Source organism: Glycomyces sp. NPDC050141 (assembly GCF_055586545.1).
This window is the reverse complement of the sequence record NZ_JBVJHZ010000004.1, coordinates 1-56,287: the sequence shown is the minus strand read 5'-3', so window position 1 is coordinate 56,287 and position 56,287 is coordinate 1. Positions and strand designations below refer to the sequence as shown.

The following is a 56,287-nucleotide window of genomic DNA, read 5'->3' as shown; positions in this document are numbered from 1 at the left end:
GTCGAGGAGGATGCGGCTGCGGGCGAGCGCGTAGTCCACGTACGCGGGGATGGTCGCGAGTTCGTCGAGGGCGATCACGTTGAGGTCGAGCGCGGGCGAGCGCAGGCCGTGGTGCCGCAGGAGTGCCGTCTCGGCCCCGACAGCGGTGATGACGAAGAGGTCGTAGTCCGAGCGTTCAGTCGCCAGGCCCTCCATCGAGTGCGAGCCGATGAGGAAGAGGCCGACGACGGCCGGGTCGCCCTCGGCAGTGCGGACGGCGTCATCGAAGGTGAAGGTCATGCCCGATGTCTAGCAGCCGGTGCGGCGCAAGGAAAGCGGATTTCGCCCGGCCCGCCGTCGGCCGGATCGCCTTATTCGGGCGTGAGCGCGCCTCGCGGTCTTTAGACTGCGGGGATGGCGATTCGATGGACGACCGCGTTCTGGGACTACCCGGCCGAAGGCTTCGAGAGCGGTATCGCGTTCTGGCTCAAGGTGACCGACTCCACCCTGTCGGCGCGGCGCGGCCCGGACGGCGAGTTCGCGACCCTCGTCCCGGCCGAAGGCGACCCGCACCTGCGGGTGCAGCGCATCCAGGACGGCAAGGGCGGCAACCACCTCGACCTCCACGTCGACGACGTGGACGCCGAAGCGGAGCGGGCGGTCGGGCTCGGGGCGACGGTGGTGCACCGGGAATCGGGGCTCGTCGTGCTGCACTCCCCCGCCGGATTCGCGTTCTGCCTCGTCCGGCACCACGGAGAGGCGGCGGTGCCGCCGCCGCTCGGCTGGCCGGGCGGGCAGAAGAGCCGCACCGACCAGCTGTGCATCGACATCCCGCCGCAGGCCTTCGACCACGAGTTCGCGTTCTGGCAGGTGTTCACGGGCTGGCGGCAGACTGTGACCGATACCCGGGAGTTCCGGCGGCTCCTGCCGCCGCCGGAGCTCCCGCTCCAGTTCCTGCTGCAGCGCTTGGACCTCGCCGAGAAGGGCCGGAGCGCGACCGCGCACATCGACCTGGCCTGCTCCGACATCGACGCCGAGACCGAGCGGCACGTCGGGCTCGGGGCCGAGACGGTGCGCCGCCACCACTGGTGGCAGGTGATGCGCGACCCGGGGGGCCTCGAATACTGCATCACCGGCCGCGACCCGGAGATCGACCTACACCCCATCACCTGAGGGCTCGGGGAGCTTCCTGCCGAGGACGGGGATGAGGATCGCGGCGACCAGGACGTGCAGGATCGCCAGGAAGACCTTCGTCCCCGCCGTCGCCTCGGCGAAGACCACCGGGAACACCTCCAGCGCGAACACGACCCCGGCGCCGATGCGCCACACCAGGACCGCGCGGCGCTTCGCGAACCGGTCGAGGACCGCGCGGGCCAGCCAGCCCGCGCCGCCGAAGACCACGACCGAGGCCGCGACGTTCACCAGACCGATCGGCACGGCGTCCTGGCCGGGCTGGCTCGCGGCGAGCTCGACACCGGCGGCGTTCGCGACGGCCCAGGCCGCGAGCGCGGCGGCCAGGGTGACGGCGAGGGCGAGCAGCCGGGTGCGCCAGGCCGGGGCGGTCGTTCGTTCATCCAGTTTGGACATTTCTTGACTCCACTGCCTTGAGTTACGTTTCGGGGGAACGACTACGAAGGTATGGGCGGGAGCCTCTGGCGCCCATCCGCGAGCGTCCTCGGTTCATACGCGATCGTCCTCGCCGCTACCCGTCGCGCGCCCGACTCGCTACGGTTGCGGCATGGATGTGCTCAGCGATGTACTGGCCGTGCTGCGGACCGGCAGGCCCCTCGCGGCCCGGTTCTCGCTCAACGCGCCCTTCGCCACCCGGCGCCCCAGCCACGCGAACGGGTTCGGGGTCCAGATCATGATGCGCGGCAGTACGTTCGTCACGAACATGGCCGGGGAGGTCGTCGAGGTTGCCGAGGGAGACGTGCTCGTAGTGCCGCGCGGCAGCTCCGACACGATCGTCGCCGATTCGCTCGGCACGCCCGTCGAGACCAGATGCGACGGTCCCGGTCCCTACGGCCACATCCACCGCTCGCCCGAGGACCCCGCCGCCACGCACGTCATGGTGTGCCTCGCCTACGCGATGGCGCCCGGCCGCTCCCACCCGCTGCTCGCCGCGATGCCCGACTTCACGCTCATCCCCGCCGACCCGGTGGCGCGGCCCGGACTCGCCAGCGCCGTCACCATGCTCGAACGCGAACTGCGCGCCGAACGCGGCGGCGGCGACACGCTCGTGCCCGCGCTGCTCGACGCGGTCCTGATGTACCTGCTGCGGGCCGTCCTCGAAGGCAACGCGCGGCACTGCGGCTTCGACGGCTGGGCGGCGGCGCTCGCCGACAAGTCGGTCGGGGCGGCGCTGCAGGCGGTCCACGCCGAGCCCGCGCGGCAGTGGACGGTGAGCTCGCTCGGCGAGGTCGCCGGGCTCTCGCGGTCGGCGTTCTCGCGGCGGTTCACCGAGCTGGTGGGCCAGCCTCCGTTGGGGTACTTGACGTTCTGGCGCCTGACGCTGGCCGCGCGGCTCCTCGCGGAGACGGACGCGCCGCTCGCGGCGGTGGCCCGGCAGGTCGGGTACGCCTCGGAGTTCGCGTTCGCGGCCGCGTTCAAACGCGACTTCGGGCAGGCCCCCGGGCGGTTCCGGAAGCAGGCCCCGTCGTGCGAACCGGCGGTGCCCGCGTTCGAGAGGGAAACAGTGCCGGCCTGATCCGGTTTCGCCCCGTATCGTGCTCTCAAAGAGACGACGAAAGGGGCCCGGCATGGCCGTCGAAGCGGAGGTCCGCGAGAGCGCGCAGCGGGTGCGGGCGCGCCGGGTCTGGTACGCGGCGCTGTTCGCGGTCGTGCTCGCGTCCCTGGTCTGGCAGACGGTGCTGGTCGTGCAGGGCGGCACGGACGTGAACGCGGGCGAATCGGCGGCGCACGAGGACCTCGCGGTGCGGCTGGTGCGGCTCGCCAGCTACTTCACGATCCAGAGCAACGTGCTCGTGTGCGCCGGCGCGCTGCTGCTCGCCCTCCGGCCCGACCGCGACAGCCCCGCTTTCCGCGTGCTGCATCTGGATGCGCTGCTCGGCATCGCGATCACCGGCCTGGTCTTCGCCACGATCCTCGCGCCGCTCCTCGACCTCGAAGGCGCGGCCCTCGTCGTCAACGCGGGCCTGCACTACGTCGCGCCCGCGGCGACCGTCCTCGGCTGGATCTTCGTCGGCCCGCGGGGCCGGGTCGACCGCGCGACCATCGCGCGGGCGTTCATCTGGCCGGTCGCGTGGATCGCCTACACGCTCGTGCACGGCGCCTTCACCGGCTGGTACCCGTACCCGTTCCTCGACGCGGCCGAGATCGGCTACCCGAAGGCGCTCTTGAACATCGCAATGGTGCTCGCGGTGGCGTTCCTGCTGGCGCTCCTGGCCTCCTGGGCGGACCGGAAACTCACGCGCCGCTAGTCCTCGTCGATGTCATCTGCATCGGAGAGACGCAGTGACTTGTCGTTGACCTTCGGGTGCAGCGTGAGCTTGATCCGGTGCAGCTGCGACTCGTTGTTGGTCAAGTCCGCCTTGCCGTCAACGACGCCAAGAACAGAGACGCCCGCACCCTTGTTCCTGTTGTGGCTGATCTCGAGCGTCAGCTCGAGCTCGATGTCCGCAACCTCAAGGGCCACCTGGTCATCGGCGGTCAACATGGCGATCTTCAGTTCACGGCGGATCTCGGCGATTGCGGAGCTGAGGGGAATGGCATCCATCCCAGGAGTCTAAGTCGGTTGACCAAACTGCTGCGCCCCTCAAAAATCAGCCTATGAGCCGGAGCCGCATCGAGATCAGCCCGACCGCACGAACCAGGGCCCAACGCCTCGGCGGCAAGGCGCGGCAGTGGCTCCTCGATCTGGACGACCTCGTGTTCGCGATCGAGGCGCAGTGGGGCATCGAGGTCGGCGAGCCGTTTCCGAACGCCAACGAGGGCTTGGTGACCCGAGTCCGAACCGCAGACGGCGGCACGGCAGTCTTGAAACTGATGGCGCCCACCCCCTGGAAGGACGATCAGATCGGCGTGCTGGAACGGGCCGAAGGGCGCGGATACGCCCGGGCGCTGGCCGTCGACCGCGAAAAGAACGCGATCCTCCTTGAGGAGCTTGGAACCCCGCTGGGCGACATGGGATGGCCGACTGAACGCGTTATGCGAACGCAAGTGACGACCTTGCGACAGGCCTGGACCGTCGGCCTGCCCGCAGACCACGATGTCAAGACCGGCGCACAGAAAGCACAGGAGCGGCACCGGCTGGTCGACCAGCTCTGGGACAAACTCGAGCGGCCCTGCTCAGCTGCGGTACCCGACCGCACCAGGGAGTACTGCGACCGACGTGCCGCTGCCTTCGACCCCGGAAACGCGGTCTATGCCCATGGGGACCCGCACGCGGGCAACGCATTGCAGGTCTCGGTACCTCGGCCAGGGGCCGAATCCGGTTTCGCGTACGTAGACCCCGACGGCCTGTTCATCGAGCCGGCCCACGACCTCGGCGCCATCATGGCCGGCAACGAGAACGAACTCGCCGCCGCAGGCATCCGCAGACTCGCGCGCCAATGGTGCTCCATGCTGGCCGACGCCTCCGGCATCGATGACCAGGCTATCTGGGAATGGGCGTTCATCGAACGCGTCGCCATCGGCCTCTACGCCCTCGACCACGGCTGGGCCTGGGGCCAAGACAAGCTCGATGCCGCCGAACAACTCATCTGAACCTGCTTGTCACATACGCATTTCCGGCTGGTTGAAGAGGCTCAGGCGCTCCCACGGTGTGCCGCCGGTATCGGGGTCGGCTTCGAAGGGCACCCCGGCCGCTGCATATGCGTTCATGGTTTCGGTGAGCTCGCGACCGACCTCCTCGACCTCGGCGGACCGGTTCAGGACTTTGACCATCTCGAGTTTCATGCGCAAGGTGTTCACGAATTTGGGACCGTGCACTGTGAGCGACGTGTCGGTCAGCTTCCTCCGGATGTCGACCGCCTTTGTCAGCGTTCCGAGCGCGGCATCGAACTCACCCGCTCTGGCATGGACCAGGGAGAGGTCTTCAAGAGCACTCGCGAGGGTGGGGTTCGCACGAGGCTGATCCTCGACGATGAGTTCGAGCAGTTCGACCTTCAACTCCTTGGACATCCCGGGCTGGGAGGCGCTGATGCGGCGGGCCCCGACCCTGCCGACCCGCTCATCCGCACTGGTCTCCAGGCCTTCCGAATCGAACTTCTCGCGGGCACGCTCGATCGACTCGGACTCCTTCAGCAAGCTCAGCGCCTCCGGCCGCTGGCCCGAGGCCCAGAGCGCAACCACCGACAGTTCCATGGCTCGCAAGGCTTCAGGCCAGAGTCGGGGCGTCTCCTGCGCCACCGATCGCCAGTAAGCCGCTGCCTCGCTCAAGGCCAGCGACGCTTTGTTCCCGCCCTGATCTCCGATCCAACACGCCAGAGCGTAATCGACGAGCGACCTGGCCAAATCGGCATCAGGCATCGCGGACCCGGTTCCTGCGAAGCGCTTCCGAAGGTCCACTGCCGCGCCCAACACAGTCTGCGCCGGCGAGCGCCAGGTGCTCCACCAAAGTTGTGTGCCGCGGATCTCGAGCTCGTTCGCGATCACACGCCATGTGGGCTGGTCTTGCACGGCAAGCCATTTCAACAGTTCGGCAACCTCGGAAACGATCTCGACGTCGACGAGCTGCCCCGCCGCGAAGACCTTGTCGATCCGTTCGAAGCCGGGCCGATAGCTCTCGAAGTCATGCTGCTTGACGTGTCGCCGGAGTCTGAACGCCTCCACAGTCGAGTGCAGTGCCACGTCCACTGAGTTCGTCTCGGCGCTGGCCGCGATCTGGTCGTACTCCACGATCGCTGTGCGGAGATTCGCGGCGCTTGCAAGGCCGAGAGAAAGTCGTACCCGCGTCACGTAGCCCAGGAGGTCCTTGGCCTGATCGAGCTGCTTCTCCTCCCTTGCCTTTCGAACGGCCAGTTCCAAGGTGTTGAAGCTGTCCGCAAACGGGACAGCGTCTTTCGTGCCGTCGCGGCTCAGGACCTCGACGATGATCCGCGCCGCGCGGACCGCGTCTTCGAAGCTGCCGTCCATCCTCAGACGCAGTTGCGCGTCATGCATCGCGGCGGTCGCCCAGCCGTGGTTGTCGAACATCCCTTCGATCAGGCGCAGTTCCAGAGATTCCGTCAGAAGGTGGAACGCCATGTCGGTGGCGTCCTTCTGCAGGTAAGCGCGGGCGGCCCCTTCCAATGCGGTTGCCAGTCCCATCGAGTCTCCGATGTCTCGGCAATGCCGAACCTTGATGTCGTAGAGCATCTGACCGAGCTCAGCGAGCCGCTGGTCGTCGTGGATCGCCAGGTATTCGGTGTCGGCGACGACCTCAGCGATGCGCCCGAGGTCGGAGACCTGTTTCAGGGCACTGGAAAGCAGGTTGGCGACCTCGGCGTCCTCACCGCGATCGACCTGCCTGACGGCGATCTCGATGAGGCGCGGGAGGCTCTGGTCGAGGACTTCGGCGATGGAGAGCGACTGGTCCTCGCCGCCGACGATCCTGGTGAGGGCGTGTACGAGCATCTGCTTCACGGAGCCGACGGCGTCCGGGTAGTGGTCGTGGGTCAGCGTCAGCAGGTGGAGCATCCGGGCGAAGTGGTCGGTGCCCAGGAGCATCTTGTGGAGCAGGGCGGTGACCCCGGGGAGGTCCTCGATGCTGGCGACCAGGTGCTCGGAGACCAGGTCGGGCTCGATCGGCGCGGTGCGGCCGCCTTCTGCCGGATACAACCGCGCCAACGCCTTGCCGGCTTCGCGCCGAGCGGCGTTGGACTGGTCGAGCCAGAGGTCGGAAGCCTTCAGGAACTCGGCGGCCTCAAGCACGGTCGGCCCGGTCAGGGTCATGATCGCGACCGCGTGGAGGGCCTGGTCGCTCTCCTCAGGGCCGACGTTCGTGGTTGAAAGGGCAGGCTCGGCGGCCCAGCGGCGTACGCGTTCGCGTTGGAGGAGGAAGCCGAGGAGGCGGTCGCGGAGGCCGCTGCGGTCAGGCGACGGCAGCGTTTCGCCCTGGGCGGCAAGGAGAGCCGCGATGTGGACGAGGAGCGGGGAGTCGTACTGCTCGCCTTCGATGAGGTCGATCAGGCGGTCGGCGTCGGCAGGGTTCTCGTGGTCGGCGGTGAAGCGGGCATAGGCGTTGCGGAAGTGGGCGGCTCGTTCCTCGGGGCCGAAGTCGCGGCGGCGCAGTTCGATGCGGGGTGACTCCTCGCCCTTGAGGCGGTGCTGCAACAAGGTGCCGCCCTGGTCGCTGAGCTGGTCGTACCAGCCTCCGGCGGCGCGCGAGATGAGCAGGACCCGCACGGGGAAGCGCAGGCGGTCGGCCAGGTGCTCGAGGTGTTTCAGGAAGTCGACCACTTTCGCGGTGATAGCCGAGCGCTCGACGTAGTCGAAGACGACCAGGAGCGGGGTCTGCGGGTTGTGCGATCCCCAGGGCGCGTTGGGGTCATCGAGTGCGAAACCCGCGCGCCAGACCGGGTCCTCTTCGGCGACGCGGCGGCAGAGTTCGGCGGCGAGGCGGGTCTTGCCCGCTCCCGCTGGGCCGGTGAGGAGGCGGAGGGCGATGTCGCTGTCGGCACCTGGTGAGTCGTCGAAGCACCAGGAGGTCAAGGCGTCGAGGGCGTCGCCGTGGCTCTCTTTGACGAAGGGGACCTGGCCGTAGCGGGCGGTGATGAGCTTGAACTCGGTCGCTTCGCCGAGGGGCTCGAAGGGGCTGCGCACCAGCGGGTGCGGGTCCGAGAGCGCGAGGAGTTCGGGGCTGCCGAGGAGGTCGCGCAGGCCTTCCTGCTCGAGGATTATGGACGCGGGGATCGCGTTGAAGCGGCGCTGTCGGGTGCCGGAGCGTTCGGCGAGGACGCCGAGGAGGGCGTGGTCGTCGAGGATCATCGCACCGGAGAGACCGGCCCAGTCGTGCTGGTCGACCGCGTCGGGCGAGTCGAAGTCGAACTGCATGCGGCCCTTGCCGGAGCCCTGGCCGGGGACGAAGCCGCCGTCGATGCGGGCCGCGTGGTAGGCGCCGTCCTCGCGTTCGGCGCGCGGGAAGCCGATGCAGCGGGCGGCCTTCGCACCCACATAGTCGTGGTACTCGCCCCAGACGACGCGGCCCTTCGGGGCCTTCAGGCCCGGGACGCGGAGCAGGGCGAGGTCGATGCCGGATTCCTCAGGGCCCCAGGCCAGTTCGGCCGCGAACGGTTCCCTGCCGGGGCGGAGGACCTCGCGGGATTCGGCTTCGGCCACGTCGTGGGCGCAGGTGAGGACCAGCTCGTCGGCGACCAGGTATCCAGTGAGGCTATGGCGCTTGCGCCGCTCGCCGGCGCGCTTGACGGTGCTGATCCGGACGAGGCGTTCGTCGCTGCGCCAGAGGCGGTCCATGGGAGGCATGGAGGGTCCTGTCTACGGGGCCTTCCAGTCTCTCCTATTCGGGCGACATGCGGGGATCAGGCCTTCGCGCGCTTGCGGGCCTTGACCGCGATGACGGCGACCGGGATGAGCAGGAGCGCGCCGATCCACAGGACGCCGCTCGGGGCGGTCGCGTCGACGACGTAGCCGCCCGCGAAGGAGCCGACGGCGATGGAGAGGTTGAACATGACCGTGTTCAGGGAGGTCGCGATCTCGACCTCGCCGGGCTCGACCGAGTTCATGTACCAAGTCTGCAGGACCGGGGAGACCAGGCCGTAGCCGATGCCCCAGAGCACGAGCACGGCCGTGGCGGAGAAGAGGTCGCCGACCGCGAACGCCATGAGCGCCATACCGGCCGCCATGGCGATGCCGAGCGCCGCGAGCGTGCCGCGCAGGCGGGTGCCGATGAGCGAGCCGGACGCGACCGTGGCGACGAGCGCCGCCGCACCGAAGGCGAGGAGCAGGCCGCTGACCTGGCCCGCGCCGATGCCGTTGGCCTGGAGGATCGGGCTGATGAACGTGTAGGCGATGAAGTGGCCGGTGACGATGAAGAAGGTGAGGGCCAGGCCGATGCGCACGCCCTTGTTGGCGCGCACCAGCTTCGGGAGCGACGCGAACGAGACGGTGGTGTTCGAAGGGAGCTTCGGCACGAGCAGCGCGATCGCGGTCATGGCCACGAGCGCGAGGGCGGCGAGGGCCCACATGGCGGCGCGCCAGCCGAAGTTGTCGCCGATGAGGGTGCCGAGCGGGACGCCGAGCACGGTGGCGGCGCCGATGCCGCCGTAGACGGCGGCGGTCGCGCGCGGCACGTCCTTGGCGGGGACGAGGCGCAGGGCGATGCCGCCCGCGACGGCCCAGAACGCGCCGATCGACAGGCCCACGAGGACGCGGGCGGCGAGCAGGAGTTCGAAGCCGGAGGCGAGCGCGGCGCCGACGTTCGCGGCGGCGACGAGCACGGCCAGGCCGATGAGGACGAGGCGGCGGTCGAGGCGGCGGGTGAAGACGATGCTCAGGGGCGCGGCGACGGCGGCGACGAGGCCGGGGACGGTGACCATGAGCCCGGCGGTGCCGGCGCTGACGCCGAGGTCGCCGCTGATCGGGGTGAGCAGGCCGACCGGGAGGACTTCGGAGGTCATGACGACGAAGACGCCGAGGGCGACGGCGGCGACGGCGAGCCACTGCTTGAGCGTGGCGCGCTCGGGCGCGGCGGTCTCGGTGATGGTCGGGGTGAGGGTTTGGCGTTCGTCGAGGGTGGTCACGGCTGCGGTCTCCTGAGCGGTTCGGTTCGGGTCGGAGTCTGATGACTCTTTCGCCGGAACCGGTCCACCACTCGGTCCGCGCTCGGTGACACGGGCTCGGCTCGTACAGGGGCTGTGGGCCTCGCGAGAGGCGTTCGGCCGGGAGCGGTGCTCCCCTGGCGGTGTACGAGCGTTAGCCCTGACCAGAAGCTCGATGTACTTCTGGGGCGTCGCCTGTTCTCCAGGGTAGCGCCGATCCGCGCGTTTCGGAATGGTGAATTCCGTCGCACAAGCGCATCTGGCGGGATGCTTCGGCCTCATTGCGTGCGGTGTGGCGGGGCCATGACAGACTCCTTTCTGCGTGTCACGCACACATACGGAAGGAACAGCGAGCAGATGTCAGCAGAAGGCGGCACCAAGGCGATCGTCGCGGCCCTATTGGCCAACACCGGTATCGCGGTCAGCAAGTTCGTCGCGGCGGGGATCACGGGTTCGGCGTCGATGCTGGCCGAGGGCGTCCACTCGGTGGCCGACGCCTCGAACCAGGTCCTCCTGCTGATCGGCGGCAAGGCCTCGCGGAAGGCCGCGAGCCCGGCGCACCCGTTCGGGTACGGGCGCGAGCGGTACATCTACGCGTTCATCGTCTCGATCGTCCTGTTCTCGATCGGCGGCGTCTACGCGCTGTACGAGGGCTTCCACAAGCTGGGCGAACGTGACAGCCACCACGGCCTGGAGAACCCGCTGGTCGCGGTCGTCGTGCTGGTCCTGGCGATCATCCTGGAGTCGTTCTCGCTGCGCACCGCGGTGAAGGAGTCGAACCACGTCCGCGGCAAGCAGTCGTGGGTGCAGTTCGTCAAGGGCGCCCGCGCGCCTGAGCTGCCCGTGATCCTCCTGGAGGACATCGGCGCGCTCGTCGGCCTCGTCCTGGCCCTGATCGGCGTGGGCCTGTCGTGGATCACCGGGGACATCCTGTTCGACGCGCTCGGCACCATGAGCATCGGCGTGCTGCTCGTGGCCATCGCGATCGTGCTCGCCATCGAGATCCGCTCCATGCTCATCGGCGAGTCGGCGACCCTCGAGGACATCGCGGCGATCGAGACGGCCATCAACGACGGCGAGGGCAGCAGCCTCATCCACCTCAAGACCCTGCACGTGGGCCCGGACGAGCTGCTGGTCGCGGCGAAGGTCGGCATCGGCGCCTCGGCGACCGGCGAAGAGGTCGCCACGCAGATCGACGCGGCCGAGGCGCGCATCCGCGCGGCCGTGCCGAAGGCGAAGCTCATCTACATCGAGCCGGACATCCCGCGCACGGACGCTTAGGCTCGGATCATGGCCAAACTGGTGCTGGACCTGCACGACATCTTCAACAAGGGCGACCAGATCGAGAAGGCGCTGCGCGATGTCATCGACGAGGCCGTCGCCAAGAAGATCGACCTCGTGGAGATCATCCCGGGCAAGGGCTCGGGGCAGTTGAAGAAGAAGGTGCTCAGGTTCCTCGACCAGAAAGAGGTCAAGGCCCTGTACCACCGGGTGGACAAGGACTCGAAGAACTTCGGTCGGCTCTTCGTGCATTTTCAGCACAAGGACAAGCGCAAGAAGCGGTAAGACGTGAAAGGCGGCGGCGCTGCTCCCCTCCCCCGGGGCGGCGCCGCCGTTTCGCGTTCGTCAGTCGATCAGGATGCGCTCGCGCTCGTTCCTGGGGTCCGGCGCCCCGAGCAGTTCGAGCAGCCGCAGTACCGGGACCCGGTAGCTGTGGCCGATCCGAAGGACCTGGACGGGGAACTGTCCGTCCTTCGCCAGCCGGTAGGCGACCGTCCTGCCGATCCCGAGGATCTGCGCGGCCGTCTCGACATTCGTCATCACGCCGAGCGACTTGACTCGCTCGACGGTCCAGATCTCGTCGATGACGACACCCGAAGGCCCCACCTTCGCATTCGGTGTCATGTTGGTCCTCTCTGGCGCGCCGAGCCGACACGGGGTGCATCGGCCGGGTGACGCCTAGGACCAGTCGACCCCACCCGGCACGGCCAAGTCCAGAGTGCCGCGCCGGAATTCACTCTTACGCGTGGTATCCGATTCCTCACTTGGATGAGGAACGTTTGGGCGCGAATGGGATTCATTGTGCATAACAGACGCGAAATCGCGTCGCACCTCACCGCGGACCTGCCCGGATGCGGACTAGCGCGGGATAGGTTAGCCTTACCTACATGTCAGACGACGCCGGTCTCAACGGCCGCGCCCTCCGCCTCGCCTACTACGGCGAGACCGTCGTGCACGACGCCGACCTCACCCTGCGCGGCGGCCGGGTCACGGCCCTCCTGGGCCCCAACGGGTCCGGCAAGTCCACGCTTCTGCGGTCCCTCGCCCGCCTCCACAAGGCCGAGTCCGGGGCCGTCGAGTTCACCGACGGCACCGACGCGACCGCCTTGAGCCCCAAGGACTTCGCACGTCGCGTCTCCCTCCTCGCCCAGTCCCGGCCCGTCCCCGGCGGCATCCGCGTCGTCGACGTCGTCGGCTACGGCCGCCACCCCCACCGCGGCCGCTGGCGCCAGGGCGACGAGGAAGGACCCGCGAAGATCCAGCGCGCCATGGAGATCTGCGGCGTCGCCGACATGGCCGAGAAGGGCGTCGAAGCGCTCTCCGGCGGCGAACGCCAGCGCGTCTGGTTCGCCTCCTGCCTCGCGCAGGACACCGCCGTGCTCCTCCTCGACGAGCCCACCAACCACCTCGACCTGCGCTACCAGGTCGAGATCCTCGACCTCGTCAGGGATCTCGCCGACGAGCACGGCACGGCCGTCGGCATCGTCCTGCACGACCTCGACCAGGCCGCCGCGGTCGCCGACGACGTGGTCCTGCTCCACGACGGCCGCGTCATGGCCGCGGGCACCCCGTCCGAGGTGCTCACCGCCGAGAACCTCACCGCCGCATACGGCATCGACATCCGCGTCGACGCCGACCCCGCCACCGGCCTGCTCACGGCCCGGCCCATCGGCCGGCACAGCCGCAGGTTCGCCAGCACCGCCACCGAATAGAAGGAACCCGATGCGACTCCCCCACCTCAAGCGCTCCGCCGTGCCCGCGGCTCTGGCCGCGGCCGCGCTCCTGGCCGCCTCCGCCTGCGGCACCACCGAAGAGGGCGGCGGTGACGACGCGACGACCGCCGAGTCCGGCCCGGTCTCCACCGTGGACTTCCTCGGCCGCACCGTCGAGCTCGACAAGCCCGCCGAGCGGGTCGTCATCCTCGAATGGTCCGAGGTCGAGATCAGCATCAGCCTCGGCGTGATGCCCGTCGGCGTCGCCGACATCGAGGGCTACAACGTGTGGGCCGGAGCGGCCGAGCCGCTCGACGACACGGTCACCGACGTGGGCATGCGCGCCGAGGCGTCGATCGACTCGATCGCCGGGCTCAACCCGGACCTCGTGATCCTCGAGAACGACAACGAGGCCATCATCGAGCCGCTCGAGGAGTTCGTCCCCGTGCTGGTCACCGAGGGCTCCAACGAAGAGGACAACCTCGCGCGGATGCACCGCGACGTCGACATGATCGCCGACCTCACCGGCAAGAACGCCGAGGCCGACGAGCTGTGGGCGGCCTTCGAGACGAAGCTCGCCGACACCGCCGCCGCGATCCAGGCGGGCGGGAAGGCCGACGTCCCGGTGTTCATCGTCGACGGCTGGATCGACGGCTCCTCGATCTCCGTGCGGCCCTTCGGCGAAGGCTCGCTGTTCGGCGCGCTCGCCAAGGAGGTCGGCCTCCAGAACGCATGGAAGGGCGAGACCGACGGCGTGTGGGGCCTGGGCGCCACCGACGTCGAGGGCCTGGCGCAGTACACCGACACCGAGCTGAACCTGGTGTACAACAACTCGTTCGACGACAACATCTTCAACGAGGCGCTCGTCGGCAACCCGATCTACGACGACCTGAAGTTCGTCAAGGACGGCACGATGTACGAGCTTCCCAAGGGCGCCTGGACCTTCGGCGGCCCGCGCTCGTCTGAGATCCTGCTCGACTACCTCGCCGAGGTCTACGGCAGTTGAGCACCGTGACGCCGGCGCGGCTTGCGGCCCCGGCCCCGAACCCGCCGCGTCTGCTGCCGACCGCCGCGGTCTTCACCGCGGCGGTCGGCGCGCTCGTACTGCTCTCGGCGCTGCACCTGACCCAGGGGACGTCCTCTGTAGACACGGTTGACGTGCTGAAGCTCGTGGTCGGCGCGGCCGACCCGGGCGTGTGGAACGTGCTCGAAGGGGCGCGCCTGCCACGGCTGGCCGCCGCGGTCCTCGTCGGCCTCGCGCTCGGCGCTTCGGGCGTGCTGCTGCAGACCGTGGCGCGCAACCCGCTCGCGAGCCCGGACACGCTCGCGGTCAACGCCGGGGCGTACCTGGCCGTGACTGTTGTGGCGGCCTTCGGGATCAGCCTCCCGCTCCTGTCGGGGATCGGCGTCGCGTTCGCCGGGGCCGTGGCGACGGCGGGCCTCGTGCTCGCGCTCGCCGCGGGCGGCGGCGGGTCGGCCACGACCCGGTTGATCCTCGCCGGGTCCGCGACCGCGATGGCCGCGAACTCGCTCGTCTCGGTCCTGCTCATCCTCTTCGAAGAGTCGACCACGGGTCTGTTCGCCTGGGGCTCGGGCAGTCTCAGCCTCGCCGGGTTCGCTCCCGCGGTACAGGCCGCGCCGCTCGTCATCCTCGCCGTCGCCGGGGCGCTGCTGCTCGGGCCGCGCCTGGACCTGCTGCGCCTGGGCGACGACACCGCCGCGAGCCTCGGCGTCCACGTGCGGCGCACCAGAACGCTCGCCGTGGTCTGCTCGCTCATGCTGGCCGCCTGCGCGGTAGCGGTCGCCGGCCCGATCGGCTTCGTCGGCCTCGCCGCGCCGGTCATGGCCCGCCAGATCGCGCAGCGCCTCCCCGGGCTCCTCGCCCACCGCGTCCTCATCCCCTTCAGCGCCCTGTGCGGCGCGCTCGTCATCGTCGGCGCCGACCTCGCCCTCCGGGCCACTGTGGATGATGAGAAGAGCATCTACATTCCGGTTGGCGTCACCACGACCCTGCTCGGCGCGGGCGTCATGGTGTGGCTCGCGCGCAGCGTCCGCAGCGCCGGGTCCCCGGACAAGCCCGCGATCCTCCACGGCGCCGCGAACCGGGGCCGGATCGCCTACGCGCTCATCGTCACCGGCCTCGCGGCCGGAGCCGTCGCGGCACTCGTCGGCGGGATGCTCGCCGGGGACACGATGCTGCTCGGCGGCGACCTCGTCAACTGGCTCGCGGGCAAGACCGGGTCCACGTACACGTGGATCATCGACCAGCGCTACCCGCGCGTCCTCGCCGCGATCCTCGCCGGGGCCGCGCTCGCGTGCGCGGGCACGGTGACGCAGGGCGTCCTGCGCAACCCGCTCGCCGAACCCGGCCTCCTCGGCGTCACCGCCGGGGCGGGCATCGGCGCGGTCACCCTCATCACCTGGGCCCCCAACGCGGGCGCCTGGACCGTGACGGGCGTGGCGGCCGCAGGAGGCTTGGCCGCCTTCGGGATCGTGTACGCGCTCGCGTGGCGCGGCGGCCTCGACACCGGGCGGCTCGTGCTCGTCGGCATCGGCGTCTGGTCGCTCGGCATGGCCGTGATCACCCTGATCATCCTGGCCTCGGACCCGTGGGACACGCCCAAGGCGATGACCTGGCTCTCCGGCTCGACGTACGGGCGGACGGCAGAGCGGCTCATCCCGCTCGTCGCCGCGCTCGCACTCGTGATCCCGGTAGTCGTGATGCACCGCAAGGAGATCGACCTCCTCGCACTCGACGACGACACCCCGCGCACCCTCGGCGTCCGGCTCGAGCGCACCCGGCTGCTCCTCCTCGGCGCGGCCGCCGTGCTCACCGCCGCGGCAGTCGCGGTCGTCGGCGTCATCGGCTTCGTCGGCCTCGTCGCCCCGCACCTCGCCCGGGCCCTGGTCGGCAGCAGGCACACCCGCGTCCTGCCCGTCTCGATCCTCCTCGGCGTCCTCCTCGTCAGCCTCGCCGACACCTTGGGCCGCACGGTGATCGCCCCGGCCCAGATCCCGGCGGGCCTCGTCTGCGCCCTCATCGGCACCCCCTACTTCATCTGGCTCCTATGGAGGACCCGGAGGTAGGCGCGTGCCCGGAATTCGCCCTGGCGGTCGAGCCTTGTTCACCTGGGATTCATTGGGAGGGACCAGCATCGAGTCGACAACTCAACCCCGTATCGAGGAGACTCCGTGCTTTCCCGACTCTTCACCCTCACCGCGTGCGGCACCGCCGCCGTGCTCGTGTGCGCTGCCGCTGCGCACGCCCACCCCCGGTCCTCCGACGACGGGCTGACCGCCGAGCTCGAGACCCCCGCGCTGTGGGACGAGGACAACGCCGACGCCGACGACCCCGCCATCTGGGTCGACGCCGACGACCCCGAGGACAGCCTCGTCATCGCCACCGCGAAGGAGGCCGGGATCTACGTCTACGACCTCGAAGGCGAAGAGGTCCAGCACATCGCGCCCAAGCCCGCCCCCGGCGAGGACGACGCGCCCGGCCGCTACAACAACGTCGACCTCGTCCGCGGCTTCAAGCTCGACGGCGAGACCGTCGACCTCGCGGTCGCCTCCGACAAGGGCATGGACAACCTCGGCGTCTTCATCGTCGACGAAGACGGGCTCACCGAGGTCACCGACCCGGGCGCCGGTTGGATCTTCAGCGGGTCGCAGGAGGACATCAACGGCGAGCACACCGCCTACGGCCTCACCACGTGGCAGGACTCCACGGGCGCTTACGCCCTCGTCAGCCGCAACTCCGAGACCGAAGTGGCCCTGCTGAAGCTCGAAGCCAAGGGCGACACCGTCGGCTGGAAGAAGATCCGCACCCTCACGCTCCCCGCCGAGTTCGCGATGCCCGACGGCTCCACCTGGACCACCTGCGACGACCCCGGCGAGTACGCGCAGGTCGAAGGCATGGTCGTCCACGACGCCACCGGCACCGCCTACCTCGGGCAGGAACTCGTCGGCATCTGGAAGATCGACGCCGACCTCACCGGCGAACCCGAGCTCGTCGACACCGCCGTCGAGTTCGGCCAGCCCGCCCAGTTCGATCCCGAGACCGAGGAGTGCGTCTCCGGCGACAACCCCGGCTACGGCGGCGAGCACCTGCGCACCGACATCGAAGGCCTCACCCTCTACGACACCGGCCGCGGCAAGGGCTACCTCCTCGCCTCCAGCCAGGGCGACGACACGTACGCCGTCTACTCGCTCGCCGAAGGGAACCCCTACCTCGGGTCCTTCGCGATCGGCGACGGCAATGTCGACTCGACCCAGCACAGCGACGGCGCCGACGTCGTCAACGTGAGCCTCCCCGGCTTCGACGGCGGCCTCCTCGTCGTCCAGGACGGCGACAACACGCCCGAAGGCTCCGACGAGTCCAGCACGAACTTCAAGTTCGTCGAGTGGGAGGACGTGGCCGAAGACAGCGGCCTCGACCTCGCCGTAGCACGCGGCCGCCGCTAGCCGGAACCCGAAAGCGCCGCCGGGGCCCCCAGGACCCGGCGGCGCGCCTCACTCCCTGCTCCTACTTAGGCTTGCGGGCCACCACCAGATCGCGGTTAATCGCCTGGTCGACACGGTGCTCGAAATCCTGGAAGGGCCCGTCCTCGACGACCTCCAGACCCGAATCCTCAAGGATCAGAACGAGATCCGCGCGGGCCGTGGTGTGGAGGTTCCAGGAGATCCCCATCCCGCCGCCGGGCTTGAGCAGGTCCGCCCACACCGGGACCGCGGCCTCCAGCAGCTCCGTCGGCCGCCGCGTCAGCGCCCGCGTCTCCCGCACCGCCGCGTGCTGCACCCCGTACGGCGCATCGGTCACTACGAGGTCGAACGACGCCCGCCTGAACACCTCGCCGCTGCGCAGCGTGTCCGCGTTGACGATCTCCAGCGCCTGCACGTCGCCCGCGCGGTGGCGCTCCTTCGACGCCGCGAACTCGACCCTGGTGCGCTGCCCGACCCCGCGGCCCTCGCGCTTCACCCGGCTGGAGACGGCGGTGTGCTTGAGCCGCTTGTCTTTCAGCCAGCGCTGCACGAACGCGCCGTACGCCTCGAAGTCGCGCTTGTCGACCTCCACGCCGAACGCGTCCCAGCCGTACATCGCGGCCTGGTTCAAGGTGGTGCCGCGCCCGCACATCGGGTCGAGGACCTTCACACCGCCGCCGAGGATGCGGTCGGGCGCCAGCGCGACCGCGGCCGTGACGTTCAGCAGCAGCTTCGTGAACTGCTCGTTCGTCTTGCCCACGTATTTGAGGATCGTGATCAGGTCGTCGTCGTACCGGTCGAGCCGCTCGACCCGGACCGGCTCCAGCATCGCCCCGCGCACCGCGAACAGCGCGAACAGGGACGAGAGGTTCGCGAGCAGCCGCAGGTCGCGGGCGCTCAGCGAGTCGGAGCGGAAGGCGAGGTACGGGACGCCGCCGAACACGGCCTCCTCGACGTCCTCGATCTCGCCGTCGAGGACGTGGGCGCTGAAGACCCGGATCTCGTTCGCCGCCATCCGGGCGGCGGTGCGCGCGTAGACGCGGTTGGCGGAGGGCGATATCAACATCGCGTACTGCTGCATGGGACTTGCGAACCTTCATGAACTCGCGGACACGGAGAAGGCCCCGGCCTGCCGGCAGGGGCCTTGACTGCGTGACCTTAGCAAACACCGCGCGCGCGGTCCAAGCCGTTCGCGGTTCTAGGCGTAGAACTCCGGGCGCTCGGGCAGCTCGATCGGGACGATCTCGCCCGAGTGCAGCGAGCGCACTGCCGCGTCCACCACCACGGTGGCCGCGAAACCGTCCCAAGAGGACGGACCGGTCGGGTCCTCGCCCTTGAGCAGGTGGTCGACCCAGTCCTGGAGCTCGACGTCGAACGCGTCCGCGAAGCGGTCGCCGAACTCCTGCAGCACCTCGGTGCTCGCCTTGGCGGCCTTGCGGACCACGGGCGCGGCCGGGTCGGGCAGGCGCACCGCGCCGTCCTCGCCCACGATCTCGCACTGGATGTCGTAGCCGTACTGGCAGTTCACGAACGCCTCGACGTCCACGCGCGCGCCCGAAGCGGTCTCGAACAGGAAGATCTGCGGGTCCTGCAGGTGCGGGAAGCGCTTCGAGGTCTTGCGCGGCAGCACGGTCTGCACCGATACGAACTCCTCGCCGAGGAGCCAGCGCATCGCGTCGACCTCGTGCACGGCGGTGTCCTTGGCGGCCATCTCGGTCGTGTAGGCCTCGCGCACGTTCGGGTTGCGGTGCACGCAGTGCGCCATGAGCGGCTCGCCGATCTCCCCCGCGTCCAGGACCTGCTTCATCTGCCGGTACCCGGCGTCGTAGCGGCGCATGAACCCGACCTGCACGAGGCGGCGCCCGGCCGCCTGCTCGGCCTTGAGAATCCGCAGCCCGTCGGCTATCTCGGTGATGAGCGGCTTCTCGCAGAACACCGGTTTGCCCGCCGCGATGCAGGCCAGCACCTGCTCGGCGTGCGCCGGACCCCACGAGGTCACGACGACCGCCTCGACCTCGGGGTCGGCGATCAGGCGCTCGGCCGTGTCGACTACGCGGGCGCCGACCGAGGCCGCGACCTTCCCGGCAGACCCGGCGTCGATGTCCGAGACCGCGACGACCCGCGCCCCGGCCACGACGTTCGCCAGGCGGTGCACGTGCTGCTCGCCGATCCAGCCGGTGCCGATCAGGCCGATGCCGATGCTCATGGTGCTCCTCATTCTTCGGTTTGGCTAGGACTGCTGGCGGCCGGCGCCGAGACCGCAGCCGCCCAGGTACTTGCGGGTGCGGACCGCGATCGGGAGGGGGACGTCCGGCTCGCACGGGTACAGGTCCTGCTCGACGATCACGAACAGCTCGGCGTCGAGAGTGGACAGTGCGGTGACGATGTCGGCCGGGTTCGGCACGCCCGCAGGGGGCTCGACGCATACGCCGCGCTTGACGGCCTCGCCGAAGCCCAACTTCTCGTCGCGCACCTGCCGCAGGATCTCGGGGTCCATCTGCTTGATGTGCACGTAGCCGATGCGCTCGCCGTAGCGCCGGATCAGGTCCACATTGTCCCCGCCGCCGTACGCGACGTGGCCCGTGTCCAGGCACAGGGACACGAAATCGGAGTCCGTCCCGTCAAGGAAGGTCTCGATCTGCGGCTGGGTCATGATCTGGCAGTCCGCGTGCGGGTGCAGCGCGATCTGCACGCCGTACTCCTCGAACATCTGCCTGCCGATGCGGTTCGCCGTGGCGTGCACGGTCTTCCACTCCTCCGCGTCCCACTCGGTGACGTCGTTGATCGCGTCGGTCTTCTCGTCGCGGAACAGCGGCGGGATGAACACGACGTGCTTCGCGCCCTGCGAGGCCGTCAGCTTCGCGACCTTCGAGACGATGTCGACGGTCTCCGCGAACTTCTCGGGCCGGTGCAGGTTCCCGAACACGGTCCCGCCCGAGACCTTCAGGCCCCGCGAGCCGACCTCGTCGGCCAGCACCTGCGGATCGGTCGGCAGGTACCCGTACGGGCCCAGCTCGAGCCATTCGTACCCGGCGCCCGCGAGCTCGTCCAGGAACCGGTCGTACGGCAGCTGACGCTCGTCCTCGGGGAACCACACCCCCCACGAGTCGGGGGCCGATCCGAGCCGGAGGTTGGGGGCTTGTGTCGTCGTCATTGACGGTCTCCTTTGCGGTGCTTAGCTGGAGGTGGGGAAATGGAATGCGGCGTCGACCGACTGCTTGACCTCGGGCCAGCGGGTGGTGACGGTCTTGACGCGGGTGTAGAAGCGGACGCCTTCGGGGCCGTGGATCGGGGAGTCGCCGATGAGGGAGTCCTTCCAGCCGCCGAAGGAGTAGTACGACATCGGGACGGGGATCGGGACGTTGACGCCGATCATGCCGACTTTGACCTCGCGCTGGAAGCGGCGAGCGGCCGCGCCGGAGGAGGTGAAGATCGCGGTGCCGTTGCCGTACGGGTTGGCGTTGATGAGCGCGATCGCCTCGTCGATGTTCGCGGCGCGGGCGACCGACAGGACCGGCCCGAAGATCTCCTCCCTGTACGCGTCCATGTCGACCGTGACGTGGTCGAGGAGCGAAGGGCCGACGAAGAAGCCGCCCTCGTGGCCGGGAACGCGGAAGTCCCGGCCGTCCACGACCACTTCGGCGCCTTGCGCTTCGCCCGTGGCGACGGCGCTGGTCACGCGGTCCTTCGCAGCGGCCGTGACGACCGGGCCCATCTCGGAGGCAGGGTCGTCGCCCGGACCGACTTTGACCTCCTCGGCCTTGCGCTTCAGCACCTCGACCAGGGCGTCACCGGCATCGCCGACCGCGACGCCGACCGAGATGGCCATGCACCGCTGCCCCGCCGAGCCGAATGCGGCGGCGGTCAAGTGGTTCGCGGCGAACTCCAGGTCCGCATCCGGCAGGACGACCGCGTGGTTCTTGGCCCCGCCGAGGGCCTGGACCCGCTTGCCGGTAGCGGTCGCCTTCTCGTGCACGTACTTCGCGATCGGCGTCGAGCCGACGAACGAGACGGCGGCGATGTCCGGGTGGTCCAGGATCGCGTCGACGGCGGTCTTGTCGCCGTGGACGACGTTGAACACGCCGTCGGGCAGGCCGGCCTCGGCGTACAGCTCGGCGATCAGGTTCGACACCGACGGGTCGCGCTCGGAAGGCTTCAAGACGAACGTATTGCCGGTGGCGATCGCGATGGGGTGCATCCACATCGGCACCATGATCGGGAAGTTGAACGGCGTGATGCCCGCGCAGACGCCCAGCGGCTGGCGGAAGTTGAACACGTCCACACCACGCGAGACCTGATCGGAGAAGCTGCCCTTCAAGACATCGGCGATGCCGCAGGCGTACTCGACTACCTCGCGGCCGCGGATGATCTCACCGCGGGCGTCCTCGACGACCTTCCCGTGCTCCGAGGAGATCAGCTTCGCCATCTCGTCCTCGTGCTTGCACAGCAGTTCCCGCAGTCGGAACATCACCTTGCTGCGCTGCGACAGCGAGGAGTCGCCCCAGGATTCGAAGGCCTTCGCGGCGGCCGAGACCGCCGCGTCCACGTCGGCGGCTTCAGCGAGGAGGACCTGCCGCTGCGCCTCCCCGGTCGCCGGGTTGAACACCGATCCGGTGCGGGTCGACGCGCCGCGCGTGAACGCCCCGCCGATCCAATGCTCAATGGTCGTCATGACTGGTCCCTTAGAGGTAGTGGCGCTGGGCGCGCTTCTGGTCGGTGTACGTCGCGCGGGCGGCGCGCGTGGAGTCGAGTTCGGACACTTCGCTGACGGGCACTTCCCACCAGGCCGAACCGGGCGGGTTCGGGCCGGTCGGGTCGGTCTCGACGTGCACGACCGTGGTGCGGTCGTTGGCCTTCGCCTGGGCGATCGCGTCGCGGAAGGACGCCACGGAGTCGGCCTCGATGACCTCGGCGCCGAAGCTGGCGGCGTTCGCGGCCAGGTCGACGGGGAGCACGTCGCCGTCGAGCAGGCCCGACTTCCCGTCGCGGTAGCGGTACGCGGTGCCGAACCGCTGGGAGCCAAGGGATTCGGAGAGCGAGCCGATCGAGGCGAACCCGTGGTTCTGGACGAGCACGATGATCACTTTCAGTCCCTCGGAGACCATGGTCGCGATCTCGCTCGACAGCATCAGGTACGAGCCGTCGCCGACGAGGACGACGACCTCGCGCTCGGGCGCGGCCATCTTCGTCCCGACCCCGGCCGCGATCTCGTAGCCCATGCACGAGAACGCGTACTCGACGTTGTAGGCCTTCGGGTCCCTTGCGCGCCAGAGCATCTGCAGGTCGCCGGGCATCGACCCGGCCGCGTTGATCACGACGTCGGAGTCGTCCAGAACATCGTTGAGCGCGCCGAGGATCTCGGTCTGGGCGGGCAGCGGGCCGTGCCCCAGGTTGAAGCAGGCGTCGGCCGTGGCCTGCCACTCCTCGGCGAGACGGCGCGTCTCGGCCCGGTACTCGTCGGGGACGCTCCAGCCTTCGAGGGCCTTCGTCAGCGCGGCAAGGCCGGTCTTGGCGTCGGCGAGCAGCATCTCCGCCGAGTGCTTCGCAGCGTCCAGCCGGGCGACGTTCAGGTTCGCGAACGTGACGTCAGGATCGCCGAACACGGTGTGCGAGGCGGTCGTGAAGTCCGAGTAGCGGGTGCCGATACCGAGCACCACGTCCGCTTCGGCCGCAAGGGCGTTCGCGGCAGAAGTGCCGGTCGACCCGAGCCCGCCCACGGCCTGCGGGTGGTCCCACGGGACCGCGCCCTTCCCGGCGTGCGTGTCCGCCACCGGAATCCCCGTGGCCTCGGCGAACGCCCGCAGCTCGGCCTCGGCCTCGGAGTAGACGACGCCGCCGCCGGCGACGATGAGCGGTTTCTCGGCACTGCGCAGCAGTGCCGAGACCCGCTCCACAGCGGCGGGATCGGGCGCGACCCGGCCGACGCGCCACACCCGCCTGCGGAAGAACTCGACCGGCCAGTCGAACGCCTCGGCCTGCACGTCCTGCGGCAGGCACAGCGTCACGGCCCCGGTCTCGACCGGATCGGTCAGCACGCGCATCGCCGCCAGAGCAGCAGGGATCAACTGCTCGGGCCGCGAGACGCGGTCGAAGTACTTGGACACCGGCCGGAACGCGTCGTTCACGCTCACGTCCCCCGCGCGTGTGTCCTCCAACTGCTGCAGCACCGGGTCGGGAACCCGCGAGGCGAACATGTCGGAAGGCAAGAGCAGCACCGGAAGCCGGTTCGTCGTCGCCAGCGCCGCACCGGTGATCATGTTCGTCGAACCCGGCCCGGTCGAAGCGGTGCACGCGAACGTCTGCAGCCGGTTCTTCATCTTCGCGAACGCCGCCGAAGCGTGGACCATGGCCTGCTCGTTGCGCGCCAGGTAGTACGGCAGGTCGGCCTCGCCGGTCTGCGCCGCTTGGAGCAGCGCCTGCCCGAGCCCGGCCACGTTCCCGTGCCCGAAGATCCCCCACACACCCGGGATGAGGCGCTGCTCGGCGCCGTCGCGCTCCGAGTACTGCGCGGCGAGGAAGCGGACCAGCGCCTGCGCGGTGGTGAGTCGAATCGTGTCAGCGGGCACGCCGTTAAAAGGCATCGTCGCCCTCCTTCTCCACAGCCGAGGACAGCGGCAGGCGAGGATCAAGATCCTCAGGGGCCCAGGTGGACCGGACCCACCCGTGGGCGGGGTCGTCGCTGATGAGCCAGGCGCGGTCCGCTCCGGGACCGGCCATCACGTTCAGGTAGTAGAGGTCGTACCCGGGGGCGGCGGCGCTCGGGCCGTGCCAGCCGTGCGGGATCACGACCACGTCGCCGCTGCGGACCTCTTCGCTGACCTCGATTGGCCGCTCCGGGGTGCCGTACACGCGCTGCCAGGCGAAACCGGCGGGATCTGAGACCTCGAAGTAGTAGATCTCCTCGAGCTCGGCTTCGCCGTCCTTCGCCTCGTCGTGCTTGTGGGGCGGGAAGGACGACCAGTTGCCGCCGGGGGTGATGACCTCGCAGGCGATGAGCTTGTCGGCCTCGAAGGTCTCCGGCGTGCAGAAGTTGTTGACCTGCCGGGACGCCTGGCCGGAGCCGCGCAGCTCGACCGGCACGTTCTCGGCGGGGCCGTAGCGGGCGGGCAGGCGGCGCTCGCACTTCGCGGAGGGCAGGGCGAACCGGCCGCCGCTCGCGCTCGTGACGGTGACCGTGGCATCCCTTGGGACGTAGACGAAGTCGGTGACGCGGCTGAAGACGTTCCGGCGGCCCTGGACCTCGAAGGTCTCACTGTTTCCGGTGGCGCTGTCGCAGGTGACGGTGCAGCTCCCGGAGAGCGGCAGCACCAGCATCTCGGCGTCGCCGGTCGCGAACGTGGCCGAGCCGTTGGGCTCCAACTGCAGCACCTTCAGGCCGGAGTAACCCCAGCCAGCGGATTCGGGAGTGACGACGGTGTCGTAAGGCCCGTCGGCGGTAGATCCGGAAGGCAGGTAATAGGTGCTCACAGCAGGCTCACCACCGCATCGACGGCCGAGGCGACATCGCCGTCAGCCGGGTAAAGGAGCGACCGGCCGACAGTCAGACCGACCACATTGGGCAATGACAGCGACCGGCCCCAGCTCTCGCGTTGCGCAGCAAGGTCGGCGACCTCGCCGCCGAGGATGACCATCGGCAGGGTCGAGGCGGCCGCGACGCGTTCCATGTCGGGCGCGGTGGGCACCTTGAGCCAGGTGTAGGCCGAGGTCGAGCCGAGGCCCGAGGCGATCGCGACCGACTTGACGACCCCCTCCGTCGTCAAGTCGTTCACGACCTTCCCGCCTTCGCGGCGGGAGATGAAGGGCTCCACCATCGCGATCAGTCCACGATCCGCCAAAGCATCGACCGCATGAGCCGTAGCCTGCAAAGTAGGAGCGGTGCGGTCATCCTCAAGGTCGATGCGAGTAAGCGTCTTGCCGCCGTCGAACCCCATGCGGGCGATGGCGTCCGCGCTCATCCCGGTAAAGCGATCATCGATCTCGAATGAAGCCCCGGCAAGCCCGCCGCGGTTCATAGACCCGAAGACGACCTTCCCGTCCAGCGCCCCGAGAAGCAGCAGGTCCTCAAGGATGTCAGCCGTAGCAAGCACGCCGTTGCATCCAGGGTTCTCAAGGGCGGTGACGAGCCGTTCGAGCAGCTGGCCGCGATCGGCCATCGCCATCGGGTCCCCGCCGGTGGCGAGGGCGCCGCGGGCGGGGTGGTCGGCGGCGATGATGAAGCATTTGCCCGACGCGCCAACAGGACTCGTGGCGCGCTTGCGGGCTTCGGCGGCCCGGCGGATCGCGGCCGGGTCGGTCAGCCTGGTCCGGGCCAGTTCGGCGAGCTGGTCACGCCGCATCGCGTGCCTCCTGCAATTTGCGCTCCACTTCGGCTTCGGTCGGCATGGCGTCGGAGCAGGCGAGTTCACCGGCGACGATCGCGCCCGCCGCGTTGGCGAAGCGCATGATGCGCTCGGTGTCCCACCCGGCGAGCAGGCCGTGGACGAGCGCGCCGCCGAAGGCGTCGCCCGCGCCGAGGCCGTTGACCACGTTCACTGGTGCGGGCGGCACTTCCACTTGGCCGCTGTCGTCGAGGGCGAGCACGCCCTTCGGGCCCTGCTTGACGACGGCGAGCGAGACGCCGGCCGCGCGGAGGGCCTGGGCGGCTTCGGCGGGAGTGTCCGTCGCGCCGACGGCGACCTCGCACTCCTCGCGGTTGCCGACCGCGACCGTGACGTGCGGCAATGCCAGTCTCACCCAGTCGCGGGCGGACTGGGGCGAGTCCCAGAACATCGGCCGGTAGTCGAGGTCGAGGATCGTGATGCCGCGCTTGCCCCGCGCCTCAAGCGCGGCGAGCGTCGCAGACCGAGAAGGCTCCTGGCACAGACCAGTGACGGTCACCCAGAAGACCGAAGCGTCCCTGATCGCGTCAAAATCCAGCTCAACAGCACGAATATCGAGGTCAGGAGCCTTGGGAAGCCGGTAGAAGTACAAAGGAAAATCATCCGGAGGAAAGATCTCGCAGAAAGTGACAGGCGTCGGCAGCTCCGCAGCAGTCCCGACGAACGAGTCATCGACCCCGTAACCCCGGAGCGCGTTCCGCACGAACTTCCCGAACGGATCGGCGCCGACCTTCGTGATGACCGCAGCCGAGCGCCCGTACCGGGCCGCCGCGACGGCCACGTTCGTCGGGCTCCCGCCCAGGAACTTGCCGAAGGTCTCGACCTCCTCGAGGCCGACGCCGACCTGCTGGGGGTAGATGTCGACCCCGACCCGGCCCATCGTGACGACGTCATGCGTCGCGGCCACGGGCACACCTTCCTCTCGAAAATCTGGAGCGCTCCACTGTCGCGCGTTACTGTCGCGCGACAGTGATTTGGAATATACTCACTTCGAGACCCGCGCGTCAAGCCGCCGAGCCCGACGGAAATAAACTCGGGTTACCCGCCGGTCGCCAACCGAGCCCAGGAGAGGACGAGTCGTTGGACGAAGCGCTTCAGCCCCAATCGCAAACCGCCCCCCAGCGCGCCACCATGGCCGACGTGGCCAAGCGCGCGGGCGTGTCCCGCACGCTCGTCTCCCTCGTCCTGCGCGACCGCCCCGGCGCCGGAGCGGCCACCCGCGAGCGCGTCCTCAAAGCCGCCGACGAGCTCGGCTACCGGCCCGACAGCGCCGCCCAGATGCTCGCGCGCGGCCGCAGCCGCACCCTCGGCGTCCTCATGAACCTCGAACAGCCCTTCCACGCCGAGGTCGTCAAGGCCATCTACCCGGCCGCCGCCCAGCTCGGATACGACGTCCTCCTCTCGGCCATCGCGCCCGGACGCGACGAGCACCTCGCCACGGGAGCGCTCCTCGGGCACCGCTGCGAAGCGCTCGTGCTGCTCGTCTCCGACCCCGAATCGCACTCCACCGAACGCCTCGGCGGCACCGTCCCCACGGTCGTCGTCGGCCGCAAGGCCACCACCCCCGGCGTCGACAGCGTCCACACCGCCGAAGCGAAGGGCGTGCGCCAGGCCGTCGACCACCTCGTGGACCTCGGCCACCGCCGCATCGTGCACATCGACGGCGGCAAGGGCCCCGGCTCGGCCGACCGCCGCACCGCCTACCGGGCCGCCATGCGCCGCCACCGCCTCGCTGACGAGATCCGCGTGCTCCCCGGCGCCCAGGACGAGGACGCGGGCATCGCGGCCGGGATGCAGCTCCTGAGCGAGGACACGCTGCCGACCGCCGTGCTCGCCGCCAACGACCGCTGCGCGATCGGCCTCATGCACGCCCTGCGCAGCGGCGGCGTGGACGTCCCCGGCCAGGTCTCGATCGTCGGCTACGACGACAGCAACCTCTCGCACCTGTCCCACATCAACCTCACCACGGTCCGCCAGGACGCCACCGGCATCGCCGAGAACGCCGTCCGCAGCGCCGTCGAACGCCTCGACAACGCGGCCCTCCCCGCCCGCGAGACCGTCTGCGACGCGAAACTCGTCATCCGCGCGACCACGGCCCCGCCCCGCTAAGTCCTTCTTCCCGGGGATCAGCAGGCCGATGATCCAGCTGACGACACTGACGATCACCGCGCCCCAGAGCGCGGGCCAGAACCCGTCGATCGCAAACGGCAGCCCGAACTGGTCGGCGATCCACTCGGTGAGCAGGAACAGCAGCGCGTTCACAACGAGCGCGGCCAGCCCGAGCGTGACGATGTAGAGGCAGCTCCCCGCTTTACGGATGAGCGGCTTCAAGATCGCGTTGACCAGGCCGAAGACCAGAGCGACCCCGATAAGGGTCAACGTGTTCTCGGCGGTCCCAGAACCGTCGACGTGGATTCCGCTCAGGATGTATGCCGCGAATGCCAGCGCCGCGGCCGTGACCAGCGTGTGAACAATGAACCGCATGGTTGGGACGCTACCCGGAACCCGAGCCCTCCTCGCCCGATTTCCCCGATCAGGGCCGCATTCGCCAACCGGGCTGCACAACGCCGCCGACAGGTCGAAAATCAGACTCGAACACGCACGGATCGGGGAACCACATGATCAAGACGAGTCGCGCCCTGCCAGGGGCGATCCTCCTCATCCTCGGCGGCCTCGCACAGGCCGTCCAGGGCATCGCCGCCCTCTCGACCGGCGGCTACTTCGTCGCCCCGCCCGACTACGAATTCGGGATCAGCATCAGCGCCTGGGGCTTCGTGCACCTCGCCGTCGGCGTCCTCGCCATCGCGGTCGGCATCGGCGTCCTCCGCGCCAACCCCCTGGCCCGCCTCCTCGGCATGGCCCTCGCCGCGGCCTCGCTCCTGTCGAACTTCCTATGGCTCCCCATAGAACCGGGCTGGTCGATAGTCCTCATAGCCCTGGCCGTGCTCGCCCTATGGTCACTCGCGACCGCAGGACCGTCACTCCTAGCGCCGAAGAACACCAATCCCGCGCACTAATCCGGAACACAGAAAAACCCGGCTCCCTCTTTCGAGGAAACCGGGTTTTTCATCCAGTAGCGGGAGGCGGATTTGAACCACCGACCTCCAGGTTATGAGCCTGGCGAGCTACCGAGCTGCTCTATCCCGCGTCGGTAGTTAAAGAGTACATGACCCCATTCGGCCTCTGCCACAGCGGGGTCCGTGAGTGGGGTCACCGCGTGTTCACCTGGCGTTTCTCGCTAATGGGAAAGGAAACGGCCCGACTCCTCGCATTCGAGGGGCCGGGCCGTCGGCGTTTTCCCGTCAAAATCCGAGTCGTTCGAGCATCTTCGGGTCGCGCTGCCAGTCCTTGGCGACGCGCACGTGGAGGTCGAGGTAGACGCGGCTGTCGATGAGCTGGGCGATGCCCTTGCGGGCCTTGGTGCCGACGCGCTTGAGGCGCTCGCCGCCCTTGCCGATGATGATGCCCTTCTGGCTGTCGCGCTCGACGTAGATCTCGGCCCAGATCTTCTTGCGCGGGCCGCCGTCGGAGTCCTCGTCCTCGACGTCCTCGATGACGACCGCGAGAGAGTGCGGGAGCTCGTCGCGGACGCCTTCGAGGGCGGCCTCGCGGATGAGCTCGGCCATCATGACCCGCTCGGGCTCCTCGGTGATCATCCCGTCCGGGTAGAGCTGGGGTGATTCAGGGAGTTTGTCCGAGAGGACGCCGACGAGCTCGTCGAGGTTCTCGCCGGTCTTCGCCGAGACCGGCACGATGTCGGCGAAGTCGGCGAGCGCGGCCACGTTCGTCAGGTGGCGCACGAGCGCGTCCTTCGAGACGAGGTCGATCTTGGTGACGACCGCGACGACCTTCGCGTTGAGGTTGGCGATCTCGCCCGCGATGAACTTGTCGCCGGGGCCGGGCTTCTCGTTGGCCGGCAGGCACAGGCCGATGACGTCCACTTCGGACCAGGTCTGGCGGACGAGGTCGTTGAGGCGTTCGCCCAGGAGCGTGCGCGGGCGGTGCAGGCCGGGCGTGTCGACCAGGATGAGCTGGGACTCCGGGCGGTGCAGGATCGCGCGGACCACGTGGCGGGTCGTCTGCGGGCGCTTGGAGGTGATCGCGATCTTCTGGCCCATGATCGCGTTCGTCAACGTGGACTTGCCCGCATTCGGGCGTCCAACGAAGCAGGCGAAGCCTGCACGGAAGTCGTTGCTAGGCAAGACGGGTCACCTCTTTGCGAATGACCGACCAGACGGTGAGGTCGGCGCTGATCTCCCGGGCGGCCTGGAGGCCGTCCTCGTCGGACGCGGTGCCGAAGAGCACCGCGGCCTCAAGCTTGTCCGCCCCGGCCGCGAAGGCCTGGGCGACGGCCGCCTGGAGGGCCGTGAGCCGCAAGGAGGGGAGGTCGACGGCCGCCGAGGCGTAGGTGCGGCCGATGCCGTCGCGCACGGCCGCGCCGGTGGTCTGCTGGACTCGCCCGGCGGCCCCGCGGGCCAGCGTGGCGAGTTTCGCGTCCTCGGCGTCGAGGGCGTCGACGTGCAGGTCAGACATTGATCTTGTGCCTCTCATCGTTCACGGTGGCGGGAGCGCCGGGTTCGGGCAGGCGCGCGACGCGCACCGTCTCGATGCGGTTGCGGCGGCCAACGGTACCCTCAGCGGTCAGTTCGAGCCCGCCCAGGCGGGCGCGGTCGCCCGCGAGCGGGACCTTCCCGAGCTCGGCGGCGAGCAGCCCGGCGACGGTGTCCACGTCGAGCTCGGGCAGGTCGACGTCGAACAGGTCCTCGAGGTCCTGCACGGAGAGCCGGGCGGTGACGCGGGCGGTGCGGTCGTCGAGCCAGGCGACGGGCGGCAGCTCGTTGTCGTACTCGTCGGTGATCTCGCCGACGATCTCCTCGAGGATGTCCTCGATGGTGATGAGCCCGGCGGTGCCGCCGTACTCGTCGACGACGGTGGCGATGTGGATGCGGGCGGTCTGCATCTCGCGCAGCAGGTCGTCGACGGGCTTCGAGTCGGGCACGAACGTGACCGCGCGCATCACCTCGCTGACGTGCGGGTTCACGCGGTCGTCGAGGCGGGCGAGGTCTTTCAGGTAGACCACGCCGCGCACGTCGTCGAGGTCTTCGCCGACGACGGGGATGCGCGAGAAGCCCGAGCGGAGCGCGACCTGCTCGGCCTCGTCCGCGAGCATGTCGGCGGGGACCCAGACCATCGCGGTGCGCGGGACCATGACCTCGCGGGCCACGGTGTCGCCCAGGGCGAACACGGAGGCGATCATGTCGCGCTCCTCGTGGTCCACGGTGCCCTGGGCCTCGGCGGCGTCGACCAGTTCGCGGATCTCGATCTCCGAGGTCGCGAACGGCCCCTCGCGGAAGCCCTTGCCGGGCGTGACCGCGTTGCCGACGAGGATGAGGATCTTCGCGAGCGGGCCGAGCGCCGTGCCGAGCAGGGCGACGGGTCCGGCGACGGCGAGCGCGATCGGGTAGGCGTGCTGGCGGCCGAGCGTGCGCGGCCCGACGCCGATGGCGACGAACGACACGACGGTCATGATCGCGGCGGAGATGCCGACGGCGAGCCACGAGTCCTGCGAGGAGTCGAAGGCCACGACGGCGACTATCGCGATCGCCGCGGCCTCGCAGGCGAGGCGCAGCAGGATGAGCAGGTTGAGGTGGCGCGGCAGGTCCCCGATGATCTTCACGAGGGACCCGGCGCCGCGCTCGCGCTGCTCGGCGAGTTCGGCGGTGCGGGCGGGAGAGACGGCTGTGAGGGCCGAGTCGACCATGGCCGCGGCCCCGGCGACGGCGGTCAGTGCGACCGCCGCGGCCAGGAGCGTATACGGGATCATGCGGGCCTAACTCTCCGCTGCGGCTTCGCGTTTCGCCCGCCAGGCGTCGAGCAGCCGGTTCTGCAGGCCGAACATCTCCTTGGCCTGCTCGGGTTCGGCGTGGTCGTAGCCGAGGATGTGGAGCACGCCGTGGACGGTGAGCATGTGCATCTCGTCAGCGGTGGAGTGCCCGGCGTCCTTGGCCTGGGCCTCGGCCACCTCGGGCGAGAGCACGAGGTCGCCGAGGATCGGCGTGCCCGGCTCCGAGGAGTCGGGGCGGCCGGGCATGGCGTCGTCCATCGGGAACGAGAGCACGTCAGTGGGGCCCGTGCCGCCCATCCAGCGCTTGTTGAGCTCGGTCATGTGCTCGATGTCGACGATCAGGATCGAGAGCTCGGCGAGCGGGTTCACGCCCATCTCGTGGAGGGCGAACTCGGAGACGGCGCGGATGCCCGACTCGTCGACTTCCCGCCCGGACTCATTGATGATCTCGATGCCCACGGTTTCCTCGTTGCCCCTTCTTCGGGTCGCCCATCTTGGCGTCCCACTTCTCGTAGGCGTTCACGATATCGCTGACCAGCTGGTGTCTGACGACATCTTCCGCCCGGAGGGTGGCGAAGTGCACGTCCTCGACGCCCTCGAGGATGTCCCGGACCACACGCAGCCCCGAAGTGGCGTTGTTCGGCAGGTCGACCTGCGTGATGTCACCGGTGACCACGATCTTCGACCCGAACCCGAGCCGCGTCAGGAACATCTTCATCTGCTCGGGCGTGGTGTTCTGCGCCTCGTCGAGAATGATGAACGAGTCGTTCAAGGTGCGACCGCGCATGAAGGCCAGGGGCGCGACCTCGATGGTGCCGGCTTCCATGAGCTTCGGGATCGACGCGGGGTCGATCATGTCGTGGAGCGCGTCGTAGAGCGGGCGCAGGTACGGGTCGATCTTCTCGAAGAGCGTGCCCGGCAGGAAGCCGAGCTTCTCCCCGGCCTCGACGGCGGGGCGGGTGAGGATGATCCGGTTGATCTCCTTGGCCTGCAGCGCCTGCACGGCCTTGGCCATGGCGAGGTAGGTCTTGCCGGTACCGGCGGGGCCGATGCCGAAGACGATCGTGTTGTTGTCGATCGCCTCGACGTAGTGCTTCTGGCCGAGCGTCTTGGGGCGGATCGCCTTGCCGCGCTTGGAGACGATGTTCTGCGAGAGGACATCGACGGGCCGCTCGCCGGGAGCGGACTTGAGCATGTTCTCGGTGCGCCGGATCATGTCCGGGTCGATGCTCTCGCCGTTCTCGACCAAGGCGAGCAGCTCCTTCACTAGTCGTTCGGCGGCGTGCAGCGCGCCGTTGAGTCCGGTGAGGGTGATGGTGTCTCCGCGCACGTGGAGGTCGACGCCGGGGTTGCGGCGCTCGATGTAGCGGAGGTTCTCGTCGGCGCGGCCCAGCAGTGCCATGAGCGAGCTCTGGTCGCCGACGGTGATCTGGGACGTGATCGTCGATGTGTGCTGGCCGTTGTCAGAGCGGTCGGTCATAGGCTTCGCCCGCTGAGGGCTGTTCGCCACCTGCTTCCAAAGTGAGGTTCGCAGCGGCCTGAGGGGCCGCTGTTCTGCATGCCTCAATGGTAGTTGCCGCCTGCGACAGGCGACAACGAGTAATCGCGGCGCCGGTGTGATTTCAGGCCGAAAGCATCGGTCCGAGCGGTTTCCCGCCGAAGACGTGGAAGTGGACGTGGAAGACCTCCTGGCCGCCGTTCGCGCCCGTGTTGGCGAGCAGGCGCCATCCGTCCTCGGCGACGCCCTCGACGGCCGCGACCTCGGCGGCGGCGCGCAGGAGCTCACCGGCGAGCTCGGGATCGGCACCGGCCAGCGCCGCGGTGTCCGGGTAGTGGTCCTTGGGGATCACCAGGACGTGCGTGGGGGCCTTCGGGTGCAGGTCCCGGAAGGCGAGCACGCGCTCGGTCTCCAGCACCTTCGTGGAGGGGATGTCCCCGGCGACGATCTTGCAGAAGATGCAGTCGGTGTCGGTCATGCCCGGAATCCTAGTCACCAGCGGCCGAGTCGGGCCTGGAGGACCGCGAGGGCGGCGGGGCCCGCGGTGGAGGTGCGCAGGACGGTGTCGCCGAGGCGGACGGGTTCGCCGAACTCCTTGAGGGCGTTCAGTTCGTCGGGGCTGATGGAGCCTTCGGGGCCGATGACGAGGGCGATCTCGCCGGTTTCGGGGAGTTCGGCTTTCGAGAGCGGCAGGTCGGCTTCTTCGTGGAGGACGAGGACGCGCGCGCAGTCGCGCAGGCGGGCGACGAGCTGCTTGGTGGTGTGGAGTTCGGCGACGTGCGCGAGGTGCGGGCGGCGGGCCTGTTTGGAGGCCTCGCGGGCGGTGGCGGTCCATTTGGCGCGGGCCTTGTCGCCGCGCGGGCCTTTCCATTGGACGATGGATCGCGAAGCGGCCCAGGGGATCACCTCGTCGACGCCGATCTCGGTGAGCATCTGGACGGCGCGTTCGCCGCGGTCGCCTTTGGGGAGGGCCTGGACGACGGTGAGCTTCGGGTCGGGGGCGGGGACGATGCGCCGGTCGAAGATCTGGACGCGCACGGAGCCGCGTTCGGCGTGCGTGACGCGGGCGGCGGCGGTGCCGCCGGAGCCGTCGCTGAGGATCAGGGTCTCGCCGGGCTGCAGCCGCTGCACGTCGGCGGCGTGGTGCCCTTCGGGCCCGTCGAGGGTGTAGTCGTCGTCGGCCGGGACGGCGTTGACGAGGAAGACCGGTGCGCTCACCGGGACAGCTTAGTCCGGTGTCGGGCGAGGGAGTCCGAGGAGCATCGGACCCAGGAACGGCGCCGAGCGTTGCCGCTCGGCGCCGTCCGTCAGATCGTGTCGCTACGCGTGTCCGTGCTGCGCTTCTTGTTCAACTACCCCGCTACGCGTGGCCGTTGAAGGCGTCGCGCATACGGCTAAAAAACCCGCTGCCGCCTTTGACCTCTTTGATCTCTTCATCGCGGAGGGTGGCGAGCTTCTTGAGGAGCTCTTCCTGCTCGGCGTCGATCTTGGTGGGGGTGCGGACGTCGAGTTCGACGTAGAGGTCGCCGCGGGTGCCGCCGCCGCGCAGGCGGGGGACGCCGTGGCCGCGGACCTTCTTGATGGTGCCCGGCTGCGTGCCGGAGGCGACTTCGACTTCGACCTGGTCGTCGAGGGTGTGGATGTTGAGCTTCGTGCCGAGCGCGGCCTGGGTCATGGGGACGCGGACGCGGCAGCGCAGGTCGGAGCCTTCGCGGGTGAAGACCTCGTGGGGCTTCTCGTGGACTTCGACGTAGAGGTCGCCGGCGGGGCCGCCGCCGGGGCCGACTTCGCCTTCGCCGGAGAGGCGGATGCGCATGCCGTCCTCGACACCGGCGGGAACCTTCACGGTGATCCGGCGGCGCGAGCGCACGCGGCCTTCGCCGCCGCACTTGCGGCACGGGTCGGTGATGATCGTGCCGTAGCCGGAGCAGGCCGAGCACGGGCGCGCGGTGCGCACCTGGCCGAGGATCGTACGTTGTACGACTTGGACTTCGCCGGAGCCGCCGCAGGTCGAGCAGGTCTGGGGTTCGGCGTCGCCTTCGGTGCAGGAGCCTTCGCAGGAGTCGCAGAGGATCGCGGTGTCCACGGTCAGGGTCGACTCGGTGCCGAACGCGACCTCCTCGAGGTCGAGGTCGAGGCGCAGCAGCGCGTCGTTGCCGGGCCGGGTGCGCGAGCGCGGGCCGCGGCGGCCGAAGCCGCCCATGGAGCCGCCGAAGAAGGCGTCCATGATGTCCTCGAAGCCCATGAAGGGCGCGCCGCCCGCGCCGCCGCTCGCGGTGCGGGAGAACGGGTCGCCGCCGGCGTCGACGATGGCGCGCTTCTGCGGGTCCATGAGGACCTCGAAGGCGGCGTTGATGTCCTGGAGGCGCTCTTGCGCGTCCGGTTCGTCGCTGACGTCGGGGTGGTACTTGCGCGCCAGCTTCCGGTACGCCTTCTTGAGTTCGTCGTCGGTGGCGTTCCGGTCGACGCCGAGAATGCCGTAGTAGTCCTTAGCCACGTGCGCTCTGTCCTGTCAGCGGTTCTGTTCCAAAATCTCGGACACGTACCGGGCGACGGCGCGGACGGCCGCGATCGTGCCCGGGTAGTCCATGCGGGTGGGTCCGAGGACGCCCATGTGGCCGACCACCGAACCCGGTCCGTATCCGGCGGTGACCACGGTGGTCTCGCGGAAGTCGTCGAGGTTGTTCTCGTCGCCGATGCGCACGGTGAGGAGCGCGTTGGAGTCGGCGCGGCCCAGCAGCTGCATGAGCACGACCTCCTCCTCGAGGGCTTCGAGGATGGGCCGCAGGGACCCGGCGAAGAAGTTCCCCGGGCGCGTCAGGTTCGCGGCGCCCGCGACGGCGACGCGTTCCTCGGTGCGCGCGACGACCGTGTCCAGGAGCACGCGCGCCAGCGCGGAGGCGGTGGTGTGCAGCTCGGGGCGGGCGAGTCCGGCGAGGTCGGCGATGATGCGCGGGGCGTCGGCGAGGGGCTTCCCCTGGAGCTGCTCGTTGACGAGGCGGCGCAGGTCGAGGACGTCGTCTTCGCTAAGTTCGGCGGGCATCTCGACGTAGCGCTGCTCGACGCGGCCGGTGTCGGTGATCATGACGACCATGAGCCGGGTCGGGGTGAGCGAGACGAGTTCGAGGTGGCGCACGGAGGAGCGGTTGAGGCTGGGGTACTGGACGACCGCGACCTGGTGGGTGAGCTGGGCGAGGAGGCGCACGGTGCGGGTGACGACGTCGTCGAGGTCCATCGCTTCGGAGAGGAAGCGGTGCACGGCGCGGCGTTCGGCGGCCGAGAGCGGTTTGATCTTGCCGAGGCGGTCGACGAAGAGGCGGTAGCCCTTGGCGGTGGGGATGCGTCCGGCGGAGGTGTGGGGCTGCTGGATGTACCCGGCCTCTTCGAGGTAGGCCATGTCGTTGCGGACGGTCGCGGCGGAGACGCCGAGGGCGTGGCGCTGGGAGACGGCTTTGGAGCCGACGGGTTCCTGGGTGGCTACGTAGTCCTCGACGATGGCGCGCAGCACTTCGAGTTTGCGATCGTCCATCGCCGCCACGTCCCCTCCGTCGTTCGGTGTGTCCCGGACCGGACCCGGGTTCAGTCGGCCGGACTCAAGTCTGGCACTCCCGGTCCGGGAGTGCCAGTCTACGTGTGCGGTCAGGCAGAGGGGATGACGAGCGCGCCGTCGTCGCCGACGGTCACTCCGGCGTCCCCGAAGTCGTCGGCGAGCTCGTTGAAGTCGTCGTACGCGCCGTTGTCGTCGTCGAGCTGCGGGTAGCCGTCGCCGTCCATGCGGGTGGCGGTGACGTTGGCGGCGAGGAGGGTGCCGTCCTCGCGGAAGGTGGCGGTGAGCACGGCGGAGCGGCCGAGGGGGCCGTCGGTGGCGAAGAGGCCCTGGCCGCCGCCGAAGTTCCCGAGGGAGTGGACGATGAGTTTGCCGTTGTACCACTCGATGCCGCGCAGGACGTGGGGTCCGTGGCCGACGAAGATGTCGGCGCCGCTGTCGATGCAGGTGTGGACGAATTCGCGGGTGTTGCCGCGGTCTTCGCCGATGTAGTTCTCGACGCCTTCGGGGACGTGCCGGTGGTCGGTGCCTTCGGCGCCGACGTGGGCGGTGGCGATGACGATGTCGGCCTGCTCCCGGGCGGAGGCGACGAGGGCGGCGACGGCGTCGAGGTCGCGCAGGTCGGTGTAGAAGCTGTAGGGCGCGAAGCCGACGATGCCGACGGTGAGGCCGCTCTCGGTCTCGACGAGGCAGACTTCGTCCTTGATGCCGCTGACCTGCATGCCTGCGGCTTCGGCGGCTTCCTGGGTTTCGACGGCGCCGTCGGGTCCGGCGTCCCAGCCGTGGTTGTTGGCCTGGTTGATGACGTCGAATCCGGCGTCGGCGAAGACCTGCGCGTACTCGCCGGGGAGGCGGAAGTAGGTGCACTCGCCGCCGCCGCACTTGTCGAACTCCTGTGTGGAGAGGGCGCCTTCGAGGTTGGCGATGACGACGTCGCCGTGGAGGATGTCGGTGACGCCGCTGAAGAAGCTCGCGCCGCCGTCGTCGGCCATCTGGTTCGGGTAGGAGCCGGGCATGGTGTCGCCCACGTGCGTGATGGTGATCTCGCGGGGCTCGGGCGAGGGGGCCTCGGAGGTGGGCTCCTCGGCGGCCTGGCCGCCTTCGTCCTCGACCGGGGGCGGCTCTTCCTCGCCGCAGGCGGCGGCGGCCGCGAGTCCGGCGGCGGAGGCGGCGACGAGCAGGCCTCGGCGAGCGAGTGTGGGCGTTGCAGTGCGCATGGGTGCGGGCTCCGGGTGGTGTTCGTATTGGGGGGTCCGTGCGCGGACGTCACCTGGGAGGTGCCGCGGCCTCTAGGGGGAGGCGCGCGGGGCGTCACGATAGGCGAATACGGTTCGCCTTCACGAATCTAACGTTGACCGGCCGGAACGCCGTCAGGAGGTGAGGTCTCTCACGACCGCGTCCGCGAGGAGCCGACCGCGCAGCGTGAGCTTGAGGCGTTCGTCTTCGATGACGGCGAGTCCGTCGGCGGCTGCGTGTTCGGCGGCCGCCTTACCGGTCGGACGCAGCAACGATAGCGGGAGTCCGCTCGCCAGCCGGGTGCGCAGCAGGATGCGCTCGAGGTACTGGTCGTCGTCCGTGAGGTCCTCGTGCCCGGCGGCCGGGAGGCCCCGCGCGAGCGCCGAACCGTAGGTCGAGGGGTGCTTGTGGTTCCACCAGCGCACGCCCGGCAGGTGCGAGTGCGCGCCCGGGCCGGCGCCCCACCAGTGGCCGCCCTCCCAGTACAGGAGGTTGTGGCGGCATTGCGCGGCTTCCGTTGTGGCCCAGTTGGAGACCTCGTACCAGTGGAACCCGGCTTCGGAGAGGACGGCTTCGGCGGCGAGGTACCGGTCGGCGGCCACGTCGTCGGAGGGCTGCGGGACCTGCCCTGAGCGGATGCGGCGGGCCAGCGCGGTCCCGTCCTCGACGATGAGCGCGTACGCCGAGACGTGGTCGACCCCGGCGCCGACGGCCGCGTCGAGGCTCGCTTTGAAATCAGCGGCGGTCTCGCCGGGCGTGCCGTAGATGAGGTCGAGGCTGACGTGCTCGAACCCGGCCTTGTGCGCGTACTCGACGGCGTTGAGGGCCTTCTGCGGCGAGTGCTCGCGGTCGAGGATCTTGAGCACGTGGGAGGCGGTGGACTGCATGCCGACCGACAGGCGGGTGAAGCCGCCGTCGTGGAGTTCGGCGAGGTAGTCGGCGTCGACGGACTCGGGGTTGGCCTCGGTGGTGGCCTCGTAGCCGTCGGCGAGCCCGAAGGCGTCGTCGATCTCGGCGAGGATCGAGGAGAGGTCCGCCGCAGAAAGCAGCGTGGGTGTGCCGCCGCCGAAGAACACCGTGTCCACCTTGGGGCGCTTGCCGAACCGAGCAGCCGCGTCGCGGATCTCGGCGCGCACGATCGACGCGTACGTGTCCCGGGAGACCCCGGCGCCCAGTTCGGAGGCCGTGTAGGTGTTGAAGTCGCAGTAGCCGCAGCGGGAGACGCAGAACGGGACGTGCACGTAGAACCCGAACCCGGCCGCCCCGGTCGAGGGGTCGGCGGCGGCCGCCGCGATGGAGGCGGCGGGCGAATTCGGGTCGGCTACTGGCGAGACGGTGGACACGCCCACTACGGTACTGGCGTGGAACGCAATGACGCACCGATCGCCTACCGCGCCGAACAGGCAGTGGCGACCATTACCCTCAACGCGCCCGAACGGCGCAACGCCCTCTCGACCCACCTCATCGCCGAGCTCCGCTCCGCGCTCGCCCGGGCCGTCGCCGACCGCGACGTGCGGGTGGTCGTGATCGACCACGCCGGGCCCGTGTTCTGCGCGGGCGCCGACCTCAAGGAGTCGGTCGCTGCCAGCAGCGTCGCGGCGCTCCCGGCAGCGCACCTGGCCGAGCTGCTGGCCGACATCGCGGAGGCGCCGGTGCCGGTGGTGGCGGCCGTGCGCGGGGCCGCGCGCGGCGGCGGGCTCGGTTTGATCGCCGCCGCCGACTTCACGATCGCCTCACTCGACGCCGAGATGGCGTTCAGCGAGGTCCGGTTGGGCGTGGTCCCGGCCGTGATCGGCCCCGTGGTGGCGCGGCGGATCACCCCGGCGCGGATGCGGGAGCTGTTCCTGGCGGGCGGCGGGCTCGTCGTCGAGGACGGCGACGTGTTCACGGGCGAGGACGCGGCCGAGTGGGGCCTGGTCTCGACGGCGGTCTTCGAGGAGCACCTCGACTCGGTCGTCGAAGACCTCGTCGCGCGGCTGGAACTCGGCGGCCCTTCAGCGCAGGCCGGTATCAAAGTGCTCACGGCCACACCGGATCTGCGCGGGGAGTTGCGCAGGGCCGCTGCCGTGACGGCTGAGTACTTCTTCTCCGAAGAGGGCCGGGAAGGCACCCGTTCGTTCCTTGAGAAGCGTCCTCCTTCTTGGGTAGGCTGATCAGCCGCCGACCGACCTGATCGGAGTCGCTGTTGTCCAGGGCACAGATGCGCACGCTCCCGGCTTTGGCCTCGCTGGCCCTCCTCGCGGCCCTCACGGCCTGCACCGAGGACGCCCGCGAAGCCCTGCGGCCCAGCAAGACCGGCTGCTACCTCGGCTCCGGCGCCGAGGTGCACCTGAGCGCCGAGCAGGCCTCGAACGCGGCGACGATCGCCGCGGTGGGCATCCGCGAGGGCATGGACGAGCACGCCGTGGCCGTGGCGATCACCACGGCCATGCAGGAGTCCGAGCTCATCAACGTGGACTTCGGGCACGACGACTCGCTGGGGCTGTTCCAGCAGCGCCCGAGCATGGGCTGGGGCTCCGAGGAAGAGCTCATGGACCCGGTCTACTCCTCGTACAAGTTCTACGAGAAGCTCCAGCGCACCGACGGCTGGGAGGACATGCGACTCGCCGAGGCGGCCCAGGCCGTCCAGATCAGCGCCTACCCGGACCTGTACGAGCAGTGGGAGGAAGACGCCCAGGTCATCGCCGACGCGTTCGCCGGGGGCGAGGAGGCCGGGCTCGCCTGCGTCTCGGGGAGCCTCAGCGAACCGGCGGCCGACCCGGCGGCGCTGGCCGACGCGTACGCCTATCATTGGGGCACTGAAGTGTCCGAAGTAGGCGATGCGCGGCTCGTGATCGAGGCGGGCGGCGCCGCGGAGGGCTGGAACCGGGCCGCGTGGGCCGTCGCGAGGGCGTACGACCACGAGGTCGCCGCCGTCTCCTTCAACGGGATGGTCTGGACCGCAGGCGAAGAGGAGTGGGCCGAGCCCGACGCGGAGGTCGACGGCGAAGCGCAGGTCGTCGAGGTCGCCGACTCCACGGCCGTGATCATCACCTTCGCCGCGCCCGAATAGTCGCGTTCGGACACCACTGTTCGGCGCCGGTTCACCGACGCGACCTCCGGAGGTTCCGGCGCATCCACGCTCGCTTGCTGGGCTGTACGGGTCACAAACCCGCGCAACTCCCCCGAAGCGAGGTCCATATGCGCCTGTCGCGCCGAATCCTGCTCGCCTCCTCCGCCGCCGGTGCCGCCATCGCGGTCCCGGCCGCCGGCTGGGCACAATCGAACACGCACCCCACGCTCGACGCCGACCCGTTCACCCTCGGCGTCGCCTCCGGCGATCCCGAACCCGACGGCGTCGTCCTATGGACCCGCCTCGCCGTCGACCCGCTCGCCGAGGACGGCATGGGCGGCATGCCGAACGGCGCCTTCGACGTCGAGTGGGAGGTCGCCCGCGACGAGCGCTTCCGCCACCGCGTCGCCCACGGCGAGGTCCAGACCGCCCCCGAGATCGGGTACAGCGTCCACATCGAAGTCGAGGGCCTGCGCGCGGGCCACGAGTACTACTACCGGTTCAAGACCGGCAAGTGGACCTCCCCCGCCGGGCGCACCCGCACCGCCCCGCCCCGCAACGCCATGCCCGAGCAGCTGCGGATGAGCTTCGCTTCCTGCGCGCAGTACGAGCACGGGTACTTCACCGCCTACCGGCACCTGGCCGAGTCGAACCCCGACCTGATCCTGCACCTGGGCGACTACGCGTACGAGTACAAGGCCGGGGTGTACATCGCGCCCGGCGGGAACGTCCGCGACCACGAAGGGCCCGAGACGGTGTCGCTCGCGACCTACCGCCAGCGCCACGCCCAGTACAAGGCCGACCCGGACCTGCAGCTCGCGCACGCCGCCGCGCCGTGGCTCGTGGTCTGGGACGACCACGAGGTCGAGAACAACTGGGCCGACGAGACCCCCGAGAAGGGCTCGGACACACCGGTGCCTGCCGACTTCCTGGCCCGCAGGGCCGCCGCGTTCCAGGCGTACTGGGAGAACATGCCGCTGCGCCGCTCCTCGGTCCCCGAGGGCATCGACATGCAGCTGTACCGGCGGGTCCGCTGGGGCCGGCTCGCGAACTTCCACATGATGGACACGCGCCAGTACCGCGACGACCAGGCCTGCGGCGACGGCTACCAGAGCAACTGCGCCGACGCGTGGGACGAGTCGCGCACCATCACCGGTGAGGCGCAGGAGGAGTGGCTCCTCGACGGCTTCCACGCCTCCCGGGCCCGCTGGGACGTGCTCGGGCAGCAGGTGTTCTTCGCGCAGCGCGACAACACCGCCGCCGAGGAGATCCTGCGCACCAGCATGGACGGCTGGGACGGGTACGCGGCCTCGCGGCAGCGGATCATCGACGGCTGGGTCGAGGCCGGGGTGCGGAACCCGGTGGTGCTCACCGGTGACGTGCACGCGCACTGGGCGTCCGAGATCCTCGACGCGTTCCCGTCCAACGCAGGGAACTCGGTCGGCGTCGAACTGGTCGCCTCGTCGATCACCTCCGGGGGCGACGGTGCGGACGGCATCCCCGAAGACAACGTGTTCCTCCAGGTCAACCCGCACCTCAAGTTCCGCAACACCCAGCGCGGGTATGTGGAGACGGTGATCACCCCCGACCAGATGGACGTGAACTTCCAGGTGGTGCCGCAGGTGTCGGTGACGGACGCGCCCGTCTACACGCGCCGGTCCTATGCGATCGCCGACCGCGAGCGGGTCCTCCACCAGACCTACGACCGCCCGCTCGACGTCTCGACCATGTCGACGAACACGAGCCCGTTCGCGAACTCGGACGAGCTGGCCGACGACTACCTGAACTAGCACTGTCCCGTGCGGGGGCGGTCCCGGCGAACCCGGGGCCGCCCCTGCACGCCACCGTGATCCATTCGGGTTCTTTCGAATAGCGTTCGAAATTGCGCTGTATTGCCATATCCCCCACGCAATTGCGCGGAAAACTCCGTCCCCCGGAACTGGCCGCGAAAGGCTACAGTGAGCAGAGAAAGCACGCCCTTCTCTTTGCCCGGAGCAGCGATCATGACCTATCCGCCGCAACCGCCCGAATCGAATCCGCACGGCGCCCACCCAGGTGGCGGCCCTGCCGGACCGCCGCCGCACTACGGCGGCGCGCCCCAGGGGCAGGGCGATTTCGCCTCCGAATGGGGCATCAAGGAAAACCCTTCCCGCCCTAAGAAAGTCAATCAGCTGACGCAATTGCTGTGGGTCTATGCCGCGGCGACGGTGCTGGTGTTCGTGTTCTCGCTCATCGCCTCGGCGACCGCGCCCTGGTGGTACGGGACCGGGTTCCTCGTCGGCGGTGCGGTCTTCGGTCTGGTCTGGGGTGCCGGGGCGGTCGCGATCGCGTACTTCATCACGAAGGACAAGCTCGGCGCGTTCGGCGCGCAGGACCCGCGCACGCCGCTGTACATCGGGCTCGGCGTCCTGGGCTTCTTCTCGCTCGGCGGGTTCGTCGGCGGCTGGGGCCTGGGCTGGTACGCGGCGCTCGGCTCGCTGCTGGCCCTGGCGAAGCTCGGCGCGGTCGGCGGGGCGTTCTTCCTGGTCTTCCAGCCCGAGGTCGAGCAGTACCTGAAGTCGCGGCCGGGCAACCACCCGAAGCCGCCGCACCAGCCCCCGCCGCACGGCTACCCGCCCGTGCCCCCGAACACGCCGCCTGGGCCGCCGCCGGGCTACCCGCCGGAGATGTAAGCAGCGCAAGCGAAAAGGGGCGGAGCCGAACGGCTCCGCCCCTTCTGCGCTGTCTAGGACTCGTCGGTCCGCAGTGCGGCGATGAACGCCTCCTGGGGGACTTCGACGCGGCCGATGTTCTTCATCCGCTTCTTGCCCTCCTTCTGCTTCTCGAGGAGCTTGCGCTTGCGGGAGATGTCGCCGCCGTAGCACTTGGCGAGGACGTCCTTGCGCAGCGCGCGGATGGTCTCGCGGGCGATGATGCGCGAGCCGATCGCGGCCTGGATGGGCACCTCGAACTGCTGGCGCGGGATGAGCTTCTTGAGCCGCTCGGAGAGGCGCACGCCGTACGCGTAGGCCTGGTCCTTGTGGACGATCGCGGCGAACGCGTCGACCTTCTCGCCCTGGAGCAGGATGTCGACCTTGACGAGCTCGGACTCCTGGGAGCCCTCGATGTCGTAGTCGAGCGAGGCGTAGCCCTTGGTGCGGGACTTGAGCTGGTCGAAGAAGTCGAAGACGATCTCGGCCAGCGGCAGGCTGTACCGGAGCTCGACGCGGTCGGTCGAGAGGTAGTCCATGCCCAGCTGGACGCCGCGCTTGGACTGGCACAACTCCATGACCTGCCCGATGTACTCCTTCGGGGCCAGGATGGTGGCCTTGGCCACGGGCTCGGTGATCGAGTAGATCTTGCCCTCGGGGAACTCCGAGGGGTTGGTGACCTCGATCTCCTCGCCGTCCTCCTTGACGACCTGGTACACCACGTTCGGCGCGGTCGAGATCAGGTCGAGGTTGAACTCGCGCTCGAGGCGCTCCTGGATGATCTCCAGGTGCAGCAGGCCGAGGAAGCCGACGCGGAAGCCGAAGCCGAGCGCGGCCGACGTCTCGGGCTCGTACTGGAGCGCGGCGTCGTTGAGCTGCAGCTTGTCGAGGGCCTCGCGAAGGTTGCCGTAGTCGGAGCCGTCGATCGGGTAGAGCCCGGAGTAGACCATCGGCTTGGCCTCGGTGTAGCCGGGCAGGGCCTGGGTGGCGGGGTTCTTGTTGAGGGTGACGGTGTCGCCGACCTTCGATTGCCGCACGTCCTTCACGCCGGTGATGAGGTAGCCGACCTCGCCGACACTGAGGGCCTTGGAGACCACGGGCTCGGGGCTGATGACGCCGATCTCCAGCAGCTCGTGGTCGGCCCGGGTCGACATCATGCGGATGCGGTCGCGGGCGTTGAGCTTGCCGTCGACGACGCGGATGTAGGTGACGACGCCGCGGTAGACGTCGTAGACGGAGTCGAAGATCATCGCCCGGGCGGGCGCGTCCGGGTCGCCCACGGGCGCCGGGACCTGGGCGACGACCGCGTCCAGGAGTTCGGCGACGCCGACGCCGGTCTTGCCGGAGACGCGCAGGACGTCTTCGGGTTCGCAGCCGATGAGGTGCGCGATCTCCTCGGCGTACCGGTCGGGGTCCGCGGAGGGGAGGTCGATCTTGTTGAGGACCGGGATGATCGTCATGTCGTTGTTCATCGCGAGGTAGAGGTTCGCGAGGGTCTGCGCCTCGATGCCCTGCGCGGCGTCCACGAGGAGGATCGCGCCTTCGCAGGCGGCGAGCGACCGGGAGACCTCGTAGGTGAAGTCGACGTGGCCGGGCGTGTCGATCATGTTGAGCACGAAGCCCTGGCCCTCGGCCGTGCCGGAGCGGGCGGTCCAGGGCATGCGCACGGCCTGGGACTTCACGGTGATGCCGCGTTCGCGCTCGATGTCCATCCGGTCGAGGTACTGCGCGCGCATCTGGCGGGCGTCGACGACCTCGGTGATCTGCAGCATGCGGTCGGCCAGCGTGGACTTGCCGTGGTCGATGTGCGCGATGATGCAGAAGTTCCGGATCGACTCCGGAGGCGTCGAGCCTGGCGCGTTGGTCACAGTGACCTTCCTTGATCGGGTGAGGTGGCTAGCTAATTCTGCCTTACTCCTGCGGGAACCCCCGCCCACCCAGCAGGAAAAGGCTCCCGCTCACCCGAACCCGCCCTCGCGAGGCCCAGCCAGGCCCCGCACCGGCCGAACCCGCCCGCGAATCGCCGCTATGTCGCACCCTTCTGCGACCATCGAAACCGGGGGCAGCTGCGAATCGCCGCCCTATCTGAACCCCTCTGCGCCAAAAACGCCCGGTGGCCCCGGCCCGCGCTTGCGTGCGGGCCGGGGCCACCGATCCTCTCCGCTCCGGCCGCTACGCGGCGGCCTCGGCGGGCTCCTTCGTTTCCTCGTTCACGCCCTTCACCTTGGCGCGGACCGCGCCGATCGTGAAGAGCAGCACACCGACGACGACCCATCCGGCGAGCGTCCAGACCGCCGCCTCGCCGCCGTTGCCGTCGAAGTACGCGGTCGAGCGCACCAGTGTCCCGCCCGCGCCCGGCGACAGGAACTGCCCGAACGCGCCCCACGGCGCGGGCAGCATCTCCGGCGCGGCCGCCATGCCCGACAGCGGGTTGCCCACGAGCATCACGGTCACCGCGCCCAGGATGAACCCGGGGCGGCCGAGCAGCTTCGCCAGGCCGAGGATGCCCCATGCGGTCGCCCCCATGGTGAGCGCCAGCGCCCCGGAGATCGCCACGTAGTCGCCGTCGATCGCTTCGAGCACGTACATCAGGATCGCCGCGACGCCCGCACCCACGGCCAGCGGCGCGAGGACCGCGACCGCCGCCTGGCGGCCCGAGCCGCGCACGGTGAACGTGATGAGCGCGGCGATCACGATGCCGCCCAAGGCCATCGGGAACGCCGACGCGGCGAGGCCGGCGCCGTTCGGGTCGTCGGCGGGCAGCGCGACCACGTCCTCGACATTCACGGTGACGCTGCCGGGCTGCCCCGCGGCCTGGCTCAGCTGCGCCGCGACCTGCTGGGCGATGCCGGTCACGAGCCGCGTCACGGTCGGCGAGGCGGCCGAGGCGGTGTAGAGGTCGACGGACTCGGGGGTGATGGCGATGGCCGCGTAGACCTCGCGCTCCTTGATGAGGGTCTCGGCCTCCGCCGGGTCGGCGACGGCGGTGACGTCGAAGCCGTCGGGCTCGGCCTCGTCGAGCTGCGCCTGGACCTGGTCGGCGGCGGCGTCGGGGCCGATGACGGCGATGGGGACCTCGTTGGGGCCCAGGCCGGCCGAGGGCCAGGCGAAGGCGAGGGTGATGAGGCCGACGATGAGCGCGAGCCCGACGCTGATCCCGAGCACCCGGCCGACCGGTGTGGGCTTGGGGGTGGTTTCCATGATGGTTTCCAATCATCCGCAAGATACGGTCCGTATCTTGATATCCTCAAGCTAACATAAGAAACGGTCAGTATCTAGAGGGGGCCCCGTTGGAACGCAAAGTGTCGTCGCGACGCCGCGGCGAGGAACTTGAGCAGGCGATCCTCGACGCCGTATGGGATGAGTTCCGCGAAGTCGGCTTCACCAAACTCACCATGGAAGGCGTCGCGAAACGCGCGGGCACCAGCAAGCCCGTGCTGTATCGCCGCTGGTCGAGCCCGGTAGAGCTGATGATCGCCTGCGCGGCGAACCGGATCCCCAAGGCCGAGTCAGTACCCGACACCGGCACCCTGCGCGGCGACACCATCGCCTTGCTCACACTCGCCCACGAGCGGATGCGCATGGTGGGGCAGTCGGCGATGCTGAGCATGCTCGCCCAAGTCAGCGTCGACCCCGAAGCCCGCAAGGTGCTCATCGAAGGCATCGTCAACAACCTCGCGAAAGCCCTCAGCGGCACGGTCTACGCGCGCGCGATCGCGCGCGGCGAACTCGCCGAGGAACACCTCTCCGAACGGCTGCGGCGACTCCCGATCGACTTGATGCGCAACGAGTTCATCCTCTTCGGCCACGTGGACACCGGCGCGATCGAAGAGATGCTCGACCAGGTGATCCTCCCCGCTCTCAGAGCCCGCGGCGCCACGCTCTGAACCGCCGCGGCGCGCCCGCCCGGCCGCTGCGGGACACCGCCTGACACGCCTTCTGGCGGCGTTCGGGTATCGCGGGTAACAGCGGCGCACCGGGATTCGCGCCCCGCCCGCGACCTCGTGTAACCTGGTTCGCGGTCATGCTCCCAGGGCGTGTGCGATGCTCGGCTCCTGGTAACGTTGACAGGCGCTCGGAGTGCCCTCTGCCTCCGACGCGATCAATTAAGGAACCAAGCAATCACGAAACTGAGGCTTCACGCGTGGCGAACATCAAGTCCAAAGAAAAGCGCATCCTGACGAACGAGAAGCGCCGGATGCGCAACAAGGCAGTGAAGTCGTCGCTGAAGACGTCCGTCCGGAAGTTCCGTGAGGCGTCTGCCACCGGCGACGTCGCCGCCGCTGAGACCCACCTGCGCGCCGCCAGCCGCGAGCTGGACAAGGCTGCCACCAAGGGTGTCATCCACAAGAACCAGGCCGCCCAGCGCAAGTCCAAGCTGGCCGCGTCGTTCAACAAGCTCTCCGCCGCCGCCTAAGCGAGCGAACGAGCAGCGACAAAGCTTCAGAAGGCCCAGGGGTTCGCCCCTGGGCCTTCGGCGTTCCCACAGGCGCACTCAGCCGTGGCGCTCCAGCGACCCCGCAATCAGGTCGTTGAGCTTCACCATGCCGGCCACCGCGAGCGGCAGCACCGGCACCACCCACCACGACACCAGCTCCGTCAGCGCCATCAGCACCGCCAGCGCGATCGAGCCCTCGAAGAGCACCACGCACCAGATGTTCGACAGGTACAGGTGCTTCAACCGCAGCATCCGCGCGTACCAGGGCCTTCTCGGCCGGGACACTCGCCCGTGACGGTACTCAGACACGACTGCCCTTCCCTGCCGCGCTCAACCGGGTGATCTCGAGGATCGCGTGCTCCAGCGCCCACCCCCGGTCGTCGGCCCCGCCCTTGACCTCGCCGTTCAACCGGGCGCACACGCGCATCGCCTCGGCGAGGGCGTCCGCGGTCCAGTTCCGGGCCTGCTTACGCGCCTTCTCGATCTGCCACGGCGCCATACCGAGCTGCCCGGCGAGCTGCGCCGCACCGCCGCGCTCGGCGGCGACGCGCGACAGGTTCCGCACGGCCATCGCCAGCGCGTCCGCGATCGGCACCGCGTCGACCCCGACCTGCATGGCCCAGCGCAGCGCGCCGAGCGCCTCGGCCGCGTCACCGGCGATCGTCGCGTCGGCGACGGTGAACCCCGAGACCTCGGCGCGGCCGGAGTAGTACTGCGCCACGCTCTCCTGCGTGATCTTGCCGTCGGTGTCCGCGACGAGCTGCGCGCACGCCGAAGCGAGCTCGCGCAGGTCGGAGCCGACGGCCTGGATGATGGTGTCGGCGATCTCCGCCGAAGCCGAGCGCGGCGAGGCCCCGGCGTCGCGCAGTTCGCCGCGCACGAACGCCACCCGGTCGGGCTGGCGCTTGATCTTGGAGACGCGCACGACCTCGACGTCGAGCTTCTTCAAGCCCTCGGCGAGGCCCTTGCCCTTGTTGCCGCCGTTGTGGCACACGGCGAGGTAGATGCCGGGGGCGGGCTGCTTGGCGAAGGCGAGCACGGCGGGAGCGAGGTCCTTGTCGACGTCCTGGCCGGACTCGATGATGCCGACGACCGCGCCGCCGAACAGGGTCGGGCTGGTCAGCTCCGCGAAGGCGCCCGCGGTGAGGTCACCGCCGCTGATGCGGTTGACGGCGGGCGCGGTCTCCCCTTCGGGGAGCTCGGCGCGCACCGCCTTCACGAAGTCGGCGGCGGCCCGCTCGGCGAGGAATTCGTCGTCGCCCTGGATCAGGCGGATGGGTTCGAGTGCAGCCACCGGACCATCCTCCCATGCCGCCCGCGGACCCCCGGGTTTCGACCGGGCCATCGTCTCCCGCGCAACCACGGTCCGCTGCCCGGCGATGCCGAACCGCACCGGAACATCCCGAACCCCATTCACCCGAAAGGCGACCCACCGCCGAGCCTCCTGGGATGCCCGCCAAGACTTGTCGTACCCCCGGGCGATCATTGAGATCGGGGGCCCGGCGAACCGACACACCCGACCTCGGGGGCCGGTCGAAGTCTCAGTCCGAGGTCGTCACCTCGAATTCGTTGCCGTTGCGCGCCACCGTGATCCGGCCAGCCTCGTCCGTGCGGAACACCAGGGCGCCACCCTCCTCGAGTACCCCGAGCGGGCCCGGGTCCGGGTGGCCGTACTCGTTGCCGCTCCCGACCCCGACCAGCGCCACCGCGGGATCGGCCGCCTCCAGGAACTCCCGCACCTGGAACGACGACCCGTGATGCGGCACCTTCAACACGTCCACGCCGAGCGCCGCCCCGCTCCCGAGCAGCGCGCGCTGGCCTTCCAGCTCAACGTCACCGGTCAGCAGCACGCTCGTGCCGGCCACGTCCGCCCGCAGCGCCACCGAGTTGTTGTTCGGGTCCGACCGCGTGCCGCTCAACAACTCCGACGGCGGCCCCAGCACCTCCAGCCGCGTCGCCCCGAACTCGAACGCCTCCCCCGGCACCGCCTCGAGCACCGGAACCGCGCCGGCCCGCTCCTCGACCAGCTCGTACCCGTACCTGGCCTCCCCCGGCGGCGGCGCGAGGATCGCGTCGACCTCGCGGCCCTCCATCGCACCCCCGATCCCGGCGGTGTGGTCGATATGGAAGTGCGACAACACGAGCAGCGCGATCCGCTCCACCTCCAACTCGTCCAGGCACGCGTCCACCGCCGCAGGCTCCGGCCCCACATCAACCACGACGACCGCGTCCCCCGCGGGCAGCACGAGCGCGTCCCCCTGCCCGACATCACACATCGTGACCACCCATCCCGAAGGCGGACCGCCCGTCATCAGACACGCCGGAACCGTCCCCAGCCCAGCGGCGATGAGCACCGCCAGGACCGGTATCCGCAACCGCCGCATCTGCAGCAACACCACCAGCACCGCCATCGCCGCAGCCGAACCCAGCCCCCACCACACCCCGCCGGGCACCGGCACCAGCGCGCCGGGAATCTCAGCGCCATTGCGCGCCAACCAGATCAACCACCTCGCGGGTACGGCAGCCAGATGCGCCGCCACCTCCCCCGCCGGGAGCCACACGGCCGCCACTGCGGCCGCACCCACCGCCAGCACCACCACCGGAGCGGCCACCAGCGACGCCAGCACGTTCACCGGGACCGACACCAGGCTCACCCCGCTGCCGAGCCCGATCAGCAGCGGCGTGACCGTCACCTGCGTCGCCAACGGGATCGTCACCGCCAGCGCCACCGACCGTGGCCAGCCCCGGTGTTCGAGCGGCCGCGCCCAGCGGAACGCCAAGAACAGCAACCCGACACAGGCCGCGACCGACAGCGCGAACCCCGCCTGCGCCGCCATGTCCGGATCGGCCAGGATCACGACGAGGACCGCCGTCGCCAGACCCGGCATCGCCGCCCTCGGACGACCGGCAGCCAACGCCAGCAACGTCATCGCCGCCATCACCGCTGCCCGCAGCACGCTCGGCTGCGGCCCGGCCACCACGACGATCGCCGCGATCGCGACCGCCCCGGCAGCCACCCGGCCGCGCGGACCGGCCCTGCACGCCAACGCAACCGCCAGGACCGCCCCGACCACCAGACTCAGGTGGTATCCGGAGACCACCACGAGGTGCACCAGGCCGGTCGCCCGGAAGTCGGCGGCCAGTTCCGGGTCCATCATCGAGGTGTCGCCGACCGCGAGCGCCGGGATCAGGCCCGCTTCCGGCTGCGGCACCACCTCGACAGCGGCCGCCAACCGCTCCCGCACATGAGCGGCCACCCGGTTCGGAAGCGACAGTGCCCCAACGAGTTCCGGAGGCCCACGGGCGCTCACGACGGCAGCCGTCAGACGGCCCGCATCGGCTTCACGGAGCACCGCGGGGACGGTCAGCCGCTGCCCCGCGCTCACCTCGCGCCACTCTTCGCCGCTGGCGACCAGCAGCACCTGCCAGTGGCCCTCCAGCGAAACGCCTTCAACCTCGAACGCACGCAGGCGCGCGGTCGCCGTGACCAACTCCGGGCGTTGAGTCGACGGCTTCGGCGCCGTGTGCAGCACCAGCTCGGCCTCCCCGGGCGCTTCAGCGTCAGTCGCCGCCGCAAGCCCGGCATGGTCCCGCACTGCGACATGCACGGTCGTGACGCCCGCGCTCAGCAACCCGCCGAACGCGACTGTGGCGGCAGCCGCCGCGAACCCCCGCTTCCATTTGCGCCCCAACACCACGAGGACCGCGCACCCGACTGCGACCAGCACCCCGCTGACCACGTTCCCGTACAGGCCCGCAAGCGCCGCCGCCCACACACCTGCCGCGACGAGCGGCAGACGCCAGTCACGCCGCACCACCTCGGAAGGCGCGGGCCGCAGTGCGAACTCGTAGCTCACCGCGCCCACCTCCCGCGCGAACCGAGCGGCCGCTGCGGAGGCCTGGCTCCATCCAAGATCCGCGTCATAGCGTCACCTGGTCGCGAAGCTGCTCCAGCAGTGCCGAGCCGATGCCCGAGACCTCGGACAGTTCATCAAGCGTTTGGAAACTGCCGTTGGCCTCGCGGTATTCGATGATCCGCTCGGCGAGGACCGGGCCGATGCCCTTGAGTGCGTCCAGTTCGGCAGCGCTGGCCACGTTGATGTTCACGAGCCCGCCGCCCGCACCGCTCGCGCCGCCCGGATCGTCTCCCGGAACCGGTGCAGCGGCCCCCGAAGCGGCGGCATCGGGGACCGCGACGAGATCCCCGTCGGCGACGACGCGCGCGAGGTTGAGGAACCCGGGGTCCGCGCCTTCGGTCAGCCCGCCCGCGGCCTCGATCGCGTCGGCCACCCTCGCCCCGGCCTCGAGCTCCACGATGCCCGGTTCCTTGACGGCACCGGCGACCGAGACGATGATCGTCTTCGGTTCGGCCGCACTCGCTTCAACGGGTTCGGCAGGCGCGGTCGCGGCGGGTTCGGCATCGGGCCAGGACAAGATCGTCACCGACAGGCCAACGGCCGCGACCAGCAGCGCCACGGTCACCAGGACCCACCGGTTGAGATGTGAGAGCCCGAGTCGGTTCTGGAGGCGTTCGAGCCGCTCGTCGAAGCGCCGGGCCGGTGGCGGTTTGACCACCGGCTCGGGTTCGGGTTGACCGGAACCGGCATCGACGGTCTCTTTGCACACCCCGGGTTCGTCGGCGGGCTCGTTGAGCCGCATCCGGAGCCTCGCGGCGAGAGCGGCGGAATCAGGTGGCAGTTCGCGTTCCATACCCGGCTCAACGAGCGAAGGACACGGCCGTAACTGCGATCTTTTCGGCCTGTGGATAACTCGAATCGCCCCTGTGGATAACCGCAACAAGTGTGGACGAAGCCCAAGCCAGCAGCCATAATGCGGCCCGCAACCGGACCGCCGAAACGCCGAGATGTCGGACCGGTGTGGGAGAGTCGTCTCATTTCTTCGGTTGGTAGGAGGTGGATGCGGGTGGGAAGGGGCACGCCCTATATCGCCGCGGCGGCGGCCGCAGCCGCGCCCCGCGGCCCCGGCCCCGGCCCCGGCCCCGGCCCCAACGAACCATCGGATACCCCGCCAATCAAGCTTCCGCTCACGGAAGCCGCCTCGTGATCACGCCGACCAGGCCCGGCCCGCAGTGGGCCCCCACGGCCGCACCGACTTCGGTCACGTCGATCCGCCGCAGCCGGCCCTCGAAACGCTCCCCGAGCCAGCCCGCCAAAGCCTCGGCCCGACGCTCGGCCCCCAAGTGGTGCACCGTCATCTCGACCTCCGCGTCACCCGCGTCGGCCACCGCGAGCGCCGCCAGGCGCTGCAGCCCGCGCGTCGGCGTGCGCACCTTCTCGACCACGTCGATGCGCCCGTCCTCGACGCCCAGGATCGGCTTCACCGACAGCGCCGTCCCCACGATCGCCCGCGCCGCGCTGATCCGCCCGCCGCGCCGCAGGTACTCCAGGGTGTCCAAGTAGAAGTACGTCGAGGTCCGCCCGATCGCCGACTGCGCCGCCGCAGCGGCCGCCAGCAGCTCGGCGCCCTGCTCCGCCGCCTCGACCGCGGCAAGCGCCGGGTACCCGACCCCCATGCCCGCGCCCAGCGAGTCGACCACCGCGACCCGGCCGCCGAAGCCCGCCGCCGCGGCCTCAGCCGCCGCGACCGTCCCGGAAAGCCGCCCGGACAAGTGCACCGAGACGATCCCGCTCGCACCCTCGTCCAGCAACCGCGTGTACGTCGCCCGCAGCTCCTCCGGCGGCAGACCCGAGGTCGTGACCTCGCGGCCCTCCCGGATCGCCCGCACGATCGCCTCACCGCCGATGTCCTCGCCCTCGCGGTACTCGACGCCGTCGATCAGCACCGGAATCCCGAGCACCGTCAAGCCGCCGCGCGCGGTGCGCAGCGGCTCGGGCAAAGCCGAAGTGGAATCGGTAACGACGACGACGGTCACGCGGCCACACTACCTAATCCAGGGTTTGGGCATCCTCCACCACGAAAGGGGTCCCCTGCTGGCAGGTCGACATCATGCCGTCGTCGACCGTGCCCTGCAGCGTCACCGAGGCGCCCGCGTACACGACCGACGAGTCGTAGTTCCCGAAGATCCCGTACACGGTGCCGTCGTGCTCCAGCACCAGGCACCCGGCCTCGACGCCGGCCTCGACCGTGCCGCTGATCGTCATCGACGACCCGGGTTTGGAAGAGTCGCCGAGCGACGGGTCCAGGTACGGGGTGGTTTCGTCCGGCACTGGGCTCTCCTCGGTCGTCTCGGGCGCGCTGGTCGGCTCGGCCGAGGTCACAGGCGTCGACGTCTCGCCGTCGCTTCCGCCGTCGCCCGCGCCGCACGCCGCGAGCACGGCCACCATGAGCACGCCGACGAGCGGGCCGGTCAGGCCCGCGATCCGTCGAACGCGTGAAGTCTGTGTTTTCATGCCGGTTTGACGCCTCCGAGCGCGGCGCGGTTGCACCTCGACCGAAGCGTACGACGCCAGAACCGGCCCGGTCCAGGGTTCCGGGGGGCCGGAACCCTAGCGGCGGCCCGCCTGCTGATCGCCCGCGAGCGGGCTCCGCCCGATCGTGTGCGGGGCAGGAACGCCCAGGTTGTACCCGTACATGCGCCACTTGCCCGACCGCATCCGCCGCAGTTCGGCCCAGTGCGCGTTGTCCATGCCCGACAGGCTGCTCGCCGCGGCCTCGTCGAAACCGAGGACGCCGCCGACGATCTGCCGCGCCGAACCGCCGTGGCAGACCACGATCGCGGTCCCCTCGACCTCCGACTCGACGATGTCCCGCACCGCTTCGCCCGTGCGGCGGTGCAGATCACCCCAAGTCTCGATCTCAGGGTGCTGCAGCGGCTGCTGCGTCCGCCAACGCCGGTGCTCCTCGGGGAACTGCTCGGCGATCTCGCCCTGCGTCAGGCCCTCCCAAGGGCCGTAAGCACGCTCACGCAGGCGCTTGTCCAGCTCGATCTCGATCCCGGTCAGATCGGCGATCGGCCGAGCCGTTGCGACCGCCCGACGCAGGTCCGAGGAGATGATCCGGACCGGCCCGTACGCGGCCAGCTCAGGAGCGGCCTCAGCAGCCTGCGCCACACCGGTCTCGTCGAGGTCGATGTCGCTGGACCCCTGAATGCGGCCCGCGACGTTCCACTCGGTCTGCCCGTGCCGGACGATCAGCAGTCGGTTCACTCGCTGTCCTCGACATCGCCTCTGAGGGACTCGATCTGGCGCGCGCGCTCCGATTCGGCATCGTCGCTCCACTCGATCTCCGGGCAGTCCTTCCAGAGGCCGTCGAGACCGTAGTAGTCGCGGGCCTCCTTGTGGAAGACGTGCACCACGATCTCGTTGTAGTCCAAGAGCACCCACTGCTCGCCGCCTTTGCCCTCACGGCGCAGCGGGCGGGTGTCGAACTCCTTGATGAGCTTCTCCTCGACCGCGTCGACGACCGCGTGGACCTGCCGCTCGTTCGAGGCCGAAACGATCACGAAGACGTCCGTGAGGGCGATCTTCGAGGTGACGTCCCGAAGGTTGATGGCGAAGGCCTTCTTGTCGGCCGCCGCCTGGGCTGCGGCGAAGGCCAGGGTCTGGGCGGTTTCACTTGCGGTCACGAACGCTCCTGACATGGGATTCCCGCCGGCGGGTCCACCGGCGCAGCTCTAGTCTTACACGCGGGGTACGACGACGACTTCCCCGTTTAACCCCAGTCGCTGTGCGAAGCGTCCCAACGGTCAGCCGCGGTAGAGCCCTTGCTCCCGCACGTACGCCTCGACCGCATCGCTCACGAGGTACCGGATCGGCTGCCCGTCCCGCACGCGCTCACGGCACTCCGTCGAAGACAGGTCCACCGCAGGCATGTCGATGAACTCGACCCGCGCCCCGAACGACGTGTCGACCTCCCTGCGCGAGTGCCCCGGACGGTTCAACGCGATGAACCTCACTGCCCTGCAAAGCTCTTCGACCCGATGCCAGGTGTGGAGGTTCTCCAACGAGTCGGCCCCGATGATGAAGTACAGGTCCACTTCCTCGTCGTACTCCGCCCGGACATCAGCGACAGTGTCGACCGCATACGTGGCGCCGACACGCTCGATGTCGCAGGTGCTCACCCGAAACAGCGGATCGGACTCGACCGCCAAACGCGTCATCGCCAGCCGCGCACCGGCATCGGTCACCTTCAGATGGTGCTTCTGCCACGGATCACCCGTAGGGACGAACACCACTTCATCGAGCGCACACCGGAACGCCGCCTCACTGGCGGCGACAAGGTGCCCCAGATGCGGGGGATCGAAAGTCCCCCCGAACACTCCGATGCGACGAATTGGCTGACCAACCACAACCGAATCCTATCGCGCTAAACAGAAAAGGCCCGACGCATAAGCGTCAGGCCTTTTCTATAAGTTAATGTTTGGCGGTGTCCTGCTCTCCCACACCCTCTCGAGTGCAGTACCATCGGCGCTGGAAGCCGTAACGACCGGGTTCGGAATGGGACCGGGTG

Annotated in this window: 54 protein-coding genes, 1 tRNA gene, 1 rRNA gene and 1 pseudogene (1 of these 57 cut by a window edge); 18 read left to right on the top strand and 39 right to left on the bottom strand. The window is 69.6% G+C overall.

Going from position 1 to position 56,287, the window contains the following annotated elements; genetic code table 11:
- Positions 1 to 279, bottom strand: partial view of a hypothetical protein gene (locus ACZ60M_RS03570; RefSeq protein WP_465414310.1) — the beginning only. Its footprint begins 438 nt before the window's first position; only the first 279 of its 717 coding nucleotides appear in the window; it begins with the start codon at positions 277 to 279; its stop codon lies beyond the left edge, outside the window.
- 114 nt (positions 280 to 393) lie between these two features.
- Between ACZ60M_RS03570 and ACZ60M_RS03565 the strand changes: the two genes are divergently transcribed.
- Positions 394 to 1,152 carry a VOC family protein gene (locus ACZ60M_RS03565; RefSeq protein WP_465414309.1) on the top strand — a complete coding sequence of 253 codons (759 nt, stop codon included), beginning with the start codon at positions 394 to 396 and terminating at the stop codon, positions 1,150 to 1,152.
- Here the strand turns inward: ACZ60M_RS03565 and ACZ60M_RS03560 are convergent.
- Complete coding sequence (locus ACZ60M_RS03560; RefSeq protein WP_465414307.1) at positions 1,135 to 1,566, bottom strand: DUF6069 family protein; 432 nt, start codon at positions 1,564 to 1,566, stop codon at positions 1,135 to 1,137. The genes ACZ60M_RS03565 and ACZ60M_RS03560 overlap by 18 nt on opposite strands.
- Before the next feature lie 151 nt (positions 1,567 to 1,717).
- Here ACZ60M_RS03560 and ACZ60M_RS03555 point away from each other — a divergent pair, with 151 nt between their 5' ends.
- Positions 1,718 to 2,686 (top strand): AraC family transcriptional regulator, encoded by a 969-nt coding sequence (locus ACZ60M_RS03555; protein ID WP_465414305.1) that lies wholly within the window; start codon positions 1,718 to 1,720, stop codon positions 2,684 to 2,686.
- 52 nt (positions 2,687 to 2,738) lie between these two features.
- Positions 2,739 to 3,419, top strand: coding sequence for a Pr6Pr family membrane protein (locus tag ACZ60M_RS03550; protein WP_465414303.1), 681 nt, complete (start codon positions 2,739 to 2,741; stop codon positions 3,417 to 3,419).
- Here ACZ60M_RS03550 and ACZ60M_RS03545 read toward each other — a convergent pair.
- On the bottom strand, positions 3,416 to 3,715 hold the full coding sequence (locus tag ACZ60M_RS03545) for a trypco2 family protein (protein WP_465414302.1): 300 nt from the start codon (positions 3,713 to 3,715) through the stop codon (positions 3,416 to 3,418). The two genes, ACZ60M_RS03550 and ACZ60M_RS03545, sit on opposite strands and share 4 nt — an antisense overlap.
- A 53-nt stretch (positions 3,716 to 3,768) precedes the next feature.
- On the opposite strand from ACZ60M_RS03545, the gene ACZ60M_RS03540 reads away from it, so the two are divergent.
- The gene (locus tag ACZ60M_RS03540; protein ID WP_465414300.1) at positions 3,769 to 4,704 is read left to right on the top strand and encodes an aminoglycoside phosphotransferase; all 936 of its coding nucleotides are present in this window, start codon (positions 3,769 to 3,771) and stop codon (positions 4,702 to 4,704) included.
- Positions 4,705 to 4,713: 9 nt separating this feature from the next.
- Here ACZ60M_RS03540 and ACZ60M_RS03535 read toward each other — a convergent pair whose 3' ends face one another.
- A complete protein-coding gene (locus ACZ60M_RS03535) occupies positions 4,714 to 8,403 on the bottom strand; it encodes a S1 family peptidase (protein ID WP_465414298.1) in 3,690 nt (1,229 codons plus the stop codon).
- A gap of 56 nt (positions 8,404 to 8,459) precedes the next feature.
- Positions 8,460 to 9,680: an MFS transporter gene (locus ACZ60M_RS03530; protein ID WP_465414296.1), complete on the bottom strand. Its 1,221-nt coding sequence runs from the start codon at positions 9,678 to 9,680 to the stop codon at positions 8,460 to 8,462.
- Positions 9,681 to 10,055: 375 nt separating this feature from the next.
- On the opposite strand from ACZ60M_RS03530, the gene ACZ60M_RS03525 reads away from it, so the two are divergent.
- Together ACZ60M_RS03525 and ACZ60M_RS03520 are read left to right on the top strand one after the other, a co-directional pair.
- Positions 10,056 to 10,979 carry a cation diffusion facilitator family transporter gene (locus ACZ60M_RS03525; protein WP_465414294.1) on the top strand — a complete coding sequence of 308 codons (924 nt, stop codon included), beginning with the start codon at positions 10,056 to 10,058 and terminating at the stop codon, positions 10,977 to 10,979.
- Between the two features lie 9 nt (positions 10,980 to 10,988).
- A complete protein-coding gene (locus tag ACZ60M_RS03520; protein ID WP_465414292.1) occupies positions 10,989 to 11,264 on the top strand; it encodes a Smr/MutS family protein in 276 nt (91 codons plus the stop codon).
- Positions 11,265 to 11,324: 60 nt separating this feature from the next.
- Here ACZ60M_RS03520 and ACZ60M_RS03515 read toward each other — a convergent pair whose 3' ends face one another.
- Complete coding sequence (locus ACZ60M_RS03515; RefSeq protein WP_465414291.1) at positions 11,325 to 11,603, bottom strand: helix-turn-helix domain-containing protein; 279 nt, start codon at positions 11,601 to 11,603, stop codon at positions 11,325 to 11,327.
- Between the two features lie 263 nt (positions 11,604 to 11,866).
- Here ACZ60M_RS03515 and ACZ60M_RS03510 point away from each other — a divergent pair, with 263 nt between their 5' ends.
- The 4 genes from ACZ60M_RS03510 (at position 11,867) to ACZ60M_RS03495 (ending at position 17,155) form a co-directional block, all read left to right on the top strand.
- Positions 11,867 to 12,691, top strand: coding sequence for an ABC transporter ATP-binding protein (locus tag ACZ60M_RS03510; RefSeq protein ID WP_465414289.1), 825 nt, complete (start codon positions 11,867 to 11,869; stop codon positions 12,689 to 12,691).
- Positions 12,692 to 12,701: 10 nt separating this feature from the next.
- A complete protein-coding gene (locus tag ACZ60M_RS03505; protein WP_465414287.1) occupies positions 12,702 to 13,697 on the top strand; it encodes an ABC transporter substrate-binding protein in 996 nt (331 codons plus the stop codon).
- Complete coding sequence (locus ACZ60M_RS03500) at positions 13,694 to 15,778, top strand: iron ABC transporter permease (RefSeq protein ID WP_465414285.1); 2,085 nt, start codon at positions 13,694 to 13,696, stop codon at positions 15,776 to 15,778. The genes ACZ60M_RS03505 and ACZ60M_RS03500 overlap by 4 nt, the downstream gene beginning before the upstream one ends.
- Positions 15,779 to 15,883: 105 nt before the next feature.
- Positions 15,884 to 17,155: a phytase gene (locus ACZ60M_RS03495; RefSeq protein ID WP_465414284.1), complete on the top strand. Its 1,272-nt coding sequence runs from the start codon at positions 15,884 to 15,886 to the stop codon at positions 17,153 to 17,155.
- 61 nt (positions 17,156 to 17,216) lie between these two features.
- Here ACZ60M_RS03495 and ACZ60M_RS03490 read toward each other — a convergent pair whose 3' ends face one another.
- The 8 genes from ACZ60M_RS03490 to iolC form a co-directional block, all read right to left on the bottom strand.
- Complete coding sequence (locus ACZ60M_RS03490) at positions 17,217 to 18,254, bottom strand: TRM11 family SAM-dependent methyltransferase (protein WP_465414282.1); 1,038 nt, start codon at positions 18,252 to 18,254, stop codon at positions 17,217 to 17,219.
- A 117-nt stretch (positions 18,255 to 18,371) separates the two neighbouring features.
- Positions 18,372 to 19,379 carry a Gfo/Idh/MocA family protein gene (locus ACZ60M_RS03485; RefSeq protein WP_465414281.1) on the bottom strand — a complete coding sequence of 336 codons (1,008 nt, stop codon included), beginning with the start codon at positions 19,377 to 19,379 and terminating at the stop codon, positions 18,372 to 18,374.
- Positions 19,380 to 19,403: 24 nt separating this feature from the next.
- Complete coding sequence (locus tag ACZ60M_RS03480; protein WP_465414279.1) at positions 19,404 to 20,327, bottom strand: TIM barrel protein; 924 nt, start codon at positions 20,325 to 20,327, stop codon at positions 19,404 to 19,406.
- Between the two features lie 21 nt (positions 20,328 to 20,348).
- Positions 20,349 to 21,845, bottom strand: a complete 1,497-nt coding sequence (locus ACZ60M_RS03475) for a CoA-acylating methylmalonate-semialdehyde dehydrogenase (RefSeq protein WP_465414277.1) — start codon at positions 21,843 to 21,845, stop codon at positions 20,349 to 20,351.
- A gap of 10 nt (positions 21,846 to 21,855) precedes the next feature.
- A complete protein-coding gene (gene iolD, locus ACZ60M_RS03470) occupies positions 21,856 to 23,754 on the bottom strand; it encodes a 3D-(3,5/4)-trihydroxycyclohexane-1,2-dione acylhydrolase (decyclizing) (RefSeq protein ID WP_465414276.1) in 1,899 nt (632 codons plus the stop codon).
- Positions 23,744 to 24,640 (bottom strand): 5-deoxy-glucuronate isomerase, encoded by an 897-nt coding sequence (gene iolB, locus ACZ60M_RS03465; RefSeq protein ID WP_465414274.1) that lies wholly within the window; start codon positions 24,638 to 24,640, stop codon positions 23,744 to 23,746. Before iolB ends, iolD begins: the two co-directional genes overlap by 11 nt.
- Positions 24,637 to 25,509 carry a Cgl0159 family (beta/alpha)8-fold protein gene (locus ACZ60M_RS03460; RefSeq protein ID WP_465414272.1) on the bottom strand — a complete coding sequence of 291 codons (873 nt, stop codon included), beginning with the start codon at positions 25,507 to 25,509 and terminating at the stop codon, positions 24,637 to 24,639. The genes iolB and ACZ60M_RS03460 overlap by 4 nt, the downstream gene beginning before the upstream one ends.
- A complete protein-coding gene (iolC, locus tag ACZ60M_RS03455; protein ID WP_465414270.1) occupies positions 25,499 to 26,458 on the bottom strand; it encodes a 5-dehydro-2-deoxygluconokinase in 960 nt (319 codons plus the stop codon). The genes ACZ60M_RS03460 and iolC overlap by 11 nt, the downstream gene beginning before the upstream one ends.
- Before the next feature lie 224 nt (positions 26,459 to 26,682).
- Between iolC and ACZ60M_RS03450 the strand changes: the two genes are divergently transcribed.
- Positions 26,683 to 27,660: a LacI family DNA-binding transcriptional regulator gene (locus tag ACZ60M_RS03450; RefSeq protein WP_465414546.1), complete on the top strand. Its 978-nt coding sequence runs from the start codon at positions 26,683 to 26,685 to the stop codon at positions 27,658 to 27,660.
- 90 nt (positions 27,661 to 27,750) lie between these two features.
- Here the strand turns inward: ACZ60M_RS03450 and ACZ60M_RS03445 are convergent.
- Positions 27,751 to 28,035: pseudogene (locus tag ACZ60M_RS03445) on the bottom strand (phage holin family protein); the annotation flags it as partial.
- A 134-nt stretch (positions 28,036 to 28,169) separates the two neighbouring features.
- Between ACZ60M_RS03445 and ACZ60M_RS03440 the strand changes: the two are divergent.
- Complete coding sequence (locus tag ACZ60M_RS03440) at positions 28,170 to 28,568, top strand: DUF7144 family membrane protein (RefSeq protein WP_465414268.1); 399 nt, start codon at positions 28,170 to 28,172, stop codon at positions 28,566 to 28,568.
- A 57-nt stretch (positions 28,569 to 28,625) separates the two neighbouring features.
- Here the strand turns inward: ACZ60M_RS03440 and ACZ60M_RS03435 are convergent.
- The 12 genes from ACZ60M_RS03435 to hemW form a co-directional block, all read right to left on the bottom strand.
- Positions 28,626 to 28,699, bottom strand: a tRNA-Met gene (locus ACZ60M_RS03435).
- A 154-nt stretch (positions 28,700 to 28,853) separates the two neighbouring features.
- A complete protein-coding gene (gene era, locus ACZ60M_RS03430; protein ID WP_465414266.1) occupies positions 28,854 to 29,753 on the bottom strand; it encodes a GTPase Era in 900 nt (299 codons plus the stop codon).
- On the bottom strand, positions 29,746 to 30,084 hold the full coding sequence (locus tag ACZ60M_RS03425; protein ID WP_465414265.1) for a cytidine deaminase: 339 nt from the start codon (positions 30,082 to 30,084) through the stop codon (positions 29,746 to 29,748). The genes era and ACZ60M_RS03425 overlap by 8 nt, the downstream gene beginning before the upstream one ends.
- Positions 30,077 to 31,375: a hemolysin family protein gene (locus tag ACZ60M_RS03420; RefSeq protein WP_465414262.1), complete on the bottom strand. Its 1,299-nt coding sequence runs from the start codon at positions 31,373 to 31,375 to the stop codon at positions 30,077 to 30,079. Before ACZ60M_RS03420 ends, ACZ60M_RS03425 begins: the two co-directional genes overlap by 8 nt.
- Before the next feature lie 6 nt (positions 31,376 to 31,381).
- The gene (gene ybeY / locus ACZ60M_RS03415; RefSeq protein ID WP_465414259.1) at positions 31,382 to 31,855 is read right to left on the bottom strand and encodes an rRNA maturation RNase YbeY; all 474 of its coding nucleotides are present in this window, start codon (positions 31,853 to 31,855) and stop codon (positions 31,382 to 31,384) included.
- On the bottom strand, positions 31,833 to 32,876 hold the full coding sequence (locus ACZ60M_RS03410; protein ID WP_465414258.1) for a PhoH family protein: 1,044 nt from the start codon (positions 32,874 to 32,876) through the stop codon (positions 31,833 to 31,835). The genes ybeY and ACZ60M_RS03410 overlap by 23 nt, the downstream gene beginning before the upstream one ends.
- A gap of 142 nt (positions 32,877 to 33,018) precedes the next feature.
- Entirely contained in the window at positions 33,019 to 33,372 is a 354-nt protein-coding gene (locus ACZ60M_RS03405; RefSeq protein ID WP_465414257.1) for a histidine triad nucleotide-binding protein, read from the bottom strand.
- Positions 33,373 to 33,386: 14 nt separating this feature from the next.
- Complete coding sequence (locus tag ACZ60M_RS03400) at positions 33,387 to 34,112, bottom strand: 16S rRNA (uracil(1498)-N(3))-methyltransferase (protein WP_465414256.1); 726 nt, start codon at positions 34,110 to 34,112, stop codon at positions 33,387 to 33,389.
- Positions 34,113 to 34,254: 142 nt separating this feature from the next.
- Positions 34,255 to 35,391, bottom strand: a complete 1,137-nt coding sequence (dnaJ, locus tag ACZ60M_RS03395) for a molecular chaperone DnaJ (RefSeq protein ID WP_465414254.1) — start codon at positions 35,389 to 35,391, stop codon at positions 34,255 to 34,257.
- Positions 35,392 to 35,406: 15 nt separating this feature from the next.
- Positions 35,407 to 36,423: a heat-inducible transcriptional repressor HrcA gene (hrcA, locus tag ACZ60M_RS03390; RefSeq protein ID WP_465414252.1), complete on the bottom strand. Its 1,017-nt coding sequence runs from the start codon at positions 36,421 to 36,423 to the stop codon at positions 35,407 to 35,409.
- 110 nt (positions 36,424 to 36,533) lie between these two features.
- Positions 36,534 to 37,658, bottom strand: coding sequence for a CapA family protein (locus ACZ60M_RS03385; protein ID WP_465414250.1), 1,125 nt, complete (start codon positions 37,656 to 37,658; stop codon positions 36,534 to 36,536).
- 153 nt (positions 37,659 to 37,811) lie between these two features.
- The gene (gene hemW / locus ACZ60M_RS03380) at positions 37,812 to 38,972 is read right to left on the bottom strand and encodes a radical SAM family heme chaperone HemW (protein ID WP_465414544.1); all 1,161 of its coding nucleotides are present in this window, start codon (positions 38,970 to 38,972) and stop codon (positions 37,812 to 37,814) included.
- 66 nt (positions 38,973 to 39,038) lie between these two features.
- Here hemW and ACZ60M_RS03375 point away from each other — a divergent pair, with 66 nt between their 5' ends.
- The 4 genes from ACZ60M_RS03375 (at position 39,039) to ACZ60M_RS03360 (ending at position 43,401) form a co-directional block, all read left to right on the top strand.
- Entirely contained in the window at positions 39,039 to 39,830 is a 792-nt protein-coding gene (locus ACZ60M_RS03375) for an enoyl-CoA hydratase/isomerase family protein (protein ID WP_465414248.1), read from the top strand.
- A 32-nt stretch (positions 39,831 to 39,862) separates the two neighbouring features.
- Complete coding sequence (locus ACZ60M_RS03370; RefSeq protein WP_465414246.1) at positions 39,863 to 40,729, top strand: hypothetical protein; 867 nt, start codon at positions 39,863 to 39,865, stop codon at positions 40,727 to 40,729.
- 128 nt (positions 40,730 to 40,857) lie between these two features.
- The gene (locus ACZ60M_RS03365) at positions 40,858 to 42,519 is read left to right on the top strand and encodes an alkaline phosphatase D family protein (RefSeq protein WP_465414244.1); all 1,662 of its coding nucleotides are present in this window, start codon (positions 40,858 to 40,860) and stop codon (positions 42,517 to 42,519) included.
- 213 nt (positions 42,520 to 42,732) lie between these two features.
- Positions 42,733 to 43,401: a hypothetical protein gene (locus ACZ60M_RS03360; RefSeq protein WP_465414242.1), complete on the top strand. Its 669-nt coding sequence runs from the start codon at positions 42,733 to 42,735 to the stop codon at positions 43,399 to 43,401.
- Positions 43,402 to 43,454: 53 nt separating this feature from the next.
- On the opposite strand, the gene lepA is transcribed toward ACZ60M_RS03360, so the two are convergent.
- Both lepA and ACZ60M_RS03350 read right to left on the bottom strand, forming a co-directional pair.
- Complete coding sequence (lepA, locus tag ACZ60M_RS03355; RefSeq protein ID WP_465414241.1) at positions 43,455 to 45,287, bottom strand: translation elongation factor 4; 1,833 nt, start codon at positions 45,285 to 45,287, stop codon at positions 43,455 to 43,457.
- Positions 45,288 to 45,591: 304 nt separating this feature from the next.
- Positions 45,592 to 46,620, bottom strand: coding sequence for an ABC transporter permease (locus ACZ60M_RS03350; protein WP_465414239.1), 1,029 nt, complete (start codon positions 46,618 to 46,620; stop codon positions 45,592 to 45,594).
- 89 nt (positions 46,621 to 46,709) lie between these two features.
- Here ACZ60M_RS03350 and ACZ60M_RS03345 point away from each other — a divergent pair, with 89 nt between their 5' ends.
- Both ACZ60M_RS03345 and rpsT read left to right on the top strand, forming a co-directional pair.
- Positions 46,710 to 47,306: a TetR/AcrR family transcriptional regulator gene (locus ACZ60M_RS03345; RefSeq protein WP_465414237.1), complete on the top strand. Its 597-nt coding sequence runs from the start codon at positions 46,710 to 46,712 to the stop codon at positions 47,304 to 47,306.
- 257 nt (positions 47,307 to 47,563) lie between these two features.
- Entirely contained in the window at positions 47,564 to 47,836 is a 273-nt protein-coding gene (gene rpsT / locus ACZ60M_RS03340) for a 30S ribosomal protein S20 (RefSeq protein ID WP_205328010.1), read from the top strand.
- A 78-nt stretch (positions 47,837 to 47,914) separates the two neighbouring features.
- Here rpsT and ACZ60M_RS03335 read toward each other — a convergent pair whose 3' ends face one another.
- The 10 genes from ACZ60M_RS03335 to rrf all read right to left on the bottom strand — a co-directional run.
- Positions 47,915 to 48,166, bottom strand: coding sequence for a hypothetical protein (locus ACZ60M_RS03335; protein ID WP_465414234.1), 252 nt, complete (start codon positions 48,164 to 48,166; stop codon positions 47,915 to 47,917).
- Positions 48,159 to 49,202 (bottom strand): DNA polymerase III subunit delta, encoded by a 1,044-nt coding sequence (gene holA / locus ACZ60M_RS03330; protein ID WP_465414543.1) that lies wholly within the window; start codon positions 49,200 to 49,202, stop codon positions 48,159 to 48,161. Before holA ends, ACZ60M_RS03335 begins: the two co-directional genes overlap by 8 nt.
- Positions 49,203 to 49,398: 196 nt before the next feature.
- The gene (locus tag ACZ60M_RS03325; protein ID WP_465414232.1) at positions 49,399 to 51,714 is read right to left on the bottom strand and encodes a ComEC/Rec2 family competence protein; all 2,316 of its coding nucleotides are present in this window, start codon (positions 51,712 to 51,714) and stop codon (positions 49,399 to 49,401) included.
- Positions 51,715 to 51,778: 64 nt separating this feature from the next.
- The gene (locus ACZ60M_RS03320; protein WP_465414230.1) at positions 51,779 to 52,567 is read right to left on the bottom strand and encodes a helix-hairpin-helix domain-containing protein; all 789 of its coding nucleotides are present in this window, start codon (positions 52,565 to 52,567) and stop codon (positions 51,779 to 51,781) included.
- Between the two features lie 334 nt (positions 52,568 to 52,901).
- Positions 52,902 to 53,750 carry a DegV family protein gene (locus ACZ60M_RS03315; protein WP_465414228.1) on the bottom strand — a complete coding sequence of 283 codons (849 nt, stop codon included), beginning with the start codon at positions 53,748 to 53,750 and terminating at the stop codon, positions 52,902 to 52,904.
- Positions 53,751 to 53,763: 13 nt separating this feature from the next.
- On the bottom strand, positions 53,764 to 54,228 hold the full coding sequence (locus ACZ60M_RS03310; protein WP_465414227.1) for a hypothetical protein: 465 nt from the start codon (positions 54,226 to 54,228) through the stop codon (positions 53,764 to 53,766).
- Between the two features lie 96 nt (positions 54,229 to 54,324).
- Entirely contained in the window at positions 54,325 to 54,984 is a 660-nt protein-coding gene (locus ACZ60M_RS03305) for a histidine phosphatase family protein (protein WP_465414225.1), read from the bottom strand.
- Positions 54,981 to 55,403: a ribosome silencing factor gene (rsfS, locus tag ACZ60M_RS03300; RefSeq protein ID WP_465414223.1), complete on the bottom strand. Its 423-nt coding sequence runs from the start codon at positions 55,401 to 55,403 to the stop codon at positions 54,981 to 54,983. Before rsfS ends, ACZ60M_RS03305 begins: the two co-directional genes overlap by 4 nt.
- Positions 55,404 to 55,523: 120 nt before the next feature.
- Positions 55,524 to 56,126 carry a nicotinate-nucleotide adenylyltransferase gene (nadD, locus tag ACZ60M_RS03295; protein ID WP_465414221.1) on the bottom strand — a complete coding sequence of 201 codons (603 nt, stop codon included), beginning with the start codon at positions 56,124 to 56,126 and terminating at the stop codon, positions 55,524 to 55,526.
- Positions 56,127 to 56,195: 69 nt separating this feature from the next.
- A 5S ribosomal RNA gene (rrf, locus tag ACZ60M_RS03290) occupies positions 56,196 to 56,287 on the bottom strand; the annotation flags it as partial.

Bases quoted from the DNA above. Each gene is read 5' to 3' on its own strand.
- iolD (WP_465414276.1), bottom strand. From the start codon at position 23,754: ATGCCTTTTAACGGCGTGCCCGCTGACACGATTCGACTCACCACCGCG.
- ACZ60M_RS03505 (WP_465414287.1), top strand. From the start codon at position 12,702: ATGCGACTCCCCCACCTCAAGCGCTCCGCCGTGCCCGCGGCTCTGGCC.
- ACZ60M_RS03405 (WP_465414257.1), bottom strand. From the start codon at position 33,372: ATGACCGACACCGACTGCATCTTCTGCAAGATCGTCGCCGGGGACATC.
- ACZ60M_RS03350 (WP_465414239.1), bottom strand. From the start codon at position 46,620: ATGGAAACCACCCCCAAGCCCACACCGGTCGGCCGGGTGCTCGGGATC.
- ACZ60M_RS03385 (WP_465414250.1), bottom strand. From the start codon at position 37,658: ATGCGCACTGCAACGCCCACACTCGCTCGCCGAGGCCTGCTCGTCGCC.
- holA (WP_465414543.1), bottom strand. From the start codon at position 49,202: ATGGCCCGGTCGAAACCCGGGGGTCCGCGGGCGGCATGGGAGGATGGT.
- ACZ60M_RS03320 (WP_465414230.1), bottom strand. From the start codon at position 52,567: ATGGAACGCGAACTGCCACCTGATTCCGCCGCTCTCGCCGCGAGGCTC.
- ACZ60M_RS03550 (WP_465414303.1), top strand. From the start codon at position 2,739: ATGGCCGTCGAAGCGGAGGTCCGCGAGAGCGCGCAGCGGGTGCGGGCG.
- hrcA (WP_465414252.1), bottom strand. From the start codon at position 36,423: ATGGACGATCGCAAACTCGAAGTGCTGCGCGCCATCGTCGAGGACTAC.
- ACZ60M_RS03420 (WP_465414262.1), bottom strand. From the start codon at position 31,375: ATGATCCCGTATACGCTCCTGGCCGCGGCGGTCGCACTGACCGCCGTC.
- ACZ60M_RS03520 (WP_465414292.1), top strand. From the start codon at position 10,989: ATGGCCAAACTGGTGCTGGACCTGCACGACATCTTCAACAAGGGCGAC.
- ACZ60M_RS03525 (WP_465414294.1), top strand. From the start codon at position 10,056: ATGTCAGCAGAAGGCGGCACCAAGGCGATCGTCGCGGCCCTATTGGCC.
- ACZ60M_RS03540 (WP_465414300.1), top strand. From the start codon at position 3,769: ATGAGCCGGAGCCGCATCGAGATCAGCCCGACCGCACGAACCAGGGCC.
- ACZ60M_RS03485 (WP_465414281.1), bottom strand. From the start codon at position 19,379: ATGAGCATCGGCATCGGCCTGATCGGCACCGGCTGGATCGGCGAGCAG.
- ACZ60M_RS03365 (WP_465414244.1), top strand. From the start codon at position 40,858: ATGCGCCTGTCGCGCCGAATCCTGCTCGCCTCCTCCGCCGCCGGTGCC.
- ACZ60M_RS03310 (WP_465414227.1), bottom strand. From the start codon at position 54,228: ATGAAAACACAGACTTCACGCGTTCGACGGATCGCGGGCCTGACCGGC.
- ACZ60M_RS03510 (WP_465414289.1), top strand. From the start codon at position 11,867: ATGTCAGACGACGCCGGTCTCAACGGCCGCGCCCTCCGCCTCGCCTAC.
- ACZ60M_RS03545 (WP_465414302.1), bottom strand. From the start codon at position 3,715: ATGGATGCCATTCCCCTCAGCTCCGCAATCGCCGAGATCCGCCGTGAA.
- ACZ60M_RS03425 (WP_465414265.1), bottom strand. From the start codon at position 30,084: ATGTCTGACCTGCACGTCGACGCCCTCGACGCCGAGGACGCGAAACTC.
- ACZ60M_RS03490 (WP_465414282.1), bottom strand. From the start codon at position 18,254: ATGCAGCAGTACGCGATGTTGATATCGCCCTCCGCCAACCGCGTCTAC.
- ACZ60M_RS03475 (WP_465414277.1), bottom strand. From the start codon at position 21,845: ATGACGACCATTGAGCATTGGATCGGCGGGGCGTTCACGCGCGGCGCG.
- ACZ60M_RS03410 (WP_465414258.1), bottom strand. From the start codon at position 32,876: ATGACCGACCGCTCTGACAACGGCCAGCACACATCGACGATCACGTCC.
- ACZ60M_RS03450 (WP_465414546.1), top strand. From the start codon at position 26,683: ATGGCCGACGTGGCCAAGCGCGCGGGCGTGTCCCGCACGCTCGTCTCC.
- ACZ60M_RS03560 (WP_465414307.1), bottom strand. From the start codon at position 1,566: ATGTCCAAACTGGATGAACGAACGACCGCCCCGGCCTGGCGCACCCGG.
- ACZ60M_RS03535 (WP_465414298.1), bottom strand. From the start codon at position 8,403: ATGCCTCCCATGGACCGCCTCTGGCGCAGCGACGAACGCCTCGTCCGG.
- ACZ60M_RS03565 (WP_465414309.1), top strand. From the start codon at position 394: ATGGCGATTCGATGGACGACCGCGTTCTGGGACTACCCGGCCGAAGGC.
- ACZ60M_RS03515 (WP_465414291.1), bottom strand. From the start codon at position 11,603: ATGACACCGAATGCGAAGGTGGGGCCTTCGGGTGTCGTCATCGACGAG.
- ACZ60M_RS03360 (WP_465414242.1), top strand. From the start codon at position 42,733: ATGACCTATCCGCCGCAACCGCCCGAATCGAATCCGCACGGCGCCCAC.
- ACZ60M_RS03480 (WP_465414279.1), bottom strand. From the start codon at position 20,327: ATGACGACGACACAAGCCCCCAACCTCCGGCTCGGATCGGCCCCCGAC.
- ACZ60M_RS03460 (WP_465414272.1), bottom strand. From the start codon at position 25,509: ATGCGGCGTGACCAGCTCGCCGAACTGGCCCGGACCAGGCTGACCGAC.
- ACZ60M_RS03440 (WP_465414268.1), top strand. From the start codon at position 28,170: ATGATCAAGACGAGTCGCGCCCTGCCAGGGGCGATCCTCCTCATCCTC.
- ACZ60M_RS03555 (WP_465414305.1), top strand. From the start codon at position 1,718: ATGGATGTGCTCAGCGATGTACTGGCCGTGCTGCGGACCGGCAGGCCC.